66 protein-coding genes, 1 pseudogene and 1 riboswitch (2 of these 68 running past the window's edge) are annotated in these 57,671 nt (G+C 36.8%); of the genes and pseudogenes, 16 read left to right on the top strand and 51 right to left on the bottom strand.

Features of this window, described 5'->3' with window-relative positions; genetic code table 11:
- The 3 genes from BCELL_RS04970 to BCELL_RS04960 form a co-directional block, all read left to right on the top strand.
- Positions 1-93: the 3' portion of a glutamate-1-semialdehyde 2,1-aminomutase gene (locus BCELL_RS04970; protein WP_013487600.1), read on the top strand. It extends 1,194 nt beyond the left edge of the window; the window shows 93 of its 1,287 coding nt (coding positions 1,195-1,287); its start codon lies off the left edge, out of view; its stop codon occupies positions 91-93.
- A 316-nt stretch (positions 94-409) separates the two neighbouring features.
- A complete protein-coding gene (locus BCELL_RS04965; protein ID WP_041808628.1) occupies positions 410-4,894 on the top strand; it encodes a glutamate synthase-related protein in 4,485 nt (1,494 codons plus the stop codon).
- 835 nt (positions 4,895-5,729) lie between these two features.
- Complete coding sequence (locus BCELL_RS04960) at positions 5,730-6,806, top strand: FUSC family protein (RefSeq protein ID WP_041808626.1); 1,077 nt, start codon at positions 5,730-5,732, stop codon at positions 6,804-6,806.
- Positions 6,807-6,892: 86 nt separating this feature from the next.
- Here the strand turns inward: BCELL_RS04960 and BCELL_RS04955 are convergent, their stop codons facing one another.
- The 5 genes from BCELL_RS04955 to fabL all read right to left on the bottom strand — a co-directional run bounded on the left by BCELL_RS04955 (position 6,893) and on the right by fabL (position 11,323).
- The gene (locus BCELL_RS04955) at positions 6,893-8,635 is read right to left on the bottom strand and encodes an ABC transporter ATP-binding protein (RefSeq protein ID WP_013487597.1); all 1,743 of its coding nucleotides are present in this window, start codon (positions 8,633-8,635) and stop codon (positions 6,893-6,895) included.
- 188 nt (positions 8,636-8,823) lie between these two features.
- Entirely contained in the window at positions 8,824-9,351 is a 528-nt protein-coding gene (ntdP, locus tag BCELL_RS04950; protein WP_013487596.1) for a nucleoside tri-diphosphate phosphatase, read from the bottom strand.
- A 21-nt stretch (positions 9,352-9,372) separates the two neighbouring features.
- Positions 9,373-9,831, bottom strand: coding sequence for a DUF3939 domain-containing protein (locus tag BCELL_RS04945; RefSeq protein WP_013487595.1), 459 nt, complete (start codon positions 9,829-9,831; stop codon positions 9,373-9,375).
- Positions 9,832-10,281: 450 nt separating this feature from the next.
- The gene (locus tag BCELL_RS04940) at positions 10,282-10,467 is read right to left on the bottom strand and encodes a gamma-type small acid-soluble spore protein (RefSeq protein WP_013487593.1); all 186 of its coding nucleotides are present in this window, start codon (positions 10,465-10,467) and stop codon (positions 10,282-10,284) included.
- Between the two features lie 100 nt (positions 10,468-10,567).
- Positions 10,568-11,323: an enoyl-[acyl-carrier-protein] reductase FabL gene (gene fabL, locus BCELL_RS04935; protein WP_013487592.1), complete on the bottom strand. Its 756-nt coding sequence runs from the start codon at positions 11,321-11,323 to the stop codon at positions 10,568-10,570.
- 130 nt (positions 11,324-11,453) lie between these two features.
- Here fabL and BCELL_RS04930 point away from each other — a divergent pair, with 130 nt between their 5' ends.
- Positions 11,454-11,678, top strand: a complete 225-nt coding sequence (locus BCELL_RS04930; protein WP_013487591.1) for a hypothetical protein — start codon at positions 11,454-11,456, stop codon at positions 11,676-11,678.
- Positions 11,679-11,742: 64 nt separating this feature from the next.
- A complete protein-coding gene (locus tag BCELL_RS04925; protein ID WP_013487590.1) occupies positions 11,743-12,705 on the top strand; it encodes an NADPH:quinone reductase in 963 nt (320 codons plus the stop codon).
- 59 nt (positions 12,706-12,764) lie between these two features.
- On the opposite strand, the gene BCELL_RS04920 is transcribed toward BCELL_RS04925, so the two are convergent.
- The 4 genes from BCELL_RS04920 to BCELL_RS04905 all read right to left on the bottom strand — a co-directional run bounded on the left by BCELL_RS04920 (position 12,765) and on the right by BCELL_RS04905 (position 16,153).
- A complete protein-coding gene (locus tag BCELL_RS04920) occupies positions 12,765-13,295 on the bottom strand; it encodes a chromate transporter (RefSeq protein WP_013487589.1) in 531 nt (176 codons plus the stop codon).
- Complete coding sequence (locus tag BCELL_RS04915; RefSeq protein WP_013487588.1) at positions 13,292-13,861, bottom strand: chromate transporter; 570 nt, start codon at positions 13,859-13,861, stop codon at positions 13,292-13,294. Before BCELL_RS04915 ends, BCELL_RS04920 begins: the two co-directional genes overlap by 4 nt.
- 20 nt (positions 13,862-13,881) lie before the next feature.
- A complete protein-coding gene (locus tag BCELL_RS04910; protein ID WP_013487587.1) occupies positions 13,882-15,495 on the bottom strand; it encodes a gamma-glutamyltransferase family protein in 1,614 nt (537 codons plus the stop codon).
- Between the two features lie 163 nt (positions 15,496-15,658).
- On the bottom strand, positions 15,659-16,153 hold the full coding sequence (locus tag BCELL_RS04905; RefSeq protein WP_013487586.1) for a hypothetical protein: 495 nt from the start codon (positions 16,151-16,153) through the stop codon (positions 15,659-15,661).
- 443 nt (positions 16,154-16,596) lie between these two features.
- On the opposite strand from BCELL_RS04905, the gene BCELL_RS04900 reads away from it, so the two are divergent.
- A complete protein-coding gene (locus BCELL_RS04900; protein ID WP_013487585.1) occupies positions 16,597-17,166 on the top strand; it encodes a cupin domain-containing protein in 570 nt (189 codons plus the stop codon).
- Positions 17,167-17,362: 196 nt separating this feature from the next.
- On the opposite strand, the gene BCELL_RS04895 is transcribed toward BCELL_RS04900, so the two are convergent.
- The 4 genes from BCELL_RS04895 to BCELL_RS04880 all read right to left on the bottom strand — a co-directional run bounded on the left by BCELL_RS04895 (position 17,363) and on the right by BCELL_RS04880 (position 21,222).
- Entirely contained in the window at positions 17,363-18,784 is a 1,422-nt protein-coding gene (locus BCELL_RS04895; RefSeq protein WP_013487584.1) for a hypothetical protein, read from the bottom strand.
- A gap of 253 nt (positions 18,785-19,037) precedes the next feature.
- Positions 19,038-19,796 (bottom strand): SDR family NAD(P)-dependent oxidoreductase, encoded by a 759-nt coding sequence (locus BCELL_RS04890; protein WP_013487583.1) that lies wholly within the window; start codon positions 19,794-19,796, stop codon positions 19,038-19,040.
- Positions 19,797-20,888: an A/G-specific adenine glycosylase gene (gene mutY, locus BCELL_RS04885; RefSeq protein WP_013487582.1), complete on the bottom strand. Its 1,092-nt coding sequence runs from the start codon at positions 20,886-20,888 to the stop codon at positions 19,797-19,799. It abuts the gene before it with no gap.
- 25 nt (positions 20,889-20,913) lie between these two features.
- On the bottom strand, positions 20,914-21,222 hold the full coding sequence (locus BCELL_RS04880; RefSeq protein WP_013487581.1) for a hypothetical protein: 309 nt from the start codon (positions 21,220-21,222) through the stop codon (positions 20,914-20,916).
- A gap of 157 nt (positions 21,223-21,379) precedes the next feature.
- On the opposite strand from BCELL_RS04880, the gene BCELL_RS04875 reads away from it, so the two are divergent.
- Positions 21,380-22,357 (top strand): metal-dependent hydrolase, encoded by a 978-nt coding sequence (locus BCELL_RS04875; RefSeq protein WP_013487580.1) that lies wholly within the window; start codon positions 21,380-21,382, stop codon positions 22,355-22,357.
- A 138-nt stretch (positions 22,358-22,495) separates the two neighbouring features.
- On the opposite strand, the gene BCELL_RS04870 is transcribed toward BCELL_RS04875, so the two are convergent.
- Positions 22,496-22,762 carry a YfhJ family protein gene (locus BCELL_RS04870; protein WP_013487579.1) on the bottom strand — a complete coding sequence of 89 codons (267 nt, stop codon included), beginning with the start codon at positions 22,760-22,762 and terminating at the stop codon, positions 22,496-22,498.
- 96 nt (positions 22,763-22,858) lie between these two features.
- On the opposite strand from BCELL_RS04870, the gene sspK reads away from it, so the two are divergent.
- The gene (sspK, locus tag BCELL_RS04865; RefSeq protein ID WP_013487578.1) at positions 22,859-23,023 is read left to right on the top strand and encodes a small, acid-soluble spore protein K; all 165 of its coding nucleotides are present in this window, start codon (positions 22,859-22,861) and stop codon (positions 23,021-23,023) included.
- 89 nt (positions 23,024-23,112) lie between these two features.
- On the opposite strand, the gene BCELL_RS04860 is transcribed toward sspK, so the two are convergent.
- Both BCELL_RS04860 and recX read right to left on the bottom strand, forming a co-directional pair.
- Positions 23,113-23,424, bottom strand: a complete 312-nt coding sequence (locus BCELL_RS04860) for a YfhH family protein (protein ID WP_013487577.1) — start codon at positions 23,422-23,424, stop codon at positions 23,113-23,115.
- A gap of 65 nt (positions 23,425-23,489) precedes the next feature.
- On the bottom strand, positions 23,490-24,311 hold the full coding sequence (recX, locus tag BCELL_RS04855; RefSeq protein ID WP_013487576.1) for a recombination regulator RecX: 822 nt from the start codon (positions 24,309-24,311) through the stop codon (positions 23,490-23,492).
- A 158-nt stretch (positions 24,312-24,469) separates the two neighbouring features.
- Between recX and BCELL_RS04850 the strand changes: the two genes are divergently transcribed.
- The 5 genes from BCELL_RS04850 (at position 24,470) to BCELL_RS04845 (ending at position 27,157) form a co-directional block, all read left to right on the top strand.
- On the top strand, positions 24,470-25,378 hold the full coding sequence (locus BCELL_RS04850; protein WP_013487575.1) for a TIGR01777 family oxidoreductase: 909 nt from the start codon (positions 24,470-24,472) through the stop codon (positions 25,376-25,378).
- Positions 25,379-25,464: 86 nt separating this feature from the next.
- Complete coding sequence (locus BCELL_RS21995; protein ID WP_013487574.1) at positions 25,465-25,590, top strand: YfhE family protein; 126 nt, start codon at positions 25,465-25,467, stop codon at positions 25,588-25,590.
- A gap of 34 nt (positions 25,591-25,624) precedes the next feature.
- Positions 25,625-25,792 carry a YfhD family protein gene (locus tag BCELL_RS21990; RefSeq protein WP_081457231.1) on the top strand — a complete coding sequence of 56 codons (168 nt, stop codon included), beginning with the start codon at positions 25,625-25,627 and terminating at the stop codon, positions 25,790-25,792.
- A 131-nt stretch (positions 25,793-25,923) separates the two neighbouring features.
- Positions 25,924-26,157 carry a PLDc N-terminal domain-containing protein gene (locus BCELL_RS21985; RefSeq protein ID WP_013487572.1) on the top strand — a complete coding sequence of 78 codons (234 nt, stop codon included), beginning with the start codon at positions 25,924-25,926 and terminating at the stop codon, positions 26,155-26,157.
- A 127-nt stretch (positions 26,158-26,284) separates the two neighbouring features.
- Positions 26,285-27,157: a hypothetical protein gene (locus BCELL_RS04845; RefSeq protein ID WP_013487571.1), complete on the top strand. Its 873-nt coding sequence runs from the start codon at positions 26,285-26,287 to the stop codon at positions 27,155-27,157.
- A gap of 157 nt (positions 27,158-27,314) precedes the next feature.
- Here BCELL_RS04845 and BCELL_RS04840 read toward each other — a convergent pair whose 3' ends face one another.
- From BCELL_RS04840 to BCELL_RS04700, 28 genes and pseudogenes are all read right to left on the bottom strand, one after another.
- Entirely contained in the window at positions 27,315-27,752 is a 438-nt protein-coding gene (locus BCELL_RS04840) for a DUF4181 domain-containing protein (RefSeq protein WP_342633092.1), read from the bottom strand.
- A gap of 70 nt (positions 27,753-27,822) precedes the next feature.
- Entirely contained in the window at positions 27,823-28,353 is a 531-nt protein-coding gene (locus BCELL_RS04835) for an AAA family ATPase (protein ID WP_013487569.1), read from the bottom strand.
- A 426-nt stretch (positions 28,354-28,779) separates the two neighbouring features.
- The gene (locus BCELL_RS04830; RefSeq protein ID WP_013487568.1) at positions 28,780-30,099 is read right to left on the bottom strand and encodes a DUF4179 domain-containing protein; all 1,320 of its coding nucleotides are present in this window, start codon (positions 30,097-30,099) and stop codon (positions 28,780-28,782) included.
- The gene (locus BCELL_RS04825; RefSeq protein WP_013487567.1) at positions 30,089-30,610 is read right to left on the bottom strand and encodes an RNA polymerase sigma factor; all 522 of its coding nucleotides are present in this window, start codon (positions 30,608-30,610) and stop codon (positions 30,089-30,091) included. Before BCELL_RS04825 ends, BCELL_RS04830 begins: the two co-directional genes overlap by 11 nt.
- Positions 30,611-30,869: 259 nt before the next feature.
- Positions 30,870-31,604, bottom strand: coding sequence for an SDR family oxidoreductase (locus BCELL_RS04820; RefSeq protein WP_013487565.1), 735 nt, complete (start codon positions 31,602-31,604; stop codon positions 30,870-30,872).
- A 61-nt stretch (positions 31,605-31,665) separates the two neighbouring features.
- On the bottom strand, positions 31,666-32,067 hold the full coding sequence (locus BCELL_RS04815) for a GyrI-like domain-containing protein (RefSeq protein WP_013487564.1): 402 nt from the start codon (positions 32,065-32,067) through the stop codon (positions 31,666-31,668).
- Between the two features lie 262 nt (positions 32,068-32,329).
- Positions 32,330-33,226: a macrolide 2'-phosphotransferase gene (locus BCELL_RS04810; RefSeq protein ID WP_013487563.1), complete on the bottom strand. Its 897-nt coding sequence runs from the start codon at positions 33,224-33,226 to the stop codon at positions 32,330-32,332.
- 768 nt (positions 33,227-33,994) lie between these two features.
- A complete protein-coding gene (locus BCELL_RS04805; RefSeq protein WP_013487562.1) occupies positions 33,995-34,933 on the bottom strand; it encodes an anti sigma factor C-terminal domain-containing protein in 939 nt (312 codons plus the stop codon).
- Complete coding sequence (locus BCELL_RS04800) at positions 34,926-35,432, bottom strand: RNA polymerase sigma factor (protein WP_013487561.1); 507 nt, start codon at positions 35,430-35,432, stop codon at positions 34,926-34,928. The genes BCELL_RS04805 and BCELL_RS04800 overlap by 8 nt, the downstream gene beginning before the upstream one ends.
- A gap of 202 nt (positions 35,433-35,634) precedes the next feature.
- Positions 35,635-35,991 carry a DUF4181 domain-containing protein gene (locus BCELL_RS04795; protein WP_157184175.1) on the bottom strand — a complete coding sequence of 119 codons (357 nt, stop codon included), beginning with the start codon at positions 35,989-35,991 and terminating at the stop codon, positions 35,635-35,637.
- Positions 35,992-36,396: 405 nt separating this feature from the next.
- Positions 36,397-37,152, bottom strand: a complete 756-nt coding sequence (locus tag BCELL_RS04790) for an SDR family oxidoreductase (RefSeq protein WP_013487560.1) — start codon at positions 37,150-37,152, stop codon at positions 36,397-36,399.
- A 129-nt stretch (positions 37,153-37,281) separates the two neighbouring features.
- Positions 37,282-37,542: pseudogene (locus BCELL_RS04785) on the bottom strand (insertion element protein); the annotation flags it as partial.
- Between the two features lie 191 nt (positions 37,543-37,733).
- Positions 37,734-38,234 (bottom strand): hypothetical protein, encoded by a 501-nt coding sequence (locus BCELL_RS04780; RefSeq protein ID WP_013487559.1) that lies wholly within the window; start codon positions 38,232-38,234, stop codon positions 37,734-37,736.
- Between the two features lie 183 nt (positions 38,235-38,417).
- Positions 38,418-38,903, bottom strand: a complete 486-nt coding sequence (locus BCELL_RS04775; RefSeq protein ID WP_013487558.1) for a tetratricopeptide repeat protein — start codon at positions 38,901-38,903, stop codon at positions 38,418-38,420.
- Positions 38,904-38,961: 58 nt separating this feature from the next.
- Positions 38,962-39,474, bottom strand: a complete 513-nt coding sequence (locus tag BCELL_RS04770; RefSeq protein ID WP_013487557.1) for a D-glycero-alpha-D-manno-heptose-1,7-bisphosphate 7-phosphatase — start codon at positions 39,472-39,474, stop codon at positions 38,962-38,964.
- Positions 39,475-39,576: 102 nt separating this feature from the next.
- On the bottom strand, positions 39,577-40,182 hold the full coding sequence (locus tag BCELL_RS04765) for a hypothetical protein (RefSeq protein ID WP_013487556.1): 606 nt from the start codon (positions 40,180-40,182) through the stop codon (positions 39,577-39,579).
- Positions 40,183-40,317: 135 nt separating this feature from the next.
- Entirely contained in the window at positions 40,318-41,148 is an 831-nt protein-coding gene (locus tag BCELL_RS04760; RefSeq protein ID WP_013487555.1) for a GNAT family N-acetyltransferase, read from the bottom strand.
- Between the two features lie 546 nt (positions 41,149-41,694).
- Positions 41,695-42,045, bottom strand: a complete 351-nt coding sequence (locus BCELL_RS04750) for a hypothetical protein (RefSeq protein ID WP_013487553.1) — start codon at positions 42,043-42,045, stop codon at positions 41,695-41,697.
- A 110-nt stretch (positions 42,046-42,155) separates the two neighbouring features.
- Positions 42,156-42,329 carry a hypothetical protein gene (locus BCELL_RS22460; RefSeq protein WP_013487552.1) on the bottom strand — a complete coding sequence of 58 codons (174 nt, stop codon included), beginning with the start codon at positions 42,327-42,329 and terminating at the stop codon, positions 42,156-42,158.
- Positions 42,330-42,379: 50 nt separating this feature from the next.
- Positions 42,380-42,898, bottom strand: coding sequence for a cysteine hydrolase family protein (locus BCELL_RS04745; RefSeq protein WP_013487551.1), 519 nt, complete (start codon positions 42,896-42,898; stop codon positions 42,380-42,382).
- Between the two features lie 180 nt (positions 42,899-43,078).
- A complete protein-coding gene (locus tag BCELL_RS04740; RefSeq protein ID WP_013487550.1) occupies positions 43,079-43,468 on the bottom strand; it encodes a DUF4830 domain-containing protein in 390 nt (129 codons plus the stop codon).
- 212 nt (positions 43,469-43,680) lie between these two features.
- Positions 43,681-43,908 (bottom strand): hypothetical protein, encoded by a 228-nt coding sequence (locus BCELL_RS04735; protein WP_013487549.1) that lies wholly within the window; start codon positions 43,906-43,908, stop codon positions 43,681-43,683.
- Between the two features lie 42 nt (positions 43,909-43,950).
- Positions 43,951-45,252, bottom strand: coding sequence for a serine hydrolase domain-containing protein (locus tag BCELL_RS04730; protein WP_013487548.1), 1,302 nt, complete (start codon positions 45,250-45,252; stop codon positions 43,951-43,953).
- A 159-nt stretch (positions 45,253-45,411) separates the two neighbouring features.
- On the bottom strand, positions 45,412-45,726 hold the full coding sequence (locus BCELL_RS04725) for a YciI family protein (RefSeq protein ID WP_013487547.1): 315 nt from the start codon (positions 45,724-45,726) through the stop codon (positions 45,412-45,414).
- 54 nt (positions 45,727-45,780) lie between these two features.
- The gene (locus BCELL_RS04720; protein ID WP_013487546.1) at positions 45,781-46,170 is read right to left on the bottom strand and encodes a tautomerase family protein; all 390 of its coding nucleotides are present in this window, start codon (positions 46,168-46,170) and stop codon (positions 45,781-45,783) included.
- A 408-nt stretch (positions 46,171-46,578) separates the two neighbouring features.
- Positions 46,579-46,872 carry a hypothetical protein gene (locus BCELL_RS04710; protein ID WP_013487544.1) on the bottom strand — a complete coding sequence of 98 codons (294 nt, stop codon included), beginning with the start codon at positions 46,870-46,872 and terminating at the stop codon, positions 46,579-46,581.
- A 171-nt stretch (positions 46,873-47,043) separates the two neighbouring features.
- On the bottom strand, positions 47,044-47,550 hold the full coding sequence (locus tag BCELL_RS04705) for a GNAT family N-acetyltransferase (protein ID WP_425357454.1): 507 nt from the start codon (positions 47,548-47,550) through the stop codon (positions 47,044-47,046).
- 253 nt (positions 47,551-47,803) lie between these two features.
- Positions 47,804-48,205 (bottom strand): DUF5412 domain-containing protein, encoded by a 402-nt coding sequence (locus tag BCELL_RS04700; RefSeq protein WP_013487541.1) that lies wholly within the window; start codon positions 48,203-48,205, stop codon positions 47,804-47,806.
- Between the two features lie 321 nt (positions 48,206-48,526).
- On the opposite strand from BCELL_RS04700, the gene BCELL_RS04695 reads away from it, so the two are divergent.
- Positions 48,527-48,967: an NUDIX domain-containing protein gene (locus tag BCELL_RS04695; protein WP_013487540.1), complete on the top strand. Its 441-nt coding sequence runs from the start codon at positions 48,527-48,529 to the stop codon at positions 48,965-48,967.
- Positions 48,968-49,077: 110 nt separating this feature from the next.
- Here the strand turns inward: BCELL_RS04695 and treR are convergent, their stop codons facing one another.
- From treR to BCELL_RS04680, 3 genes are all read right to left on the bottom strand, one after another.
- On the bottom strand, positions 49,078-49,794 hold the full coding sequence (gene treR, locus BCELL_RS04690) for a trehalose operon repressor (RefSeq protein WP_013487539.1): 717 nt from the start codon (positions 49,792-49,794) through the stop codon (positions 49,078-49,080).
- 27 nt (positions 49,795-49,821) lie between these two features.
- Positions 49,822-51,507: an alpha,alpha-phosphotrehalase gene (treC, locus tag BCELL_RS04685; RefSeq protein ID WP_013487538.1), complete on the bottom strand. Its 1,686-nt coding sequence runs from the start codon at positions 51,505-51,507 to the stop codon at positions 49,822-49,824.
- 280 nt (positions 51,508-51,787) lie between these two features.
- The gene (locus BCELL_RS04680; protein ID WP_013487537.1) at positions 51,788-52,603 is read right to left on the bottom strand and encodes a FixH family protein; all 816 of its coding nucleotides are present in this window, start codon (positions 52,601-52,603) and stop codon (positions 51,788-51,790) included.
- A 182-nt stretch (positions 52,604-52,785) separates the two neighbouring features.
- A riboswitch (glycine riboswitch) is annotated at positions 52,786-52,861 on the top strand.
- Between the two features lie 140 nt (positions 52,862-53,001).
- Here BCELL_RS04680 and BCELL_RS04675 point away from each other — a divergent pair.
- Together BCELL_RS04675 and BCELL_RS04670 are read left to right on the top strand one after the other, a co-directional pair.
- Entirely contained in the window at positions 53,002-53,277 is a 276-nt protein-coding gene (locus BCELL_RS04675; protein ID WP_013487536.1) for an ACT domain-containing protein, read from the top strand.
- A gap of 20 nt (positions 53,278-53,297) precedes the next feature.
- Positions 53,298-54,659: a PFL family protein gene (locus tag BCELL_RS04670; RefSeq protein ID WP_041808620.1), complete on the top strand. Its 1,362-nt coding sequence runs from the start codon at positions 53,298-53,300 to the stop codon at positions 54,657-54,659.
- Positions 54,660-54,842: 183 nt separating this feature from the next.
- On the opposite strand, the gene BCELL_RS04665 is transcribed toward BCELL_RS04670, so the two are convergent.
- The 4 genes in view from BCELL_RS04665 to BCELL_RS04650 are tightly spaced (at most 40 nt apart) and all read right to left on the bottom strand, a layout consistent with a single transcriptional unit that may run on beyond the window.
- Positions 54,843-55,637, bottom strand: coding sequence for an energy-coupling factor transporter transmembrane component T family protein (locus tag BCELL_RS04665; RefSeq protein WP_013487533.1), 795 nt, complete (start codon positions 55,635-55,637; stop codon positions 54,843-54,845).
- Positions 55,634-56,491 (bottom strand): energy-coupling factor transporter ATPase, encoded by an 858-nt coding sequence (locus BCELL_RS04660; protein WP_041808130.1) that lies wholly within the window; start codon positions 56,489-56,491, stop codon positions 55,634-55,636. The genes BCELL_RS04665 and BCELL_RS04660 overlap by 4 nt, the downstream gene beginning before the upstream one ends.
- Positions 56,482-57,294, bottom strand: a complete 813-nt coding sequence (locus BCELL_RS04655; RefSeq protein ID WP_013487531.1) for an energy-coupling factor transporter ATPase — start codon at positions 57,292-57,294, stop codon at positions 56,482-56,484. Before BCELL_RS04655 ends, BCELL_RS04660 begins: the two co-directional genes overlap by 10 nt.
- Positions 57,295-57,334: 40 nt before the next feature.
- A protein-coding gene (locus BCELL_RS04650; protein ID WP_013487530.1) for an FAD:protein FMN transferase crosses the window boundary here: on the bottom strand, positions 57,335-57,671 show its end. It continues 728 nt past the right edge of the window; 337 of the gene's 1,065 nt are visible here — the last part of the coding sequence; its start codon lies off the right edge, out of view — the gene reads right to left on this strand; it ends in the stop codon at positions 57,335-57,337.

The raw sequence follows: 57,671 nt of genomic DNA, 5'->3' as shown, positions 1-57,671 counted from the left end.
AAATATGAGGCCTGGTTTATTACAAGCGCTCATACTGAAGAAGATATCGATAATACTATCACCGTAGTGGAAAATGTGTTTTCATTACTTTAATTGTATAATTATTCACCTAACTATTGCAGGATATACTTTCCATTATCCTGCATTTTTTTCACCCCATCGTTTGAAAGCGTTTGCAACAGTACCCCAGCAAGCTCCAAGTATTTTCTAGCAAAAAAAACGATTGTATATCGTATCCGAAATTGTGTATAAATAATTGACCTTTCTAAAAGAAAATGTTAATATTGTAATCAATTCTGACAATTCTGTAATGAAGGGATTCGTCTCGACTTTTTGTGTGAGATTATTTCTCGTAAGTCAGGATTCGAAATATTATAAGGAGGTGACGGTCTGATTGACCAATGTTATGATGAACCAAAATAAACTAATTCAATCATTCCGTGGTGCAACTAAATTAGAGCATGATAGCTGTGGAATCGTTTCTTTTATTGAAAAAGAAGGTATTCCAACAAAAGAAAATATCGATAACACGATCAATGCTTTAGTGAAAATGAACCACCGTGCAGGATTTATTAACGAGGAAGGCGACGGTGTTGGTGTTCATATCGACGTTCCAGTTGCGCTATGGAGAAGCAAGCTTGAAGAAAAAAATGTTTCAGGCTCTCATGTTGAGGATGAAACATTCACAGTCGGTCACTTCTTTATTGATCAAAACTCAGATGTAAGTAAAGTGCATAATGAAATCAGACAGAAACTTGAACAAAAAGGATTTACATTTATTTTTCACAGTGTCGAACAGACAAACACAGATGCTCTCGGACCAATTGCGAAGAAAAATGAGCCTATCTTTTGGCAAGTTGCATTAATCAACAAAGACTTACAACCTACTAATCTTGCAGCGACACTTTTTGAACTAACTATCGACATTGAGAAAAATAACGATGTACATGTTGCTTCTTTAAGTCATGAGCACGCCGTTTACAAAGTGATGGGTGCTGGAGATATTCTACCTAGATACTATAATGACTTAGCTAACCCACTCGTAGCATCCACTGCTACTTTAGGACACAATCGCTATTCAACTAATACACTATCAAACTTTTTCCGCGTACAACCGTTCAGTGTCATCGGACATAACGGTGAAATTAACACAATTGCAAAGCTTCGTGATGAGGCAAATATGCTCGGCGTACCACTTGTAGATGGGGGCAGTGACTCTCAAGACTTAAACCGTGTTCTAGATACGTTTATTTCTAAACACGAGCTTTCGTTATTTGAAGCGATGGAAGTTGTTTTCCCTCCAATCGTGAACGAAATTAAGCATTATCCAGCACATTTACAAGACTTATACACGTATATTCGTGAAGCTTGGGGACACTTTGCACAAGGACCTGCTGGTATTATTTCTCGTTTTAAAAACGAAGCAGTATTCAGCGTAGATGCATTAGGCTTACGTCCAGTATGGATGCTTGAAACAAAAACAAGCTACAGCTTCTCCTCTGAGCAAGGGATTTTCACTTCAGACAACTACTTGACTGATCCAAAGCCTTTAGCTCCAGGTGAAAAAGTAGGCTTATTCCGTAATGAAAAAGGTACAATCGAGGTTTACTGGCACGATGAGCTTCAAGAGGAAGTATACAACCGTATGTCAACTCGTCTTTCTATCGAAGATGCTCGTAATCGTTTATCAACAAAATTAGAAACAAACGCTGAAACACTTCAATTTGAGCAAAACATCACTAACTCTGTTTACGCTGCAAACGGATGGGATAGAGAGCATATTCAGCTTATTGAGCAAATGGCTGAAAAAGGTGTAGAGCCTATCCGATCATTAGGACATGACGCACCACTTGCTGCATTACATCCAGGCAGAAAAAATATTGCTGACTTCATTAAAGAGAGCGTCGCTGTTGTAACAAATCCCGCGATTGACCGTGACCGTGAAATGGAGCATTTCTCTACACGTGTTATCATCGGGCAGCGTCCATCTTTATTTAACAAGGATGTTTTAAAAACAATCGTTCAACTAGAATCACCTGTAGTTGCTGAAGGGAAAGCTGGAAAAGCGATTGAAAAGGAATACGGACAGCCTTCTTTTGAAGGATTATTTTCCCTATACGAAAAAGCGAATGAAGCAGAAACATTAAATATGGTTCGCTTTGAAAGTGAAACAGTAGAAGAAGCTCTTGAGCGTCTCCATACACAAGCAAGTAAAGCTATTGATAATGGGAAAACGTTCCTTGTATTCAATGACGAAGGTACACACGTAGACGATAAATATTGGATTGATCCTCACTTAGCTATCTCATCTGTGGATCAAGGCTTAACGAAGGAAGAAAAAAGACGTTCATGTTCTTTCGTTCTTCGTTCAGGAAGTATCCGTTCGTTACATGACATCGCTGTGGTGTTCGGCTTAGGAGCCGATGTCGTTAACCCTTACGTCATGTTTGCTTCAGTGGTAAACGGTGACGTTGAACCAGCAGGGAAACTATACAGTGCACTGAATAAAGGTTTAGAAAAAGTGATTTCAACAATTGGTATTCATGAATTAAGAGGATACGGCCGCCTCTTCTCAGCGATGGGACTTAACGAGGAAATTTCAGATCGCTTAAATATTGTTAACTTCTTAGGTGGTAAAGACTTAGCTTATAACTTTGCATCGATGAAGGAAGACAGTGTCGCGAGAAAAGAAGAGTTCACAAACGAGAAAGCACGTCCTGGGAAAACGTTCCATATTTTCCCTCGTTTATGGAAAGCTTTAGGTGACTTAGCTTCAGGGAAATCTGACTACAGCGCCTTCCGTGAAAAGCTTGCTGAGCAAGAAGAGAAAAATCCTATTAGTATAAGACATTTAACAAACTTGAAATCAATAGAGTCTGATGTGAATGCAGACGATGTTGACGTGAGTGTTGCAAATCATAGTCTTCCATTCATGATTAGCTCTATGTCTTTCGGATCTCAAAATGAGACTGCTTTCCGTGCATATGCGGAAGCTGCAGACCGTTTGAACATGATTAGCTTCAACGGTGAAGGTGGAGAAATTAAAGATATGCTCGGTAAATATCCAAATACGCGTGGACAGCAAATTGCCTCTGGACGTTTTGGTGTTAACGTAGAGCTTCTTAACTCTTCTAATCTATTAGAAATTAAAATTGGTCAAGGTGCGAAGCCTGGTGAAGGTGGTCACTTACCTGGTTCTAAAGTAACGGAAAAGGTTGCTGCTGCTCGTAACGCAACAACTGGCTCTGACTTAATCTCACCATCTAACAACCATGACATTTATTCTATCGAGGATTTGGCACAGATTATTACAGAGATTAAAACCGCTAACGATCAAGCAAAGGTTGCTGTTAAAGTGCCAATCGTTCCAAATATCGGAACAATTGCAGTAGGTGTTGCGAAAGCTGGTGCTGACTTTATCACATTAAGTGGTTTTGACGGCGGTACTGGTGCGGCTCGTGTACACGCACTACAACACGTTGGTTTACCTGCAGAAATCGGTGTAAAAGCTGCTCACTTCGCTTTACTTGAAGCAGGACTTCGCCATAAAGTCGAGCTCTGGGCAGACGGTGGTGTGAAGAGTGCGTTAGACGCAGTGAAGCTCATGCTTCTCGGCGCTAACCGTATCGGATTCGGTACACTATCTATGATCGCTGTAGGTTGTACTGCTTGTCGTGGCTGTCACTTAGACACTTGTCACGTAGGTATTGCAACACAAATTGAATCTGAAGCACAAGCGAAAGAGCACGGTTTACGTCGTTTCGTACCACGTGAATTCGATCTTGCTGTTCACGGATTAATGAATATGTTTACTGCATTTGGTAAGGAGCTACAAGCATTAACAGCTTCTTTAGGTGTAAAGCGCACACAAGACCTTGTTGGTCGCGCTGACCTTTTAGAGCAAGTCCAAGGGCAAAACTTAATGAATCTTGAAGAGCTTCTATCTACACTTCCAGAGCAAGAGGTTGCAAACTTCTCGCCAATGCCGAAAGTAGAAAAAGAGGAGCCTCAATTAGCGCTTGCAGTTGGTGCAGAGTATCTTGATGGAAACGTTGAAGAGCTTACTACATCAAGAGAATATGAGTCCGTTACTGCTGAACAACGTGTAATTGGAAGTCGAGTTGCTTGTCACCGCGTTCGTGGTAAATTAGACGGTTCTTACCGTCAATTACCTAAAATTGACCTTAAATATACGAAAGGATCTATTTTAGGAAACGGTCTTGGTGCATATAACAGTGATGGCGTCAATATACTCATCAATGGGGGCGCACAAGACGGTGTTGGTAAAACATCGTTCGGTGGTAGCTTTAAGATTTTTAAAGCAAAAGGTCGTTACGGCCAATATTTAAATGGTTCTGTCGGTAAAGGTGCAGGTTACGGTGCACAAAAAGGACTATTTATCATTCAAGGTAACGCTGATGCTCGTGCTGGTATTCGTCTTTCTGGCGCTGACATGATCTTCGGTGGAAGGTTAACGAAGCCACTCCAAGAAGGTCGTCGCCACAACATCGGTATTCACGCAAACTTAAAAGGTTTTGCTTTTGAATATATGACAAATGGTAGAGGATTAGTTTTAGGTGACCCTGGTCCATGGATTTGTGCTGGTATGACTGGTGGTGTCGTCTACTTACGACACGATCCAGAAATGGGCTTAGACGAAAAAGCACTTAACGCACGAATTGCAAAAGGTGCAAAAGTAAGTTTAGAAAACCTATCAGATACTGGCATAAGCGATGTAAAAGAGCTTTTAACGACGTATCTTGAAGAGTTGAAAAACCAAGAACAAGATGAGGAAGTAGCTGTAATTGAGAAGCTTCTAGCCGATCCAACAGCACACTTTAAGCAAGTAGTTCCTGTGAAACTACAAGCAGACCCATCTGTATCAACAGAATAATTAGACCAACATGGCAGAATCTCATTGAGACTCTGCCATGTTTTTTGTTTTTATAAAGGGCACTGAAAAAGGCCAACCCTTGAGTGCACTGAAAAAGTAAAAAACATGATTGTATCCGGTATTCATATTCTATAATTTAAAGACGAATTGATGAGACTGGAGCAAGAGAGGTAACTGTCTCTTCCTCTACGAGCATACGCTTTGGAGCGTATCCGTAACTGTATGAGCATATAGAGAAATTATGCAAGGGGTAAAATGCTGATAGAACAGCTGTATGAGCATATAGAGAGATGCCAAAAGAGATAAAGTGCCGATAGTGCAGCGTCGGACAACTCGAAGCTTCATCAAATAAGCGACGCTCGTTCCTTTAAAAAAGTAAGTCAGGATGAGACACTGCAGAGTGAGGCTATATGCAGCTTCCCGACTCTCCACGGAAAGCGAGTTTGCGCATGTCTCATCAACTTCTATGTTCAAATGACTTTATATTTTATTTGACACCCCTTTCAATCTACGGACTTTTTCAGTGTCCTTAAAGAACACCACTCTTCCAGTGGCCTCCGTCCCTTCCCTTTCTTGATATATAGTACAATGGCAATTGTGCTCCAATATTGCAATATAATGAGTAAAATGGCAATTTTGTTTATCTTTTAGGCGAAAATGGTAAAAGACTATAGATAAGGGATCCTTTTATTTTAAAAATAGGCTTGATTGTTTTTCAAAACAGGTGTATATTACGTACGACTCTACAAGTTGGAATGATTCTGGCATTCGTTTCATATGATAACTTGTCTTTGAAATCATTATATTTTTCAGAAGGAAAGGATTTTTGACTACCATGAGGCTAGGAGCCCGTATTTTTAAAACAGGATTGGCTGTAACGTTAGCGCTTTATGTAGCGATGTGGATTGGTTATCCTTCGATAGCCTTCGCAGGTCTTGCTGCATTCCTTGCTGTTCAGCCTTCTATTCATAAAAGCTTTCTACTAATTTGGGATCAAATACAAGCGAACGTTGTTAGTGCGTTTTTAGCCATCGTTTTCGTGTTAACATTTGGTCACGAACCTTTTGTCGTCGGTGTTGTCATTATGCTCGTCATCGCGATTCATATTCGTTTTAACAAGGAAGCAATCATTCCATTAGCAGTTGTAACTGCGATTGCGATTATGGGTACACCAACAGATGATTTTATTACATTTGCCACAGACAGATTTCTGCTAATTATTATTGGCGTACTGTCAGCATTTATTGTCAATCTCATTTTCTTACCGCCAAAGCACGAAAATTTACTATATCACAAAATCGTCTCTACAAACGAGCAAATCATTCAATGGATTCGTTTATTAGCTCGGCACGAAGCTGACCATCGTACGTTAAAAAAGGATATTGGAAAACTAAAGGAATCATTGTTCAAAATAGAAAACACCTTTCAGCTTTATAAGGAAGAACGAAATTATTTAAGAAAAAATGAATATGCTCGTCTTAGAAAGGTCGTCTTGTTTCGTCAAATGATCGCTAGCACAAATAAAGCCATTAGCATTTTAAAAAGTATTAGTAAATATGAAAACACAATTCACCAATTTCCCGATGAGATGCAGGACTTAATAAAAGAGCAACTTGAATATTTAACGAACTATCATGAACGTATTTTGCTGAAGTATACAGGTAAAGTGCGGGCTACAAATGATGAGGTAAATAACGAGGTTTCAGTAGGAAAGCAGCAGCTCACAGATACGTTCCTTATTTTTTATGAGGACCCTGAAACGAACCGCGCTGATTGGACGAACTCTATTCCAATCGTCGCCCTCATTATTGAGTATAGCGATGAGCTCGCTCATTTAGATCAACTCGTCGATGGCTTCTTTAAATACCATCGCGATAAAAATGCAGTAAATGTTTCGGAAAAACAATTATAGATCGTCTAGCAAAAAAAAGAGGGAGACTCACAGGTTCATTTATACCTACTTGAGTCTCCCTTACTTATTTGTTTTCCCTGTACCTTTTATTTCAATTGCTGTACTTGGAATAGATTATAATATGCCCCCTGCTGACTCATTAGCACGTCATGGCTTCCCATTTCTACTAATCGGCCATTTTCTATAACGATGATTTTGTCTGCATGCGTGATCGTTGAAAGACGATGTGCGACAATAAACGTTGTACGGTTTTCTGCTAGTGTAAATAATGATTGCTGTATTAAGTGTTCGCTCTCTAAGTCTAAAGAGCTCGTTGCTTCGTCAAATATAAGTATTTCTGGGCTTTTTAAAAACACTCTAGCAATAGCAATACGCTGTTTTTGTCCACCAGAAAGCTTCACTCCACGCTCCCCTATATTCGTCTCGTAGCCATCCTTTAAATTCATAATGAAGTCATGGGCATTCGCGGCTTTTGCAGCTGCAACGACCTCTTCGTCTGTCGCGTCTGGATTACCCATCAATATATTAAACTTTACAGATTCACTAAAAATGACATTATCTTGTAAAACCATACCGATACGGTCGCGTAATGACCTTACTTTATAATCACGAATATCCTTCCCATCAATGACAATTCGACCGCTCGTTACATCATAAAAACGTGGAATTAAGCTCATAATGGTACTTTTTCCACCACCACTCATTCCAACAATGGCAATCGTCTCTCCTCTTTCTGCACGGAAGCTTACGTCGTGTAGCACATTTTCGTCATCGTCATAGCTAAAACTTACACGATCAAAAATGACCTCACCTTGAGGGAATTGATATGGAACAGCACCCTCTTTATCCTCGATATCATATTTCTCGTCTACAAGCTCAAATACTCGATCCATCGATGCAATGGATTGCGTTAATGTCGTCGACGAATTGACGAGTCTACGTAAAGGATTATAAAGACGATCCATGTATGTGACAAAGGCAACCATCGTACCGATTGTCAAATTGCCTTGGATGACGAGCGCTGCCGCAACCCCAATAACTAGAATTGGAGCGATATCTGTTAGCGTGTTAATTACAGCAAACGTTTTTGCATTCCAGCGTGTATGATCAAGTGCTTTCGTTAAAAAATTGTTATTTCTTTTGTCAAAAATTTTCTGTTCATGATCTTCTAGTGCAAAGCTTCGAATGACATTCATCCCTTGTAATCTTTCATGAAGGTGGCTCTGCACTTCAGCTAGTGCTTGAGAGCGACGGCGCGTCAAGTCTCTTAAACGACTATAAAAATATTTAATAGATGCCCCGTAAAACGGAAGTAGTGCAATAGCGACGAGTGTTAAAATAGGATCTAGAGTTAACATAATAATAATTGCAACGATAATCGTAAACATATCCAACCAAATGTTCATCATACCCGTTATAATAAAGTTCTTCGTTTGTTCTACATCATGAACAACCCTCGATATTACTTCCCCAGTTTTACGATTAGAGTAAAACTTTAAGCTAAGCTTTTGTAAATGGGAAAAAAGCTGATCACGAATATCATACAATATTCTACTCCCTGTCCACTGTGCGAAATATTGACGAAAATACTCTACTGGCGGGCGAACAACGATAAATACAAATAAGACAATACCCATAAGCCAATATAATGATGTCATTTTTTCATTAGAGGTTAACGCTTCTGCACCAATAATATCATCGATGACGTACTTCAAAATGAGGGGAATAAGAAGTGGTATACCAAATTTCAATATCCCTATTGCAACCGTAACAATAATTTGTTTCCAATACGGCTTAACAAAAACTAAATAACGCTTTATACTATCCAATAAAATACACCTCTATATACAATAAATATTTCATAAGCGCTTGTCTTAAAAAAAGCTCTTTTTTCTGAAGTGAAATTCAACAACAAAGTTTAACATAGCCTAAAAAAAGAAAGAGACGGTTGTATAAACCGCGCTCTATATGTTATTAATAATATAAAATAAGAAGCGCTTCATCTTTCCGTTTTTAATTAACGGTATTGTAAAAAGCGCTCGTACCAATATTCAACAAAGCCTGGCTCGAATGGGCCTTTTTTCTGTGTAATCCATGAAATTAATTCATCCACACTTCTTCTTAAAATAATCTCCACTTCTTCAGGGTAGTTCATTTGTTGCTTATGTAAAGTAAATTCATCTTCATCTAACAGCTTGTACGTTTTGTCAGGAAAAACTTTTATATCTAAGTCATAATCAATGTATTTTAATGCTTCCTCATCATATGTAAATGGAGTGCCTAGATTGCAATAATAGTATATACCGTCATTCCTTAGCATGCCGATGACATTAAACCAATGGTCTGCTGTAAAATAACAAATTGCTGGTTCACGGGTTCGCCATTGACGTCCGTCAGATTCTTGTACCATTATTCGATCATTTCCTCCAATAACTTCATGAGAAGTCCCTTTTAAAATGATTGTCTCTTCCCAGACACGATGAAGTATTCCATTATGTTTATAGCTCTGTACAATGATATTACTACCTGTTTGGGGAAATCTCACTGTCCTTCTCCTTTCACTGTTCTATTTTGGAGCTCTATGTGTAACCATACGATCTTGCGGGTGTAAATATAGTTTAAACGGTGGCTTTTCAGTTAAATAATGCTTTAGCTTCTGAAAATTTACTTTTCTCTCTGGATCACCTGTTGTAATAGGTTCCTCGCCGTTCTCTAAAATGTATTGATCACAAGCAATTTGACAAAGGTCAATGTATTTAGGATAGTCCTTTTCCTCGAAAATCTCAAATGTTTCTTTAGACATATAAAAAGGTCGATCAGGTTTTCCACCCAAATAAGAATATAACGCCTCAAAATCAATTTCATTGTTATCTAAGACAATACTTCGAAGTGAGATCCCTTTCTGCATATTATTTGCATACTTGTTCACAGCCGCTCTAACCTCATCAATAGTAACAGTGACGATTTTCTCTTCTCTTTTTTCTTCTTGAGTATCCCCATTTTTCTTCCTTTTTTTAAAAAACATAGAAAACCTCCGTTTAGATAGACTAATCCTTCATTTTCTATGGACAACACATTCTTAAAACATATCCATCTTCATTATACTATTGATTACCCTCTTTTTAAAATCATTCGACAAATAATAAACTTTTTTTCTAGAAAAAGTTTGAAAACGAAAGTGGCCACTAGGACGAGTTACTTTTAAAGAGAGGATGTGAGGATGTGGATGTCACGAGCAGGCGACCGTGTTGTTGCAATCTTAGCTTTAAGATCTTTTATGATTGCTGATGGTAAGATAGCGCGGCCATCTTACCTTTACTAGTCTTTTTCTTTGCTCTAGGGCAGATGGCGCCCTCCCATCTTACCTTCACACACTTTCCCCTGCGCTCAAGGGCAGATTACACTCCATAAAAATAAAGCCCCTTATTCCGTATTGGAAAAGGGGCTTTATGTTCGAACTAAAGGCTAAACAGGATTACTGTTGTTGACCTTTAGAAGATGCTTGCTGCTTACGTTGAGCAGATTGTTGGTTTTGTTGACGCACTTGTTGTGCATCAGTTTCGCTAGCAAATTCAAAGTTTTGGCTTTGCCCTTGAGCAGATTGCTGGTTCTGCTGACGTACTTTTTGTGCATTTGTTTTAGATGCATTGTTGTTTGCCATTTGTATCACCTCCACAGAAATTATAATTTCCTAGGAGGTTTTTTTTATCCTCATTTTTTTTAATACTTTACCTGACTAAAAAATGGGAAAAGGACTTTCATTATGTTAATAAAGATATTCCGCCGTCAACGATAATGGTTTGTCCACAAATCATTTTTGCTTGTGGTGATAATAAAAATAATACTGCATCGGCTAAGTCGTCTGGTTCGACAATTCGACCTGCTGGCGTACGGTTACTAGCATCTTGCAGCAGTTCTTCACGGTTTGGAAAATGCGTTAATGCGTCCGTATCAACTGCACCTCCGGAGACGGCATTGACACGAATGTTCTTCGGAGCAAGCTCCACTGCTAAGTATCGCGTCAATGCTTCCACAGCAGCCTTTGATACACCAACAGTCGTATAGTTTTTCAAATACCTTTGCGCCCCTAAAGAACTTAAACTAACGATAGCCCCACCAGTACCTTGTTTTTCCATTCGTTCCGCAGCTAGCTGTGAACAGAATAGCATTCCTTTGTTGTTAATATTTATTGTCCAATCCCAATGACTTTCTTCAAGCTCCATTATCGGCCGCAATACGCCCGATGCTGCATTGTTAACGAGCACATCAAGGCGGCCGAAGTGCTCATCAATTTGTTTGAACATGTCTTCCACTTTATCCTTTTTTGCTATATTTGCTTTTATTGACAATACATCGGCACCAAGCTCTCGCAGCTCCGCTTCCGTTTCCTCAGCATTGCTTCGACTTCGAGCGTAATTTAGTACAATGTCATAGCCTTCTTTCGCCAATTTCAATGCAATTTTTTTACCGATGCCTCGACTACTTCCTGTAATGAGTGCTACTTTCCTTTCATTCACTTTAATCCCTCGTTTCAAAAGTTGATCGAAAAACTTCACAAGTATTCCATATTTCCAAACCATTATATCGAATATCTACAGTTAACTCTAGAGAAACTAAAGATACAGCTTCGCTTAAGGAGGGCTAAGTATGTATGTCGGTCGAGATTTTACAGAGCTATCGATGTTACCAAAACAAGAATGGACAGATAAAGAGTTAGCATATTTTCACCGTAATTTCCAACAAGTCGTTCCTTATTTAAATGCAGAAGGTGTTTCAATTCATAAAGATATCGTCAATGAATTAATTGACCGCGGTGGATTAATGCACACAGAAGCAACTTGGACGAGTGGAACAAGAATACATTTTGAATAAAGAGTGTTATTTTTTCAATCGCCCATTAAAATAATAATAAAGACATTGATAAGGGAGAGATAACATGAAGGCGGTTGTCTATCGAGAATATGGGGATCCTAGTGTTTTAAAGGTAGAAGACGTGGAAAAGCCAGCAGTAAAGCGAAGTGACGTTTTAATAAAGGTGGAGGCAAGTGCGGTAAATCCAGTGGACACTTACTTTCGCAAAGGGATTCGGCAAGTTAAGGAATTTCCTCACATTCCTCATTTTGATGTAAGTGGTACGATTGTTGAACTTGGCGAAGATGTTGATTATTTGAAAAAGGGAATGAGGGTGTGGGCAACGAACATCAGTGGGACTTGTGCTGAATTTGTTACTGCACAAGCAGATGCTGTTTTCCCATTACCTTTATCTGCATCCTTTGTGGAAGGCGCCGCACTTGCGATGCCTTTTATGACTGCACACTTAGCTTTACACTATCGAGCAAACGTTTCACCAGGTGAGTGCGTGTTAGTTTATGGTGGTGCTGGAGCAGTAGGAAACGCAGCGATTCAACTCGCGAAAAGGGCAGGAGCAAAGGTTATTGCTACTGCTAGTAATGAGGAAAAGAGCGATATTTGTTTAAAAGCCGGCGCAAACAACGTCATCTTATATAAAAAGGAAGATATCGTTGAAACAGTGCAGCAGCTTACGAACAATAGCGGCCTTGACGTCATTTTAGATATGTCAGTAAGTGACAATCTCGAGAATGACTTATTGATGGTGAAAACCGGTGGGCGTATCGTTACTATTGGTTCGCCAAACAATAATACACCAGAGCTTCCGTGGAGATTATTAAACACAAAGCATGCGTCATTATTAGGTGTGTTATTATTTACTGCACCATCGTTAGAGCTAAAGAGAGCTGGGGATGAAATAAGCAGCCTTCTCCAGCAACAAACAATTACTGCTCTTGTTGGAGCTACATATTCATTTGAAGAAGCATCCAAAGCACATCATGCGTTAGAGAACAATGTATATAACGGAAGTATCGTTTTAACACCATAGAAAATAAGTTAATAACAGCTTCACAGGGCGAGCTGTTATCAACTTATTGTAAAATCTCTTTAAGACAAAAATATTGCACCATACAAAAGTCCGCCGACTATGACAAATGCTGGATGGACTTTTTTCTTTTCCATTAAAAAATATGAGGCTGCGATTATTATAATTGTATGGATCCAACCACTTTCGATATAAGACGTTTCTAGAAAACGGAATGTGAGTACGCCAAGTAAGACGGCAATCGTCGGTCTAACAATACTTGATAATAATTTTACCTTCGGTGAATCTTTATAACGATGTAGGATGCCTAGCAAAGCTACCATTAAAATGAGCGAAGGTGCAATAGTGGCAAAAAGACCGACGCCTGCTCCTAAAATGCCAGCTTGCTCATATCCAATGTAGCCAGCCAATTTAGTTGCGATTGGACCTGGCAACGTATTACCTAAAGCTAGGACTTCACCAAATTCTTCTACTGTCATCCATTCGTACCTGTTTACTACTTCATGCTCAATTAGCGGAATGCTAGCTGGACCCCCACCGTACCCTAATACATTTGGAAGGAAAAAGGCTAGGAAGATTTCAACATAAATCATGATGACTCCCCCTTCTCTTTTTCATCGAGAGGTACTTTCGTCTTTTTTAATAATGCAAAAAGAATGAGTGCTCCGATGACAAAACCAGGATGGAGACCGATAATACTAATGAAAATAACAGAGAAAATGATGAGTGCAATAGATATGAGCCAACCAAAATCTTTTGTTGATTTTTTAACAAAGCCATACGTTAAAGTTGCCATCATGACAGCGACTACTGGAATGACCCCGTGTGTCATTCCGTGAACCCAAGGCTGATCTCGATAGGAAGCTAAATAAGTAAACAGTAATATTAAAAGGACAACAGTTGGAATAACAGATGCAATGAGTGCGTTGACCATCCCTACTACTCCAGCTACTCGAAACCCTAAATAGCCTGCCATTTTAGTTGCAATTGGGCCTGGTAACGTATTTCCAATCGCTAAAATGTCAGAGAACTCTTCATCTGTCATCCATTTATATTTTTCTACAACTTCCTTTTGAAAAAGGGGAATGGAGGATGGTCCTCCTCCAAATCCGAGCAAACCAACTCTAAGAAAAGCAAAAAATATATCTTTTTGTATCATCTTTATACTCCTTATTACCTTTAATAAACAGCAATGGCACCATCTGTTCGAGATTCTGTTCCACCAGCAAGCACACCTGTTTTAGGATCTCTCCAAATGATTTGACCACGACCGAAGCTACCTGATTGATGTGTTACTTGAATGTGATGCCCCATTGCCGAAAGGGAGGTTGCGAGGTGATTCGGAACTGTCTGCTCCAATAATACTTGCTTATCCTTCATCCATTGCCACCTTGGTGCATCAAGTGCTGCCTGCGGATTCAAGCCAAAGTCAATGGTGTTCATCACAACTTGCATATGACCTTGTGGCTGCATAAATCCACCCATCACACCGAAAGGACCAATTGCTTCATTTCCTTTAGTAAGGAATCCTGGAATAATCGTATGATACGTTCTCTTCCCTGGCTTTAAAGCATTATCATGGTTAGGATCTAGGCTAAAGTTGTGCCCTCTGTTCTGCAGTGAAATCCCTGTACCTGGTACGACGAGACCAGAGCCGAAGCCCATATAATTACTTTGAATGAAAGAAACCATATTTCCTTCTTCGTCTGCAGTAGCTAAGTACACTGTTCCACCTTTTGGCGGCTCTCCTGCAGTTGGTGTAATTGCTTCTGAACCAATCAACTCTCGTCTTGATTGGCTATAGCTATCACTTAGTAATGCGTCAACTGTTGTACTCATTTCTTTATCTTCTGTAATATATTTTTCTCCATCAGCGAAAGCGAGCTTCATTGCTTCAATCTGCTTATGGAATGTAGTGGCATCATCTCGCGCTGCAAACGTATCATTTTTCAACATGTTAAGTGCCATTAGTGCAATAAGCCCTTGTCCATTTGGAGGAATTTCCCACACGTCATAGCCTTTGTAATTAACGCTAATTGGCTTCACCCATTCAGGGTTAAACGAAGCCAAGTCATTCTTTGTTAAATATCCACCGTATTTTTGAGAAAAAGCATCGATTTTTTCTGCAAGTTCTCCCGTATAGAAAGCTTCAGCATTCGTTTCTGCGATTGCTTCTAATGTTGTGGCATGCCCTTCAGACTTCCAAATGTCTCCTGCTTCAGGTGCTTTTCCTCCTGGTGCGAACGTTTCAAACCAGCTATCAAATTCACTGCCTTCTAGCAATTTAGTATATGCTTCTGCACCACGCTTCCAAAAATGCGCAAGTGTTGGACTTAATGGATATCCTTCTCTCGCATAGTTAATTGCAGGCGCTAACGCTTCTTTTAAGGAGAGCTTACCGAATCTTTTTGAAAGCTCTGCCCAGGCAGCAGGTACGCCTGGAACCGTAACCGGAATCCAACCGAATTTAGGTATTTCATCTATTCCGCGCTCTTTTAATTTTTCAATAGAAATAGAAGCAGGTGCTGGCCCACTAGCATTTAGTCCATGCAGCTCCCCCTTCGTCCACACTAGTGCAAACGCGTCGCCTCCAATGCCGTTAGAGGTTGGCTCGACAACTGTTAAGCATGCCGCTGTAGCGATCGCCGCATCAATTGCGTTTCCACCTTTCTTTAATATATCTAATCCAGCTTGAGCAGCTAATGGCTGCGATGTTGCAACCATGCCTTTTTTACCGTATGTAACCATTCGCTGTGATGAATATGGATAATGAGAACTATTAAATGTAACCAATGATTTACCTCCTCGTTTTCTCTTAATATACACGTATACATGCCGTTTACTCGCTAGTATTAAAACAATCACAATCTTTTTCAGCACGAATCCTTATATATATTAACATATTTCGAGTTACGAAGGGTATAGTTAAGTTGGTAGGTGCACATTTAATTGAGGTTCAGCTCGACATCATTTGCTTTATCAATCTTTGTGCAAAAATAATGAGCACGGGGATGAACATAGATAGGGATAAAAACATGAAAAATGTATTAATATTAAAGTATTGGCTGTTAACGTGTATAGATAAAAAAGAAGTGATTTGGTCTATATAGTCGTAATCCACCGTAAGGAATTCCTCGTAATACACATCCTGCAACAGTTTCTTATAATTTCTAAATGCATATATTTGATAGACTAGACCTACAAGCAAATGCGCTACTATAGCGATAACCATATAGACTAAACTTTTTGATTGATGCGTTACTTGCGTAAAGAATTTATACGAAAAATATATGAAGAAACAAAATAGAGGTACTAATAGCATCATCAATATGATGGCTGGATTGCCGTTCCCCGAAGTATCACCTGGTGATGAACCCATTACATTAATTAAAAAGAAAAAAAGAGCAGTTAATAGAATAGCAATGACGAGTGGCAAATATAGCTTCTTCAAATCACGAACCCCTCCAGTACTCGTTTTTTCACAACAATGGTAAATATTGTTTTCACTCTAATCTAAATATATCATAGCGTCTTCGCCCTGAGTATTAGTGTTTGTTGTATGTGATGAAGAAGTGTTTTAATGAATTTTTGGTTGGATTTTCACTCTCTTATCGGTAATTTATCGATTTTTTTCCTTGCTTATGTGTTCTGAGCACTGCTCTATCGGCACTTTAACTATTTTACTTCTTCTCTATATGCTCTAAGAAACACTCTAACAACACTAACACTCTCGTTTTTCTTCTCATGCTATTACAACAAACCTCTATACTCTATATCTAGAACTAAGAGACTAGATACCTAGTTACTAAGTAACAATATTTTTTTCTGATTATTCACACTACTCCATTCTGTTTTTGGTATAATTTTTACTATAAAACAAATAGGGGTGATACAGTGGAAACAGCTACAAAAGATCGTTCGATAACTCATGCTCATACGGGTGAGGTTATAACATTTTTGGAAAATGCAAAAGAGACAAATGGTGAATACCTACTTATCGAGGTAAATCTTCCACCTGGTGGAGAAGGGCCACCTCTTCATTATCACTTAGAATTTGAAGAAGAGTTTGAAGGGGTAAAAGGGCAATTATTTGTCATCCGAGGGAAAGAAGAGCATGTCATAAATCCAGGAGAAAAAGTAACTGTTCCAAAAGAAACGCACCACTTATTTAAAAACGCATCAGATACTGAGCCTGTTACTTTCCGAGTAAAACTAACACCACCACATAAATTTGAAGAATCTATGCGAATAGCCTATGGACTTGCTGCAGACGGAAAGATTAGCAAAAAGGGGAAGTTTGATAACATGTTGCACGCTGTCGTCATTCTAAATATGCAGGATACTAGATTAGTGAAAATGCCATTTTTCGTTCGATTCCTATTTAATAGAATGGCTAAAAAAGCCCAAAAGCAAGGCATAGAAGAATTACTCATTAAAGAATATATTCAGGATGGAACTGAATAGGATAAGAAGCAGTCTTTTTTAGTTCACTCGATATGTTCTTGGGTGAAAAAATTATTTTCTTATTTATACTTATCTTTTTAAAAAAACACTTATAGCGGTCTTTATGGGATTGCGGTCGCTACGCACATTGCTTAGAGGTTGACTCCAAAAGGTAAAAAAATCAACCTTTTGAGTCAACCTCATACGATAACAACTATTACATTTTATCAATTCTCGTAATAAGCTTCTCACCGGTATGTTCATCTTTGAAGTAGGAGATCATGATCGTATCTCCTTCCTTTAATTCGCTCACTATATCTTCTAGGTTTGGGTTGAAAATAAATTCGGCTATTTCTCCATAAACATCATCCGTTTTTATTGTATTGTCACTAGCGCGTCCATAAAAATTTCCTAAAGTAATCATTTCTTCAGAAGGGTGATTGAGTCTATATTCAGAGGTTCCCTCCTCATTTTCCACTTCAAAAAGACCTTCCGACTCACTTCTGTATTCAACGTCAATAGAGTTAATGGCTTCGTGAAATTCCTTGATTCGTACTTCATAGTCTCGTGATAGATTAATTCCAAACCTCGCCTTAATTAACACGTTATCTCTTTCCAGTAAAACTGTATTTCTTAATTCATTTGTACTAGTTTCATAAGTGATATACATATGAACATCTTCTATGTCTTCAATTGTACTAGTATCAATAAATTCAAAATCTGGATTCATGCCTTCATGGGATGCAATAATGGAAGCAATGTTTTCTTCTGTCGCCTCTCCTTCACAAGATACACTCAAAATTTCACGTAAGTATGTGTCCGTGTAATAAAACAAATGCCTATACTGCTCTTGAATTATTTCCCCATCATTTGACGTGTTGTAACCCATTCTCTCTGACAAAGTCAAAGAGAGGTTTACTCCTGCTTCACAGCTTTGCGTAACAACCATCGGTTTGCGATCTTCCATTGTCTTTTCGATAAAAATCGTGGAAGCCATCGCAAGTACTTCTGCTTCACTTTCCTTGTCGTCCTTATCCGTCACATTTAGTTGGACAACATACACTTTTTCATTAATTGCTTTACCTAAAAAATAATGTAAACTATTATTCTCTTCATTTTCCGCACTATAAATCAAGTCAAAAAAACAAAGTTCCGGATAATCATCAATCTGTAATTCTACTGTTGCAGGCTGCAATTGCTTAAACATTCTAAGATCATTCGTAATATCATAAATCGTCGCTGGTTCCCAGCTTGGCATTTCATAAATCCCAATAGTTGCTGCTGGTTCTTCATCTCGATCCGTTTTATCTTCAACCTCAGCACGAATAGTTACACCAGGATAATGTAATTCGTCTTCTCCTCGCATTACAGTTCCTGTGTATGTATTGGTCTCGTATCCAGGTAGTACATGGACATGACCACCAAACTCGAAATCGAATGTGTTCCCTTCAACCGTTCTCTCTTCTCCTTCAACCGAAACAACTAGTTCATTATCGTCTTTCAACGAAGGTGCCTCACATGCAAGATCTTCTTGGACACTGTCTGTTTCGCCTACGGACGCAGACGAATCTGGATCACCTTCAGCTGTATTACATCCAGCCATCACCATTAATATAGCTATAAGATAAATTAATTTCATTCTGCCTACCCCTTATGTCATTATTTCACTGTGTTTTAAGCACTATAAATTATTATTCTATCATAATTTTGTTTTAGGAGGGGGACAGATCCTAAAGATTCCTTCCTTTCCTCTCCTGCTCAAAAAAGAGGAACTGAAAAAGGGAAATATCGGAGGCCGTTGAAAAAGTTGTTTTTTTCAGTGCCCTCATCAAAAAAGCGCTTAGAAAAGAACAGGACAGTTCTCTCTAAGCACCTCGGCCCACTGGAATGTATTAAAAATTTGCTCTTGATTGTCCACCATCTACATTTAAGGTTGCACCTATAACCCATTTAGCACGTTCCGATGCTAAGAAAACAACGACATCAGCAACCTCCCCCACTGTTCCAAAACGTCCTGCCGGAATTTCGTCCTCGACAAATTGCTTCATCTTATCTGGGTTTTCCTCTAAACGGCGTTGCCAATTTCCTGTTGGATGCAGTATGCTTCCTGGAGCTACGCCATTGACGCGGACACCATTTTTTACCGCCTCGTCAGCAAATGCCTTCGTAAAAGAAATCATTGCTGATTTTGCGTTGTTGTAGGTTACTTTCCCACCACTTTCTCTTCCAAAAATGGAGGATATGTTTATGATACTTCCGGTTTTTTGCTTTTTCATTTCGCTATACGCTAGCTTTGAAAGGTGAACAGCTGAAAAGAAATTTAATTGCATTGCTTGCTCAAACTCTTCGATATTTGTCTCTTCTACTGTGGAACCTTGTGAGCCCCCCGCATTATTGATTAAAATATCGATATTTTCAAACTCATTCATAAACTCATTGAAAACGCGAATTCTATCCGCTTCTGATGTCATATCCCCTTGAAAAATAGCGATTTTCTCTTCTTCATTCTTTAAAGCATTCAGTGCTTTCTCGTCTCTTGCTACTACACCAACTTGTGCGCCTTCTTTTAGAAAAGCTTTTGCAATTCCTTTTCCAATCCCTTTTGAGCCACCTGTAATCAACACTTTTTTTTCTGATAAGTTTAAGTCCACTTACTCTTCCCCCTTCACCATGCGGTCAATGATTTTTTGATGTGATACTGGGAATGGATACCAATCTATATCTTCCTTATCGACAAACTTGAAGGAGCTACTTTCTAGATCCGTTTCTTCGCCCCATTCTCCAACTTCACCGCTATACACATCAATCTCCCAAATAAGATGTGTAAAAACGTGTTTAACGTGCTGCTTCACTGTGACGTTTACATCGACCTCTAACTGGGCTGTCTCCTTCATATAATTAACGATAGCTTCTATATTGTCTGCTTCCACATTCGGAAACTGCCATAGATTTGCTAGTAAACCCGTTTCTGGTCGTTTTTGAATTAAAACTTGTCCAGCTTTATTTTTCACTACGAGCGCTAGCATATTTTTTTGCTTTGGCTTCGCTTTTTTTGCCTTTACTGGCAATGTTTCTTGTACACCCTCTTCGCGGGCTCTACATTGAAGTTGCACTGGGCAAATGAGACATGCAGGGTTTCGTGGTGTACAGATGAGAGCGCCTAATTCCATTAAAGCTTGATTGAATTCAGATGGATGTTGTTCCGAAATAATTTGTTCAATAATTGCTTCTATTTTTTTCCTCGTAGTCACTTTGCTTATATCATCGTACATCAATAAAAGACGCGTCACAACACGCATGACATTCCCATCAACGGCAGGTGCTGGAATATTATAGGCAATACTTAATATCGCTCCTGCAGTATAAGGGCCAACCCCTCGCAAACGAGAAATCTCGGCTTTATTATTAGGAACCATTCCACCGTAAACTTCATTCACTTCCTTGACAGCCGCATGTAAGTTCCGCGCTCTCGAATAATAGCCTAGACCTTCCCACGCTTTTAGCACTGTTTCTTCCTCAGCTTCTGCCAGTGCTTTAGCTGATGGAAAAAGGGAAATGAACCTCTCATAATAAGGGATGACTGTATCGACTTTCGTTTGCTGTAGCATGATTTCTGACACCCATATTTTATAAGGGTCTCTCTCTCTTCTCCAAGGTAAATCTCTTTTATTTTCTTCATACCAATGAAGGAGGTTAGCTTGAAAATCTTCTGCAGGCCACTCTCGTAATTCTTCTATATTCATTTCTGGTTTCCCCCTAAGTTCTTCCTTAAGACCTTTTCACAAATGCCCAACAATGGACCTTTTCTATTCCACCCTCAACGTATTGGTCGAACTGTCCAAAAATAGGATGGGCTTTATCTCTTCTTACGTTCTTTATATCATGGTAATGAGAATGTGTCGGTAGCTTAAACATTTCTACGTATAAGTTCTTTTGATCAGCTGCTTCAAACCACTCCGTCTCAATCGCTTCGTGTCGTTCCAACTCCTTCATAACATCGGGCATTTTATTTTCAAATTCCTTTACATACTCACTTTTAATTCTATACTCCATAAATATGTGCAATTGATTATTCATATTGAAAACTCCTTTTGAAAATTAATAAGATTGGGTAATAATATAGTTAAGAGTGTAACGATTTTTTTAAAAATGAATAACAACGGTTTACTTTCGTACATACCGACAATAATGTTAAAGCATAAAGTAATTGTACCACCACCAAGGAGGGAAGCATATGGATACGGGAACCCATGTTGTCATGGGAGTCGCTCTTGGCGGCTTAGCAACACTGGATCCTATCGTTTCTGGAAGTCCGACAATGACTCAGGCAGTGATGCTCGGTGCGATCATCGGCTCTCAAGCACCTGATTTTGACACGGTACTAAAACTAAAAAATAACGCAACCTACTTAAGACATCATAGGGGAGTTACTCACTCTATACCAGCTTGGTTTATATGGCCAACACTCATCACTATCGTTTTGACACTTACTATTCCAAACGTGAACGTACTTCACCTATGGCTATGGACGTTTTTAGCTGTATTCCTTCATGTTTTTGTTGATATTTTTAATGCATATGGAACGAAGGCTTTTGCTCCTATTAAGGATAAGTGGATTGCATTAGGCGTTATTAATATTTTTGACATCTTTATATTTATCACTCACATTATCGGCATTATTCTTTGGCGATTTGGTACAGACCCAGGTTGGACGTTTTTAGCGATGTACGCAGTAATTACCTGTTACTATATTTGGAGAGTACGTGCGCAACGGGCAGTTTACCGTTATGTAAAAAGTCTTCATCCTGACGCAACGCATATTTTCACATCACCTACGTACCGGTGGAACAGTTGGCATATCGTTGTGCGTACAAAAGATGAAATGTACGTTGCTAAAATGAAGAATGGGACTCTAGAGTATTTTGAAACATATCCTTTTGAGACAATTCCTGATTTGCAAATCATTAAGGATGCTCGTAAGGACCCAAATTTAAGTGCGTTTCTCTCTTTTTCTCCTGCATATCGATGGGAGGTTACTGAGGAATCGCATGGATATACTGTAAAATTTGTTGATCTTCGTTATCGTAGTAAAGGGCATTATCCGTTCATTGCTATCGTGCGATTAAACTCTGAACATGAAATACTTTCCTCTTACACGGGGTGGATTTTTAATAATGAAACGTTGAAGAGAAAGCTTGAAGTTGCAATTTAATTTTTTTAAGACCTATCCCAGCCACTTAATAAAGGCTGCTAGCACATTGCTAAGAGGGTGACGCAATAGGTTATTACAACCTTTGCGTCACCCTCTTGTGTATGGTATAGCCACTCAATTTCCTCTGTTGTACATAAATTAATGGTAAAACTTTTTTTGCTCGAATAATTCTCGATATTTCGGCTTTTCGATGAGTACTTCATGAAGTCGAGAGCCATAATTGTTGATCCATTGTGACAATATCTTTTCCGTCATTTCTTGCCCCTGATATTTACGGCCAGCTTTTGCATATGTCGCTTCAAAATCCTCCCATAATAGCTCAATCCACGTTCTTGCCTCTGCATAAGAGATCTTATTGTTTTGCTCTAAGAGCTGCGTTGTTAATCGTTCAAAGTAATCATTCATCATCTTTCCTTACCCCTTTTACAACAATTTCAAATCATATTTTAGTGTTTTGCTCAAATAATATAAGTGTTCCCAATAAAAAGGAGGTTTTCTTTTATGCGTAATAAAGAAAAAGGCTTCCCACCGAGAATATCTTTAGATGGAGAACCTAGAGCAAAAGCTGCTTACGCATCCAAACGTGCTGACGGATCCATCAACGACCATCCAGCAGAACGTATGCAAGCTTCTACCCAAAGTAGAAAGCATGACCCTGGTGAGTAGATTTGCGAGTGACCTCCTCTATTGAGGAACGACCTCCACAATAATGTGAATGAATGACGAGAGGGCTGATTCTAGCTCCTCTCCTTTCATTATTTTTTACTGCCTAATAGAGAAATTGGCAATGCTTCTTCCTCAGATGAGTCATTTCTATATCCCCAAGCAAATACACCGTTCATGTAGGAAATTTTAAACTGCTCTTGAGAGTCACGTATTTCATATGTGTCTCCAGCTTTGAAGGCGGATGGATCCATCAAATACGCTTGAGCCATTACCATTTTTCGCTCATAAACGGCATATTCATTTATGATTCCCATTTGTTCCGCTTTTTGTGCCTTCACTTTTAATTGCGCAATTTCGGACATCAATTCCTGTTGGGTCATTTGACTATAGCGTTTTTCCATTTTAACTCTCCTATAAAAACTTATTTACGTGTATTATAAACAAATGCATCTACTTATGAAAGAAATTAACCCTCTTCCTTTACTCGTTCATTTATCCATTTATCGATTAAGTCTATTTGAAATCCTTTTTGATATAAAAACTGTTTTATTCTCATATCTCTTTCATAATTCTCATATTTCATAAACTTTCTTAACGCTTTTTCTCCTTGCTTTGCAATTGCCTGCCATTCCAAATCCTCATTAAAACTGTTATCTAAATCACTCTCTTCAATCGCTTCCTTAGCAACATTAGTAGAAAAGCCTCTTTGAAGTAAAAATTGATGCATTTTTTGTTTCTTCTGCTTTTGAGAGTCTGATTTATAGCCTGACTTTTTTTTCGAGATAATGACCATTGCGTTTTCCAATTGCTCTTCCATTGGATACTGCTTCATCGCTTGATCAATATGCTTTTGTGATATCCCTTTTTCGTATAGCTCCTGTTCAATAATGAAGGGACCCTTTTTTTGCGTATTTTTTTTCGTTCTGACGAAAGCCTCTGCAAACATAAGATCATCGAGCACATTTAAATCCTTTAGTCGATCAATTAGGTTATGTGCATCTTCCGGACTAATTTCCAGATCCTTTAAATATGTGAACACTTCTTTTTCTGATCTCATACGGTAAGATATATAGTTGAGCGTTTTTTGGAACGCTTTATCTAATACATCTTCTTCGCGAATGTTTGCAATTTCCTGTTGTGACAATTCTTTCCCTTTAGACAAATGATGCTTAATAAAAACATCTTCAGAAACGGAGAAAGCATATTCTTCCCCTTCCCCTTTATCTATATATATATGAAAACGAGCTTTACTTCGTTTCGCTGGGGTTATTTTTGTGATCTTCGGCATGATCATCACCTCATTATTATCGTATCATATGCTTGGCTAAAAACGTTTGATTTTTAACGAAAAAAGGTAAAAAATGAAAGTAGGATACATATAGAAAATAACAATTCCTTATCGTCTTCACAATAAAACAAAATAAGCATATAGGAGGGAAATAGATTATGAAGATTGCAATTGCGGGTGGCTCTGGTTTTATAGGCAAAGCTTTAACATCATTACTCGTTAATAACGGACATCACGTTTTCGTATTAACAAGACATGCCGCACAACATCAATCAAAGGAAAACGTCACTTTTATACAGTGGTTAACAAATAATGCAAAACCCGAGCTTGAGCTAGAAGGTATTGATGCGATCATAAATTTAGCTGGTGAAAGCTTAAATAGCGGACGTTGGACAAAGGAAAAGAAACAGCAGCTACGCAATAGCAGAATTTCTGCAACAAATGAAGTCGTAAGGATTATCGAATCAATGCAATCAAGGCCAAATGTTTTAGTAAACGGCTCCGCTATTGGCTATTATGGAACCTCCTTAACAAGCACGTTCACAGAGGGAGATATTGTAAAAAGTAACGATTTCTTAAGCTCTTTAGTGCATGATTGGGAAGATACAACCTCTCCTTTGATAGGTGAACTCCGTATTGTATATGCAAGATTTGGAATCGTCCTTTCAAAAGAAGCTGGTGCTTTAAAGAAAATGCTGTTGCCTTATAAAATGTTCGTTGGTGGAAAATTAGGGTCCGGTCAGCAATGGATGTCTTGGGTCCATATTGAGGATACGGTGCGAGCACTCGAGCACTGCATTCAAACACCATCGATTAGTGGTCCAGTTAATATAACATCACCTACACCTGTTAGAATGCATGAATTCGGAAAAACGTTAGCTACTGTCATTAACCGGCCTTATTGGGCACCTGTCCCTAGCTTCGTATTGAAAACAGTATTAGGAGAAATGAGCACGCTCGTTTTAGAAGGGCAACGAGTACTTCCGCGGAATTTGCAGGAAACAGGATTTACATTCATTTATCCGAGTTTAAAAGAAGCTTTGGACAGCTTGTTTGAAACTACTTAAGAAAAAAATTGCTATTTTTTGCATATGCGTCCACTTGTTAGGTTACGCTATAAACGACTAAATTTGACAAGTTGAGGTGATCTTTTTTGGAAAACAAAAAGAAAAAAACGAGAGAAGGTAGAAAATCTTTAAGCAGTACACAAGAGGTTTTATATCAGTCAGATTTTAAAGCTGCAGATCGCGCGTTCCAACGTTCAAAAGGAAACGCATAGCAACGACATTCACCATAGAAATCAACACGAAAGGATGAACGTAATGGATGCAAAAAAACGTGACAAAGATATTATTGATACAGATAAGGTAAATGATAATGAGTATGTAGAGTTTTCTGAAGAGTTAGCAGACGCTGATGATAAAGAAGCACAAGAACGTGAGGATGCTGCTGACCACCGTGCACAACAAAGAGATGTTTAGTACATACTTACGGAATCCTTTAGCCCCTTTATTAAAGGATTTCGTATTTTTATTTTATTAAATTTCAAAAAATTTTTAATATAAAGGTGGGCAAATGATGAAAAGATAGGTATCATGAAGGTAGAGGACAAATGATATATAAGGGGGATTACTTTAAAGTGATCGAATTTTTCGGCGTCTTCTTCATCTTCATGACTTTCATCATCATTTTGTTTTTGTTAAACATCCTTACAAGCATATGGGCGTATAGAGACTCTCTTCGACGTGGAAACAGCAAAGAGTATAGTTTAATTGTTTTACTTGGAACATTGTTCTTTCCAGTTGTAGGTTTAATCGTCTATTATGTTATCCGTCATGATTCATAAATACCTCTTTAGACTTTCAACAATATATCCACCTTAAGTTTCCAATACTTTCTTTTCATCTATTACACTTCACATTCCGTCGTAGTTTGGGTCAAAATATATTAAGTGAAAGGCTTGGTGAGCGCCAATGAGTTTATTACCTCCTAGTTTTTTAGGAAAAAAAGTGTACTTGGACAGTACGAACAAACGATATTATGTCGTGAAATATGAGGAGCATATTGGAAAGAAAAAAACGAATGTTTTACTTTTCGATCAAGACTCTCCTGTTATTTTTGCTGTACTTCATGACGATGGACATTTCTTGGATTCTTTTTACTTAACGAATAAGACGACAAAGGAATCTGCCCGCGTTCTTGAAGAATACAAAAAAATATCCGATCGAAAAAAGCAACATAGAGTAACACAAGAGGATTTAAAGGATGCATTAAAGCCTATAGAAGAGGCAAAAATGAAAAATGAAAATATTATCAAGCACCTCGTTGACGAACATTTAGAGGATATCAAGCATTTATGGCCTTCAAGACTATTAACACTCCAAAAAACAGAAGGAAAATCAGAACAATCTTTAATTCTTTCTGCCTTAGATCAAGCATTAGAAAAAGCTAATGCGTCAAAATCCTTTCAATTTCTAACCAATCACCGATACGATTCACATATTCCAATACTAGGTATGCATATAAACCAATATCCCCAGCTATTAGATGATGTGACTAATTACTATTTATCACATAATGAACTTGAAATTGCCCGACAGTTTTTAAACGAAGCAGTAAAGAATATTTCGCTACATGAACAAGAGTTGCTAGAACAGCTATTAAATACAGCTAAGCGAATTGATCACATCTACTATACGAAAACGTTGAGACTTATATTAAGCAAGCTTTTCAAAAGGGTGAAGGAAGAAAAGGGAGTATCTCCAAAAGCATGGCTCAGGGAGACTATTAATGACAAATCTCTCAAGCGCTCAATTGTAGATTCAGTGAAAAAGAAAATCGGCTAATACGCATTACGACAAATAAAAGCTATTAAAGTTTCTGGCAATCGTTCCACTTGCCGCGCGCCCACTATAAGCATTTATAGTGGGCTTTAAAAGATTGGTGCGGCTGCGCATATTGCTTAGAGGTTGACTCAAAAGGTAAAAATCAACCTTTTGAGTTTTATATTATCCCGAAAAAATTAGTCGTAAATATGGTTACTAATAAAATGACAATGAATAATAACTGACTTAGTGTGAGCTTATATGCATTTCGGTTTTCTGCATATTTCCACTCTAGCATAGCTCTAGCTCCCTCGCTCCCAATAATGAACACAAAAGCTAAATACCACGGCTCTAAATACCATAACCAATCCGATGGATCTCTAGACATATTAATGATATAACCGAGAACGAGGACGGCAATAAAAGTAATCCTAATTGTCCAATCTATTTTTGCATGTTTTTCATTCACGTGGTTATATGAAAAAAACTTCTTTTTCTCAACTTTTAGTAATTTTCTCATTAGCACATTAAAGGAAACTAGCACTAATAATAAAAAAGTTAATAAAACCAATAACTTCAGCCATTCGTTTGTTTCAAGTCCGTACAAAAATATCACCTCATTTAAAATTTTCGATCATGCCAGGAGAATTATTGGAGCTTCATTTTCCATAGGTGGGGAAGTCACTTTAATGTTTCTCAGTTAGCTTCTTGAAATATTCGACAACCTCAGAAGAGTTTCTTATCATTTTTAGCTTGTCATTATATGGGGTTAACAAATTCAAAATCTCTGACTTACTTTCATTTTCAAAAACAGTATTATAATGATATAAATCTTTTAAAATTTTTAATGACGGTTTATAATTTGATTTTTCGACCCCAATCTTTTGCTTGATAAACCTTGTCATTATTCTCATTTTTCTTTTTGTGATATTTGTGTTTAAAAAGATAATGAGGTCAGCATGATGAAAAGAAGGTGATACCCATTTGTGGTGAACGCCTTCAACAATCCATTTTTCATTGGTGACTATCGATCTTAAATAATCGTCTCGCTCCTGTTCAGTTCGTCTTACATCTCCATTATTACGTCGCTTCCAAACGACATTATCTAATTCATAAAAAGGAGTATTAAGTTGGGCGGAAAGTTCCTTAGCTAAGGTGGTTTTCCCACTACCGATTGATCCTATAATATGTATTTTATTAGGTAAGTTTGTTTCCATATAAATCCTCACTTTTTCAATAGGGGTACTAGTTTAACTGCAAATCCTTATTTCCCTCTACAATTAGTTTAACACTTTTTTCCAACTAAATGGTAAGGAAAACGTTATAATGTAAACTGCGCTAATTGTTCTCCCCATGAAGACACTAAACCCTCTTCAAATCGAGCTTTTTTGTAAGCTACTTTAGCTGTAATATTATCAGGGTTGTATCATCCCTCTTTATACTCATATAGGAGTATATATTTTAGTACTAAAATATCGACACTCTCTCGGAAAAAACTATTTGTTTAACAACAATATTTTGGAGTGCCCACTACAAGACACAGACATATAGTGGGCTTTCAAGTGATTTCGGCAGCACTGTCCATGGCTTAAAGGTAGACTTAATAGTTTATTTAACTTGGTTTTACGACAGCTTAAAAAGACTTATTCGAAAAATATACTTTTTCCATCAACATTTACAGAGGAAATGTTAGAGATGTCTAATAACCTATCCGTTAAAAACTTCACTGTAACCTTGTTATCCTCGCTAAAGCTTCTGACTAAGTCAAATGGTAAAGTACTACCGTCAGTCATTGTAACAGCTACTTTAATGTTATTTAATTCATTCAAATAACCATTGCCATATATTGTGATTCCTAATGGAGAAACAGACAAAGAATCAGATGTCCAAGTGTGAAAATCTTCCAAGTAATTGATTCTTTTTTCTTCTCCTGTTGTTTTCATTCTAAATGTAGTGCTCCAATTACCTGTAGTATACTTTTCGCTAGAAACAAAATGTCCTATTAAGTGGTCGTTCTCTAGATCAATGTTGTTGGTCCTAAATATATATTCTGTGAAATCTCTACCATAATTGGTTTGACCATTATCATCAGTTCCAAAATATATATTGGAAGGACGTACCTCTTTGCCATTATTATCAGTAAAGTAGAAATATCCATGGTCATCCATTCCGTTTTCTGTCCAGTTTACTTGTATATGGAGACGATCATCAATCATACCAATATTAGAGATATGCATAAAATCAATTTCAGGCAGACTAATTGTGTTTTGATTTGGTTTTAAGACCTGAACTGTTTCTTCTTTACGAAGTTGGTAAAATAGGGTACCACCACCTCCTGGAATGTTGTTCATATCTAGAGGGATCGTATCAGGATATTTTCTAGTAAATTCTGATAGGTTAGCATTTACTGACACTTCATACGTTTCTTTATCACTTAAAAAAGAACTTATACGTAAGTTAACTTTATTATCATTAAGTTCCTTACCGCCTGCAACAATTCTAAGTATTGCTGAGTTTGTTACTTCATCAAAACTTATTATTTCATGGGTGAACATACGAGCACCCGTCATAGAGTAGTCATAAAGATCTAACGTTTCATCAATTCTATCACCTGTTACATCTTGCAGTGTTATATATATAACAGCCATTTCATTATCGCTCATTGCACCAACTACTTCTGCTCTAATCCCATTACTTTCACTACTTTCTTCTACTGGCTGTAACATTAATGCCACGTCTGGACTAACATGAAAGATTAGATTATTAAAGCTTGGTATAAATGCAGCTACTACTCCAGTTGAAAACAAAATGGCTGTCGATACTCCTACTGAGAGTACTACTTTTTTTAATTTTCGTCGTTTTGGCTTTTCTGATTTTGCCTTTAATACACCTAACTTTGACCTTTCATGTAGTTCTTTTGGAATCACAATTTTTTCTATTTCGTTCTTTATATTATTTCCCACAAATACCACCCCCGCTAGCTTTTTTTCGGAGTTTTTCTAATGAACGATATAATAACGTTTTAACAGTGCCTAGTGGTATGTTTAGTACCTCTCCAATTTCCTTAAGTGTATATTCCTTATAAAACCTTAAAATGATGATGCTTTTTTCTTCTTCGTTCAAATAATCCAATAATTGTTTCAGAGAGATTGATAGTGAAATATCCTCACTCTCTGAAGGGATAAACTCCTCATACTCTCGTTTTAAGTGAACCACTTTCTTGTTTTTTCTAATGCAACTGACAGAACAATTAATCGTAATTTTCATTAACCAAGTCTTAAAATACTGAGGATTTTTTAATGTTTCTATTTTTGTGAAGGAACGATAAGCAACTTCTTGCACGACATCTAGTGCATCGTCTTTGTTCTTTACATATACGTAAGCCATTCTATAAATGTCTTGTTCGTATTTTTGAAAGAGTTTTAAGAAAGCTTTATCGTCTCCTTTTTGTGCTTTAGTAACTAATCGATTAATTGTAACTCCCCCTTTCTTTTTGTCTCTCTTCTATTAGACAAATGAAAGTAGCATTTGGCTTTATTTATTTAAAATCAAAAAAATAAAACAAGGTAGTAAATCCTTGTTTATCTTTGATACCTTTTTTATTGTAAATTTGAAAACTATCTACCTTTCTGTATTCCCTCTTCATCAAATGCTCGCCACCGCATGTAATAGACTAGGTTTCCATATTTTCACAAATGTTTATTGGTTTTCTAGAAATTTCATCTCCAATTATTCATGCATCGCTTTTCTTTGTTTTGTTATAAATAACTGGCGTCTTAAATAGCCATTTGTCCCATGTTTTATCATCTAACGCTAGTTCAATCATAAAAGCACTTACATTAATTCTACTTGTTTTACCTGCATTGAATAGCGGACTCCTAATAGGCGAATCAAAAACTTCATATGGTGTTTGTTCATCATGATTGATTAATGTATCAGGTCTTACTATAGACCATTCTATTCTATCGTCCCTTTTACCAATTTCATAAATAAGATAATTGGCAGCTTTCATATTATCTCTATGAGGCGGAAGCATCAGCTTTAGTAAAGTAAAAATCACTTTTTCTCCGAAAGAATTCACTTCACCTAAAAGAGAATTCGTATAACCTGTTGTCCCCATAAGTATAAGCTTTATATTTTCGTTACACTTATTTTGAACTATGTTACAAACTTTTTTTATCGCATCAAACACTAAATAACGAGGTTTGCCAAACATTCCTTTTGGTGTGATATTATGACCGAGACACGAGATCACGACATTGCATCCACTTAAAATGTTTTGCATCTCATCATCATCTAGTTCATTAATATTCCCTTTTACAACTTCTACTAAAGGATTTTCTTCGATGTCTTTGGGCAGAATTGCAGTGTTCCTAATGAGAGCCCTAGTATTTATTTGATTTTTGATTAATTGTTTAACGACTTGCCTACCTGTAGCGCCGCTTGCTCCAAAAACTAGTACTCTCATATTCTACCTCCTGTTATCTATTACATAATCACGGTATGTTCTAAAGTTGAAATTACATCAACTACTTAATCGCGATATGAATCTCTATTTTTCCATCAGGGTAATATTTTTCGAAATCGTATGAGTAGGCTCTATTTAATGTCCCCTCTTCTTCTCGACTCCATATTTCTTTCCAAGTATTTATTATTCCTTGATCATCTTCTACATTTACATTAAAAACTTCATACTGACTGTCTTCGGAAATTTGAACATTATTTTCTACAGCCTTACTACTCTCGATAGCTACACTTAATGAATAATCACCTTTATAATCACTCTCATAATCATAATATACGCCATAAATAACTACTTCACGACTGCTTAATTGAGTTGATGCTTCTTGCCACAATTCAGATATCTTCTTCATGATCAGTTCATCCTTGAAGTTATTTGTTCTTACACTATTAATAAATATGAGGTTCATTTTAAATACCCCTTCCATACCATTTTAGATATCTTTGTCATTCTACATAAAGGTAATATTTTCCTTCTTACATATATATAAATTTTTTAGATGTGCTGAAGTAAGGGAACTCAACAGGTTTGATTTTTACCTGTTGAGTTCCCTTATGCGACGATGTGCGAGTGTAGCCATTGCCAGTAATCTTATTGGCTTATGGAAAACACAGACTCACACTTTTACAATATAACTACTTTACAACACATGAAGGCTACATATGACTTTATTAGCTTTCATTTGCGAGCATGTGAACCGCTGTCTCATGCATGTCTTTTATACGTGAAGCCTTAGCATATTCAGCCACTGTGATGCCACTAGTTGATAACAGCTCAACAATGTGCTCCTCCATTCTTGGCCAAGTTTTCCCACCGCAATTATCATAAGCAGCAATTAGCTTTGATAGCCCCTCTCTTCCAAAAAGTAAGTAATGTGACATGAAGTCGACTGATACATCCCCTATTCCAACTTCTGTCCAATCTATCAAACCTGTCACGTGGTTGTTTTTATCAATAAGAGTATGGCCTGGATGTAAATCTCCGTGCTTCACCCCAACGTGGGTTGGCCAAAGATTCTCTTCCGCTAGCCATGCTTGCCAGCGCTCCCATAAAGATGGATTTATTTCGTATTGCTCTTTCACACGTTCCATTCGCTGCTTCATAGAAGCTCTTAACTCACCAGCACTAATTATTTCAATACCACATTTACTAAACTCTTGCTGAGGCAATGCGTGTAAATTTGCTAGCACTTTTCCTAATGAGTAATAATATTCAGAAGGAAGATTATTTTCATCAAAACTCCAAACGTAGCTCTCTGTCTCAATATCAATAGTAGCCGCCGGAACTCCTTCTAACTGTTTATAGGCAATGAGATTTTCAGCAAATATCGACCAATCTGGAACTTGAAAGCTGGCATATTTATTTATTATTTCTAGTGATATTTTCTCTTGTAATGCATGTCTCATAGATTCTGGTCTACGTGGGATTCTTAGTATCCATTTATCTCCGTGCCGATCCTTTGCATGTGCTACTTGAAAGTCAACACCTGATTCATTTATTTTTATCGTATCTTCTAAAATATCTAGACCGTTACTTTTAGCTAATTGTTTAAGTTTTAGTGTATTCATGTTCCTCTTCATCTCCTGATTTTTTAAAATTGTTTTTCCACTGAGGTAGACTGTTATTGAAGTAGGCTCGCAGCTAGTGTAGCCATTACAAGAGCTTTTATTAACTTATCGTACAGCCTCTTCTCTTTTTCTTGTTTTCATATAATAAAAAACACAGACAGGCTACTGTCTGTGAATAATTGAGTAAACGAGTGGACAACAAATAGATGTCTTCAGTAGTATGAAATAGACAATTTCGAGATGGGGTAAGCGTGTTTTCTCAAAGCAACAACCAAATATGATTAATGCCAGAAAACCGATTTAGAAAAATGCATTGCTTAGTATCGAGGTGTTCGTCTTTTGAGTTAAACACATTAATTCTATCCCATTCACACATATTTTTTCATTGAATGGTCGAAATTCGCAAAACCTTTACTTTCTTGACTAAACAAAAAAGACAGATGTTGTACATCTGCCTCTTCACATAAAGTATATACTTCCCCGTTGAAGGTTATTAAAAATATGCAGACTACTCCCGTTTACTCTGTTTTATGAAAACAGAGCCTTTGAACATATTAAGTTACTTCGTGTTCAAAGCTTCCTGGCGTAATCTTCCTGCATGCATCATTTTTAACAACCCTCCTTTCATTATGTATTACATACTATACTCTATTAATTTGTTAATATCAATATTATCTGCGTAAAAAACATTGTCCAAGAAAATAGCACATTGGTTGCTTTATATGCTCCTCTTTTCTATTTAAATGTAGCTACTTTTAAGTGAGAATACTAATAATTATCAATAATTCCCCCGATAGAAGCTGCTTTTACAATAGATTCCTCCATAATTGCTATTATTTCCTCCTTTGTTCCATATACGACTATACCTAATATCTCTACATCTCTCATTTTTTTACCCTCTAGTGTGCTATACGCTTTATTGTGATCGCTTGAAAAGCTAGTTTCAAGTAAATCGAGAAATCTATTATATTCATAATCTAAATTTGTTTGTGAATGATATGAATGAGTGGAAAAACCTAAAGCTTCTCGTTCACGTATAAATGTGGCACTCCAATCATAATTTGTTGCTTCTTCTTGAAATGTTTCTATCTGGCTATCAGAGAAGGTATTAATCCAGAACCAAGTCAATATTGGAAGTTCATCAAAAGGTAATTCACTTTGCTTGTAAGGTTTATCAAAGGAGAGCGCAACCTCAAAGATTTTATCTCCACCAATGCGATTAATTAGGTCTTCGTCATTATTGTATTTTTTATAAGTGACTTTTGGATGAAAAAACATCATTTCTCTCCACCCATTATCTTTATATTGAAATTGCCATTCTTCGGCCGTGCTCCCGATACTGCTACCGTGGCCTCTTGAAATCAATGTAGATGGAAAAAGACTAAAAGAATATTGATTTTGTTCAATGACAACTGCTTTTCTTTTCATGTTTTTTGAAACTTTGTAATTACTAGTTCCTCCAAGGAAACCTGTTGAATCAATTGATTCACTTATATAGCCATTGGGCGTAGTAAGCCTGACATAGGCATCCCATTGTTCAAATGCCTTTTGACTAAAATATGCAGAGAGTGCGAAATTGGTAATGTTTAAAACTACAAATAGTAAAAAAGAAACTAAAATAATTGTAATAATAGACTTTAGCTTGCCTTTTTTAATCGCCTTTTCTACTTTCTTTTCATCAAAAATATCATCTGTATAATCACTCATGAAGAGTCCTCCAGTTCATTTGAAATTCTTTTCTTGCACGGAATAAATAAGTCTTAATGGTCCCTTCTTTCATTCCAAGTAATAATCCAATCTCTTTATAACTTAGTTCGAGTTCATATTTTAATAATAGAAGTTGCTTGTAGACTTCTTGCAACTGGCTTATGGTATGCACTATTTCATTATTCATTTCAATAGTTAATACACTGGATTCGGTATCATGATCATTGGAGAAATTATCCCAGAAGCGTTCATCCGTGATAGACATGACTTGTTCTTTCCCTTTTTTCTTTAAAATTCTTTTAAATTCATTCATTGAAATAGAAAAAATATAAGAAAGTGCTTTGTTTGTAGAAACACCACTACTATAAGCGATATATTTCATATAGCTTTCTTGTACAATATCTTCTGCATCTTCATGACTACATCCGTTCTTTTTTAAATAGTAGTAGATCATTTTTGCTTGTTTATTATATAACTGCAACAAAAATTCAGAATCCATAATACCTCCCCTCAAATCCCCCTTATAATATAGAGTCCTTTCCCAATAATAAGTTTACAAGGAATATCAAAATAAAAATAAAAACATTGATTACAAAAAAAGCCATTCTTTTTCTTAAAGAATAGCTCCCTCCTATTTTAAAGTTCCATAATGAATTCTTTATTTCATTCATTACAATTTATCATTTTGCTCAAACAAGTCTTTAGAAAAATAAGTATACAATTGATAAAAAGATTAACAGGAAAAAAAGATAACATAGAATAAGAATATATTGTTTATCACTACGCGCATATTTCCATTCTAAATAAGCACGAAAGATAAAGAGAACAAGGATAAAAGAAAACCAAACAAATAAACTACTGTAAGCAAAGAATAACAGTATGATAAATACAATAAAAAGACCTCTTTCAATCCAAGCTTGAACGGAGTTAATATGCTTATATGATAATCCATAGTTTTTAATATCGAATTTTCTTTTTAGTAGCTTAATAACAGCAAGTTGAATACCGAAAATAATTACACTTACAACAATTAATTCTATCCAGTTAATAGTTTTCACCTCCAAATCGTCAACAAACTTATTGTATTGTGTCTAATAAATACTCATCTAAATATACATACATTCAATCTTTTCTACTCTCTCTATTTAATGTTAACACTAATTCTTATTCAGTTGGGAGTAATTGTAAAAAAACTCTTCATTTTTTCAGAAACGTATCTTTGATCCAATATGATGTAAAGTGAAATATCGCAATCTGACAAAAAGAGGGATGCTGAGAATAACGGGTTCCGTTACCTATCGCAAAACTTTAATTTGTATACCAAAATGCAAATAAAATTGTGCATCAACTTGCACTGCAAAATGCAGTTCTTTTTGATTGCAAAAATCAGCCCAGTTCAACAAGAACTGAGCCATAGATTAAATTTATATATTTTTCTTCTTCAACTAACGTTTGTTGAACAACTAAGCTCTTGAAAAACCTCCTTCTGAGTTAATTATCTGTCCGGTAATCCATTGTGCCTCTTCACTAGCAAGAAATGATACTAACCGAGCTGCATCCTCAGGCAATCCAACTCTCCCTGACAAGAATTTACTTATTAAATGAGTTTTTATCTCATCTGTCATCCAGCCTGTATCCGTAGGACCTGGATTTATTGCGTTTACAGTAATGCCTAATGGTGCCAATTCCGCCGATAAAGAAAGCGTGAAAGCTGATATAGCTCCCTTTGTTGCAACATAGGCTAATTCACCAGTCATCGGTCCAAGTGCTTGTCCTGATGTCATATTGATAATTCTGCCCATCAATTTATTTTGTTGCTTTAAGCGACGAGCAAATTCAACACTTAGGAGGAAAGTTGCCCTCATATTTACTGCGTAATGGTTATCAAGAGTTTCTGCATCTAATTTCATATATCCATCTCTCGTGGAATGTGCTGCATTATTAACTAATATCGTTGGCATGCCCAATTGGTGAGTAACCATATCAAGTATTTTAAAAGGGGCGTTTGATTCGGATAAATCAATTTCTAAGTTGCAACATCTTACTCCGTTTTCTTGTATTATTTCATCTTGGAACTTTACTACCCAATCATCCTCAGAACCCCAATGGGTAAAGAATATATCCGCACCTTCTTTTGCTAACTTACGACAAATAGCCGTTCCAATTCCTTTATTATAGCTTGCACCAGTGACTACTGCTATAGACCCATCTAATTTCATAATCTCTCCCCCCATCGAACAAAACTTCAAATATTTATTCTCGTTTCTTAATAAACAATCCTGCCCGATTGTTTAAGTGCATTTGTTCACAAACCTTAGTTTTTTATTTTAACAATGATTTCAATTTTTCTATCTTTTGTAAATAATATCTTTCCAATCATATACTTTATCTGCAACCCCAATCCTTTGTGCAGGAGTTTGTTCAAACCCATTTGATTTAGAGGTTTGGCAGAAATTATAATGCGTACTTAATATAGTAATTGCCATTTGTGCATATTTGGGATTAAAGCTACTGTAAATATATGATTTTCCATCTCCTTTAGAAGTCACCAATGGTCTTTCTAAGAAAGAAATACTTCGTTTTATTTCCTGTAAAAAAGCGTTCACAGTTTTTACTTTCTATTAAAAAAAGAGGCTGTCCCAAAAGCAAATATATTTTCTGGCAATGACTTCACTCGCCGCGCGCCCACTATAAGAAATCCACTTATAATGGGCTTTATGAGATTGCGGGGGCTCCGTACATTGCTTAGAGGATGACTCAAAAGGTGAAAATTCGACCTTTGAGTCATCCTCTTCATTATTTATTTTCGAGCCCTAATGACAGGACCAAGATTTTCAAATTCTGATTCAATCCATGAATAAAGAGTATTATCATTTAGTACAGTATAATGCTGATACAATTCTTCTTCACCTGAGCGTATATATATGAGTATATTTTCTTCATTAAGATGTATACCAATATGCCTGTAATCTTCGGTGAAGAGATAAAAAGAGTATTCAATGTCGAATTCAGTATGCCTCCTCGTTTGCAGTTCCATATCTGAAGGATCATTAATGATGGCATCTACAGCTTCAAAGAAAAATTCCTCGCTAACAGATATCCTTGCCGTGGTGTTCCCAAGTTCATCATCTTCATATTCGTGATGTTCAATATCCAAAAAATTAAATTCAGTAGTGGAAAATTGCTCAGAAATAACCTCTCCATAACTAGTCTTTTTTGGAATAAACTCATTCCATATGTACATTAGAAGAAATATTACTACTACTGAGATTAGTGAGCTTTTAGCAATTTTTTTAAGCACATTACTGCCTCCTCATGTTTAAAAATCTTTCAGTACATTATCACCGCCGTTCAGGCGAGAAACTTCACAAATGATTGCATTTTCTAGGAACATATTAACTAAGTTCTCTTATCTTTATTGAACAGGAGCAACAACTGCTTAAATGCTATCGCACATCTGTATTTTGCGTACATCTTTTCAAAACTACTTCCAAATTTCGTCTAATTTATCTGAATAGAATTCTATAGCTTTTTTATAACTGGAAATCTCAGGGTCATTTGTAGTATCTATTAAACACTTAAGTAATAGCTCCATCGCTTTACTATGTTCATTCAAATTATATAACGTCATTGAATAGAATGTTTGCATTGCTCTATTATGAGGGAATTGTTTCATTCCTTTAAGATATGTACTTTTGGATTTCTCATATTCTCCTAATGTTCTATATGTACTGCCTAATCCTAATAATGCCCCTTCCAAATCCTTTGGAGGAAGTCCCAACGTGATAGCTTTTTCATAAAAAGGTACAGCCTTCGCTTCTTCTCCTAATATGTCAAAACTCCATGCACATTGATAGTTAATGAAAGCGTCATTAGGGTACTGCTCTACTAATTTTATTAATTGTTCGTTAGATTCCTTATGACTTCCTACCTTTCGTAATTCCATTGCTCTATCAAATTCATTTACCATTATTTTCAGCTCCAATAGTATGTCTGTTAGTCCATTCTTTTAGTGAACAATACTTTTTTTATAAATATGTCATTAAATCTTTAATAGATGTTAGTTGTTTTATTTTATTGTTTCCATAGTCTGAACCTACTCCAATGCCAAACCCCTTCATATTCAAATTAACTGCTAGTTGAACATCAACTATAGAATCTCCTATTATAAAAGATTCGGACAAGTTTATTTCTGGGTGGTTCAATAAAGCTTGTTTTATCATTCCGGTTCTCGGCTTCATACAGGAGCACCCTTCTAATTTTGCATGTGGGCAATAATAAATATCGTAAATTCCGATGTCATGCTGAGCAAGTTCATCAAGCATTTGCTTTGTTATATGATGGTATTGTTTTAATGTGATATAGCCTTCATTTATAATATATTGGTTAGTAACAATAATGATTTTATAGCCTTTAGACAAAACTGCTTTAAGGGTAGCGATAGCACCGTTCATAAAAACGGGTTGTGTTATATCTGTCCATTTATTGTCCGGATAGTCTTCTATAATCGTTCCATCTCTATCAAAAAACGCCATTTTCATAATGTGCACCTCTTTTAAACTAACATTACTTTTTTCAGTATCGCTTACCACCAGTACTATAAAATAGGACTTCAACTCCACTAAATATTAAGCTACTTTTCCTTATTTCTCAAAGTTACTTCTTATAAGATAAGCAACGTCATAGTATTGTAACTCGTGCATTCTCCCTTCAACATCATTAAAAAACTCAGAGGAGAGTGAGACCATACCACCTTCCCCCGTTGTATAATAATATATACTCCCTAAAACGACATCTCCGTTATTAATATCCATTTCTTGATTGATGGTCTCCATCAGAGCCATATCTTCTGTTCCTTTATCCGAAATAATATCAGCATATGGAGCTGATCCTGTGTTTCCATTACTGCTTACACCGATGTTGAAGTCCAATTGATTTGGAGTATTATTTGACTTATTCGTCGAAAAGATGATTGTTCCACTTTCTTTAACTTCCGTTGTCAGTTGTCCTACTTTTTCCTCAACCAATGAACCAAACTCATATTTTTCTATCCATACAGATACCTCTTTATAATCACTATCAATATTGAAATCAAAAACAAATGATTGATTTGATGTCGTTGATAGTATTCCTTTTTCTCTTTCAGTCAAATCCGCATTTACTACTGTATTTTTTTTAATGTCATCGTTCCCACAGGCACTTAAAACAACGACTACAAGAATTACTAACGATATAATTCTCTTTTTCATTTCCTTCATCCTTTCTTAATTGAGAAATGTGCAGCATATAGTGGCGTCTCATACAAACAACATTTCCCTGTTCTAAAAATAAGAAAAACGTAATAACAGGTTCACGAACCTGTTATTAACGTCTTTTCTTTAAAACTACTCAAACTTAAAGGCATATCCTTTGTAGTTAAATACATTTCTTAGTCCAATTTTTTCTGCAACAGCCATTGAGGGTTTATTAGATTCCATACAATCCCAATATGGAGCAAGATTGTTTGCCATACATTTTTCTACAAAAGCTAAGGCAACGTTTTGTGCTAGCTTTTTTCCTTGATGCCCTTCCAGAGTTTCAATATCAATACAGTGAACTTGATTAACTACAAAACCAGATAAACAAATGCATACTATTTCATCGTTATAAACGGCACAGTAACCTAGTCCTTTATGAAAGAACGTCTCTGGTGAAGACCAAAACGCTGAAACCTTTGAATGTAAAAATGCAATGTTTTTTATTGAACTAGCTGTGTTATTAAAAAGTGTGTCGTTAATTTTGAAAATATTATATTCTTCTCCTAAAGTAAATTCTACGTTGTGTTTAAAGTCTTTTCTCTGTAATGTATAAACCCTTTGATCCCAGCTATCTACATGACGATGTTTAAAAACACCTTTTATAGTTTCATCCCACAATGCATGATTGCCAATGCCCTCAAACCACGTTAATCCTACCTTTCTGGCTTCTGGTAAGACGACCGTATCAATAAAATGATTTAAATCAGCATTAAAATATTCATTTCTTTCATTTCCAATAAAGAAAAAACCATCGTTATTACCTAACCAAATAAGTCCTGAAGTAGGAGAGTCCATATTATCTACAAAAATGCGGCCTGGATTTACTCCTTCAACTATTGCCTTAGCTTCTATATGACCATGTTCATTTAATAATCCTCTACATTTGTAAAATTCACATTTCTGTAATTCTGAAATCATTACAAACCACCTCCCCCTTCCAAATTAATTTGTATTCTTTAACAATCACTAGGTTATGGATGTAGCAACGTCTTCTAGGAAGAATAACAAATGGCCCCACTCTAGCCCTTCATCAGTACTTTTCAGAGTTGAACTAAAAAACATATGGGTAACACTCATAATTTGTAATTATGATGGCACCCTCTTTTTCTTGTCTTCATAAAGTAAAGAGAAAGAGGTGAGTAAAATTAAAAACGAAGAAAATAAACAGACGGGACAATTAGTAACTACTACTTCATTAATTTTTTTAACGATTATCTTGTCAATCATACTAGATGCAGATGTTATTCCTCCTCTTATTTTCACTGGTCTTTTATTACTCATTACTAATGAATCTAATCACAGTACTATACTTATCCTACTTGGAATTATCTTGATAATTACAAATATTTAGTGGCAATTAGAATTATGAAATAGTGAGTTGCATTGTGCGTAAATTTCCTTATCTGATCTTCAACAATGTAGAACTGACCCTTACGTGTAATTATAGTTTCATATTGTTGAAGATTATTCACCTACTTGAAGTAAATACCTCTTTTCTTTCCCGTCGTACTCAACGATGAGTATGTCTCTTCTTTCATTTGGTGCAATGATGATAGCGCCAGCAGGTAATTTATTCGCCATTCCTTCCCTTATTTCACCTAATTGTTCCCCTTTTGATAACGCTTCCTCTTCAACCCAATCAATGCCAGCTTGATACACTCTATCTTCAAATTCAACTATATCTGCATCAGGGTTTAGCTTTAATACTTGTTCCTTACTTAAAAAGCCCGCTTTATTTTGCCCGGGACTAGTAGTACAGCCAATAAGTATCGCTGGGAGTATAGCTAATAGGAGAAGAGTAACCGATAATCGCATAAGAAACCTCCTTTAGTCAAAGTCGTAAGGTTACCAATACATGTTACACTCGCTTTTCTACGGAGACCCCTTTTCTTTCTTTTAAATAATTTAACCTCTACTGTAACGTCCTATTTCTTTCTCTTCACATATTGAATAAACCAATACAAAGCTATCCATGGCAATATATATCTTGTTGACCATTCGATTGTATCCATGAGAATAACAAAAGAATTAAAACCAAAACTATTTAAACCAATGAAAATTACCAAAACGCCTACTGTACCGTAAAGTAAATATTTCATACTTCTCCTCCTCTCTATCAACTGTCATACTTAGCATTACATCATACATATCAAAACGTGATATCATTACTCGGATAAACATCGGCAAACCAGCGTAACACTCGGTTGTGATGCGTAACAATCTGTTCGGCACTAATGTTTTCTGTGTCCCAAGTGCTGTGTGTATCTGATGGTAGCGTGACCTTATACTTCATACTGAAAGCTCTTCTACAAGTTGTATCAACACACACCTCTGTTTGAATTCCAGTAATAACTAAGTGATCAATCCCCTGTTTTCTTAGTTCCTCATCTAAAAGAGTATTAAAAAATGAGTCAGGAGTTGTTTTTTGGATGATAATATCTTCTTTATTTGGCGTGATTTCAGGGTGAATTTCCCAATCCTTTGTCCCATTTTCTAGTGTTCTACCAGTAGGTTCATTATGCTGTACGTATAAAATAGGTGCCCCTGCCGAACGTGCCTTTACTATTAATTTACTAATGTTTTTTAGCAACCTTTCTCCTTTGTCTACAACATTCCCTTCCTGAAACATACCGTTTTGTACGTCTATGATAAGCAGCCCTTTCTTCATTTCTCATCCCCCTTAAAGAACAAAAGTTGATTACATTTGGCGTTTGACGACGCTCCCTTTCTTAGAAAATACCTCTAGTCCTCTTTTTAAGTTTAACATCTTTTTCCAGTTCTGAAATAAGCAAAACGAGCTGCATCAAAGACAACTCGTGATTTAAATTTATGATCATATAAAGATAGATTAGTTTCCATCTAAAGAGTACGGAGCACCATCCATATTCACAAAAAATGATATACCACCGATTACTTCCTCTTCATGCAGAAATACTGTCACGTTTACTTCGTCGTTGTCCACGGAATTCAATGGATGGTTTTTAACTTTGAATCTTACTCTTTTTATTTCTTTTCCGATATATTCATCTGGATCAACATTCTGAACATCCCATTCTTGCGACCCTGGGAAGCCCTCCACCCAACTACTCGTTAATTCTCCACTCGATTCGTTTACTAAAGATATGACCCTATAGCCTTTATCTTCGAGATGTTCTTTTGCAATGTCTGCACTATCACTTAATTGAATCAAACTACAACCAGACACGATTAATATAAAAAAGAAATAGAAGTATTTCAAAGCATTTCCCCCTTTAATATAAAGGCTACTTTCGCATAAATTGTTGTTTTAAAGTATATTATTTGCTTTGATGCACTGCAGGCAATCGCCACCTTTCGTATCACCAACTCTGAAAAAGCAACAATTTTTACTAAAACAGCTATTATTAAAGACGATTTTTATTCTCTAATGTTTCAATCCTAGGCACTAAAAACTCCTCTTGATTCATCTCCTTACGATTGGAAATAGCTTAGCATTATTGCTATTAAGCTTAATATACAACCAATACTAAAAAGCGTTATTGCTATCTTTATTTTCTGGCTTAACTCATGTACCAATTTTCTTGATAACTTATTACCAACCTTCAGCTTTTTTGCTTGACTAAGTAATTGAAAAAATTTATACAGGGCAATTACAATTAAAATAAAGGATATCACATTTAAAAGGGTATACTCGTCCAATGAATGAAGCCCTCCTACAATTTTGTTAATTACATTATTAATCTAACTTTTATTCTTATAAGCTATATGGTAATGATCGTTATAGTCTTTGTACTCCAAAAACTTTACCTGCCCTGATAAGGAATAATGGAATACGAGTTGTTCGTTAACCATTTCGGTTAAAAAAGTAGTTTTTGATGGATTGTGACTAATTGGTACTAGTTTAAGTTTATATAATACACCGTACCTTTTTGGAACTGTTACATATAGTTCATTTTGTTTCTTAGTGATTTCTATAGTCATACTATCCCGTTGAATGTAATACTTCCCTTCAATTACTCCTTTGTCAGTAAAGTCTATTTGTCTAACAGGAGCAGGCAATGCTAGATTATCCCCGTACATTATTTTAGCTATATTCTTTGACAAATGATCAACCGGCGTAACATCCATATTGCTAAGGTAGATAATAGTAACCTGTTCATCAACAAAACTTAAAAAACTACTACAAAAGCCGCTAATATCCCCAAAATGATGAATACACCTTCTACCTAACACGTCAGAAACCATCCAACCACAAGCATATGAATCTTGATGTGCTGTGAACATTTTAACTGTTTGTTCTTTATTAAGTAGCTGGGATGTATTTAGTGCCCTATCCCAAATATGTAAGTCCTCTGTTGTAGAATATAGGCCATACGCTCCTAATGGAAAGGATAAGTCTGCGTATGCTGGATGGATTGGTTTTTCCCAGAATGAGTACCCTGATGCTAAGCTTGGAACAACATTAATCCCATCGTCACACCCGGTATGATACATTCCTAATCGATAACATATTTTTTCTTTTATGTAATCCGCATATGTCATACCTGATACTTCTTCAATGATAGCTGTTAACAAAGCGTATCCTGAGTTCGAGTACTCAAATTTATTACCAGGCTCAAAGTTTAATTGGAGATTTTTAAATGAATCAATAAGTTGCTTTAAAGACGATGGAAGCCTCATTGACGTTGACCAAAAATCTGAGAAACTAGTATAATTAGGAATTCCTGAAGTATTAGTTAGACAGTGGTAAATTGTCATTTTTTCACCTTGTGGATAATTGGCAATGTACTTACTTATACAATCTTCTATATTCAATTTTCCATTTTCATGTAATTGAAAAATAGCAAGCGCTGTAAAACCTTTAGTAAGTGAGCCAATACGGAATTTAGTATTATGTTTATTTGGAACCATATGCTCCCAATTAGCCATACCGAAGCCTTTATTAAAAATAATACGATCATTTGAAGTGATTAAAAGAGTACCATTTAAATATTTATTCTTTTCATACCTCTCTATCCATTTTCCTATTCTCTCTTCTAACATCTCTTTCCCCTTTATTTTTCTATTATCAATATCAATTTATCACCTATTGGACAAGAGAAAGTGGTTGACTCAAAGGTCAAATTTTCACCTTTTGAATCAACCTCTAAACCTTTAATAGCTTTTGTAACACCTCTCTATTACCGTAGCAGGGGGATTAATCTACTCATCCTCTGCGTTTACTAATACTTTCCCTAATAAAAAGTTGTTTTCTAAAGTAGCTTCTTTTATCTCGACAATTTTTCTATCTATATAGTAATCTACTTTAGAAAATGGATCATTTTCTACATAACGCTTTGCCTTTCCAATTGAAGGTGCATCAATTATCATGAACGCGGTTCCATCTACACAAGATCCACAAAATGATAATACACCATTTTCTTTTAATATCTTCAAGTAATTAACATGGTCATTAATGAGTTCTTTTGTCATTAATTCTTGTTGTTTATTTGAAAAATGCACGATAAATTTCTTCAAGAAGATTCTCCTCCCCTCTGTTTAAGAGACAGCAGCATCAATAGCCTATATTACTTATACTTTTATTTTATAATCCAAAGCTAGTTCATCACCTGGTAGACCTCTTATCCCCCAATTATGTTTCGGGGTTTCAAAAATCGTAATTTCAACATCTTGAGGCGTTATATGACATTCGCTCTCTATACGTTCAAACAGTAGCTTTATTAGTCGCTTTTTTGCTTCAATTGTTCTACCATCAAACATACTAATTTCAATGATTGTATAAGCTTCCGTTCTTCCTTCTCCATAGTAAAAATCTTCTTTTTCCATAGGAAAGAAGCGATGGAATTTCTTTTTAGGAGGGAACTCTAGCGCCTCAATCATGCAAGAATGAATCACATTTGAAAGTAATTCTTTTATTGGACGTAACCTGTCTTTAACCCCGTAAACTTTAATCTGTCCCATTCTCATCTCACCTTTCTATTCTCAACTCTGCTATAACTAACTCAACATCTCTCAATAACTTTTAAGAAACATTCCTCCACTATAACTTAGATCTTGTTTCGTTTTTATTTTTTGTAAACCGATAGAAAAAAGTAATCTCAAACACAATAAAAGCTACGAACAGACCCGCAAAATAAGGAAACGGAGACTCAATAAAAGTAAACAATATAACTGCAAGCACAAAGAATATCACACCAACTAATATTGGTAGCAAAAATAAATTCTTATTCATTAACTCCACCTCACAAATTAAAAATAGGAATATTCAGAAAAAATAAAAGGCTATATTGTTATATGCTTAGACAGATTCATCATTCTTCCTCAACTAGAGAGTTGGTACATTCTTGATTTCCCGTTAAGTTAGTCAACTTATACTAAGCCGAAAACAACAGGTAAAATCATCATGAATATGGAACAACTAACTAAAGTGATCGTTACTGGTTTAGATAGTTTTACTCGTCCTCTTCCTTTATACCAATCCGAAAATTGGAACTTATTCCGATATAGCACAAAAAGGAATACATAAACTCCTAGTCCGGCGATCGACTGGTAACTCTCTATTCCTTCATTTATAGCATAGATATTTCCTAATACAATCCAAGCTAGTCCTCCTAATATCATAAATAAACAAATAATACGTAATAACTCTAATATTACTCTCATCGTCTCCCCTCTCCTTCTTTTTTGCAATAACATAAGCAGTAAACTGTCTATTCTATTAAATCGAAGTTTTAAAAAAAGGCGGCAAGTCTTAATATCCTTTAGACTATCCCCTTCCCATCCTAACACCTATTCCCTTTTTATTAATGGTGAAAATCCGCAAAACTTTATATGTTATATTGAGGAAATGTTACATACCATTGTCCAGGATGTTCCCGATGTACAACATTGTTTAAAACCGAGTTTCTTATAAAGTTGAACGGCTTCTTTGTTAGTCGGATCGACGCTTAACGAAAGCGTTGTGTATCCGTCACTAAAAGCTTCTTCCATTAACCTTTTCACAAGTAGCGTGCCTATTCCCTTTCCTCTAGCATCTTTCGTTAATGCTATGCCAAGCTCCGGAGTTTTATCATCAACATATCCGTATCCTTTATTGTCTTCTGTAAAAAGACGATACCACGCTGCACCAACAGGGAGGTTATTCTCATTGATAGCAATTATTGCTTTATCTCCTTTTCGCCCCCAGCCTTCACTATACTTTTTTATATGAGGCATATTTAATAGCACTTCTTTAGCAGGCTTATTCTCAGGCATATGAATAGATTCATACATCATATCAGTTAAAAACTCTACATATTCACCATTTTGATCTATGCTTCTTATATGTATCAAACTAATCACCTCAATATTTTTTTATTGAAACGTCATCTTACCTTCACTAGTTTTTTCTTCGCTCTAGGGCAGATGGCTGTCTCCCATTTTTTCTACTTCACAAATATATAGTAGATTCCAGCAACTGAAATCCCAATAAATACACCAAACGTAAATGTATTTCGTAACAATGTTTTGTTTATATTCTTCATTTTTAAAGAAACCTCCTGTTCACTAAATATTTATGTATAAAAAAATCGTTTTAATAAACGAAACTAGCGAATTATTGATTTCTATAATCAAATTTATCATGAAGAACATTAAGCGCGTGGCCATTTATAACGACTGTATTATCGTCAAGCCAATTAATTTCTGCATCTTCTTCGCGATAATTCCAATAAATATTTTTAGTCTTATTCTTTTTCTCGTTATATACTAGTTCTCCTCGAATAGCGTATGAAGTTGTCGCGCCACCATCAGAAATATATGCCTTCAAAGTGTATGTACCGTCTGGAGATGTTTCTTCAGTAAGATACTCCCCTGTCGGAAGCCTATTCATATCAAAGAAAGCCCAATAAACGCCATAACCTATTAAGCAGAAAAACGATAATGAACATATCAGTATTATTAATAGCGATTTTCTCCGAAATGGGTCATGCTTATTTTTATTGACACTAGTCGTCACAGAACTCCCCCTAAAAACTATCTTTTTAATCTATTATACACAATTTCCCAACGATAGTTGGTCATGAGTAGTACCTCGTATGTAAAGGTTAGTGTAAGTCTTCAATTATTAGTTGATTTAATGTAAAATATGAATTGTAATGAACTGGAAAACTGTAGCTAGGGTTCCGCTAACGATAGGTCTGTGACCGAGGGCTACATCTTTTACGATAGTAAAAGGCACCTATTGACATAAAAGGTCCGAGGGGAAAGGTTCAGCGTATTTATAATGCGTTGATTCCTTTCTTATCGGACCTTTTTTTATTTTGAGGGAGGTTATTGTATGGAGAGAATTGATGAACTAAAAGCTGCTGTTGCAGTAGTCATTTTTAATGAGAAAAACCAAGTTTTATTACAAAAAAGAGCAGATGTAGGACTATGGGGTATTCCTTCCGGACATGTAGAAATAGGGGAAACTGTGTCTGAAGCAGCTATTCGAGAAGTAAAGGAGGAAACCAGTTTAGATATAAAAATTATTAAGTTGATTGGTATTTATTCTGATCCTCTTACCCAAGTGTTTACCTATCCAAATGGTAAAGTAGTACATTTTATTACAACTTGTTTTTTAGCTAAAATTACAGGGGGGGAGCCTAGATGTCATTCTGAAGAATCTCTTGAGATAAAATTTTTCGGACAGGAATCCCTACCTGATGATTTATTGAACATGCATCCTCGGTGGCTTGATGATGCTCTTGAAAAAAGAGGAATAGCATTCATTCGTTGAAGGAAGAGAGATCTTTTCAATAGTATTAAACACACTAGTTAGAACGAAGCGTTTGAAAGCCCATAATAAAGGATGACTCCCTACCAATTGAGTCATCCTTTTCATTCATCTTATTTATGCGTTCTTCTGGCGAAGTCTACGAACCGAAACTTATCTGGCCGGTGCCGTGACTCTGTGTACTGAAATATACTCGCGTCATCGAAATAGACATAGTTTTTTACAACGACAATATTATGATAGCCTTCCAAGTCCAATAATTGTTTATCTTCTTCAGTAGGCTCAACAACCGTAATTTCCTTCTTCGCAAAGCTAATCGATAGCCCTAACTCCTTTTCTATATATTCATATATGGAGTTACTGCAAATCTCTTTTGTCAGGTTATCGATGTAGTTTTTGTTAAAGTAGTCCTTATCTAATATAATTCTCTCTTTATCAATTTCACGTACACGATATACTTCCCATACTTGGCCATCTTTAGAAAGCTTCAGTATTTCTCTTATATCTTTATTTGGAGAAATCATTTCTAGCTTTTCAACGTGCGTATGATGACTATCACCTAGCTGCCCAGCGAGCTCCTTAAAGCTCACTAATCCAGATATAGGAAAATCAAACTTTCTTGCGTCTAGTACGATAGACCCTTTCCCTTGCACCTTCTGGATATAGCCATTTTGGGATAAAAGGTTTAATGCCTTTCGAATCGTTTCCCTTGATGTATCGTATTTCACCATAAAATCATGTTCAGAGGGTAGCTTTGATTGCGCTTCGTAAATTCCTTGTCTAATCTCATCTACAATTTCATTATATATTTGGATATATTTATTTTGCATGCCGCGTTCACCACCATATTTAGTTTATCATGCTTCTTTCAGATGATAAACAAGTGATTCATAAGGACGTATCGTCATATTTTTTTCTACTGTTGGCGAATCATTATAATTGGACAATAATAATTCCACACACTTTTTCTCAAAGTGATGTGAAGGTAATGAGCACGTCACTTCCTTCTCGTAAAAGTTGTTTATTACGAGTAGCTTTTCTTTTTGATATTGTCGTACATAAACAAATAGATCAGGATCATCCTCTAACAGTAGTTCGAAATTCCCAAAAGTAACAATGTCCAGTTCTTTTCTCATTTGAATAAGCTTTTTATAATGATAATAAATCGAATCTTGGTCCGCTTGAGCCACTTTAGCATTCACTTCTGTGTAATTATTCGCTACAGGAATCCAGGGAGTTCCTGTAGTAAAGCCACCATTTTTTGTATCATCCCACTGTACAGGTGTACGTGAATTATCACGGGATTTTTCTTGGATGATTTGAAGTATGTCTTCTTCTGCCATTCCTTCTTCTTTTAGCTGATTAAAAATATTTAATGTTTCTACATCTCGGTAGTCTTCAATTGAGTTGAAATGAGGGTTTGTCATTCCAAACTCTTCACCTTGATAAATGTATGGAGTTCCTTGCATCAAGTGAATAGTCGTAGCCAGCATTTTCGCAGATTCCTTATGATAGTCTTCGTCATTTCCATATCTACTTACGACACGAGGCTGATCGTGGTTACACCAAAACAATGCATTCCAGCCACCACCTTTATGCATCTCCACTTGCCATTTCGTCAAAATATTTTTTAAAGCTTGAAAATCAAATGGCGTCTTTGACCATTTTTCGCCATTCTCATAATCGACCTTTAAATGATGAAAGTTAAACGTCATACTCAATTCATTTCGATCTGGTCGTGTATATTTAATACAATGATCAACAGTGGTTGAACTCATTTCACCTACGGTAAGTACATCGTATTGCGAGAAAACGTTGCGGTTCATCTCCTTCATAAACTCATGAACTCTCGGACCATCTGTATAAAACTTTCTACCGTCACCATGAGGTGTTGCCCCATTATCATTAGGGAATGCTTGGTCCTTTGATATTAAATTTATGACGTCTAACCGAAAACCATCTACCCCTTTTTCAAACCAGTAGTTCATCATTTCATACACATCTTCACGAACTTTTTCATTTTCCCAATTGAGATCAGCTTGTGTGACATCGAAAAGGTGCAAATAATATTGACCAGTTTTTTCATCAAGCTCCCAAGCAGAGCCACCGAACTTTGATTGCCAGTTTGTTGGTTCCTCGCCATCAACTGGGTCCTTCCAAATATAATAATCTCGATACGGACTATCTTTTGATACTGCTGCTTCTTTGAACCACTGATGTTCAGTAGATGTATGATTAACAACAATATCCATAATGATTTTTAAGTCTTTTTTATGTGCTTCCTCTAAAAGCTTATCAAAATCGTCCATCGTTCCATACTCACTATGAATCGAATAATAATCACTAATATCGTATCCATTATCCTTTTGTGGTGATGAATAAATCGGAGTAAGCCATATCACGTCGACTCCTAAGTCCTTCAAATAATCTAACTTCTCAATAATGCCTTGAATATCTCCAGTACCATTCCCCATCGTATCATTAAAGCTTTTCGGATAAATTTGATACACAACTGAGCGTCTCCACCACTCATTCATATTCATTCAAACAACCCTCCATATGCTGACAACATTGTAGTTCATTCACTGTTTCCTCGTAGCTACATATATCGTTCTCAATCGGAAACCATTTTATCACCCATAGTATAACTTGTATATACAAGTGTAGTCAAATGAAGTTTATAAGAAATAGCCTACCTCATTATTAAGTTATGAAATTCCACTCCACAAGCTTTCCGCATTGCTAAGCACGTGCGAACCTTCACTACTTGATTTTCTACAAAAAAATGTCCAAAAGGGCTGCTCCCTCTTGGACATTACTTCATTATTCGATCGTGATTTCTTCATGAATATGTTCGTGAATATTCTCATCTTCAATATGGATAACGATTTGGTAATCTCCAGTTATCTCGAATTGAAAAGTGGTAGAGTATTTGCCATCCTCAATTTCTTCTGCTGTTAACCAAGTATGTGTTTCATCACCAAATTCTTTATATACTTCATATCGGACACGGCCATCTGTCCATGGCTCGTCTTGCCATTCGATATATGAAAAAATCTCTACTTCCTCGTTTTCTTTAGCACTGTCGACAGTATGCCATTCAACAAATAAGTCTTCATGTACCGGGTGTGCGTGGTGCTCTGATTCATATCCATCGCCATGGTCATGACCATGTTCATGACCATCCATCTCTTCCTCATCTATTTCTTGTACATCTCCCACTCTTATCTCGCCAACCGGCATGACATGCATTCCTCGTGCCGTAACATGTGGCTGAACAAAATAAAGGTTTTCCTCTGAGAAAACATAAGTAATTTCATAAACTCCGTCTTCCTCCGTTAAAGTGGCTTCTATAAAATCACTTTCCTCCTTCGCTCCCTGCTCCCATATTTCAAACATCACTTCACTAGCGTCGTTAACTTTGTCATCTCCTTGAGTGACATATGCTTGTATTGAAATTTCTGTGTTCGGGTCTACCTCTTCTTCCATTAAAATTTCGACTTCTACAATGTCAAAGTTCAATTCATTGGACCCATGTTCGTCATCAGCATGCTCTTCCTCGTGATCTTCATGGCCACATGCAGACAGGAAAGCTATTAGTAGAACAACAAGTAAAGAATAAAGAACCGTTTTTTTCATTACATAGGCACCTCATTTTTATTATCATACCGTTCCATTTTATATCATTCTTAATAGAAACCCAACATGAAAGACTTCAACTGTTCACTTTTCCGTCATTGACTTAGTAGAAGTAACTTGATAAGATCACTTTAACATTTTAATATGGGCATGCAATGAAGGGAATGGGTCACACTATGCCTGGAGCAGCTTCTGGAGAGTTCGTTTTAACGGCGCCGAAGGATTCACAATCTCAGGCAAAAGGACAGGAGAGTAACAGTAAGAGGTTAGTTCCTCGTTATTCGAATGCTACTTTGAGATTGGAGATAATCCAATCTTTTTTTTATTTCATACGGTTCCTTTTAAGGTTTGGCTAACCTTAAAGCTACGATTTTATTTTAATTTGTGAGGTGTTGAATATGGAACAAAAGCGTGCTGTAGTAAGTGTTATCGGAAAGGATCAAGTTGGCATCATCGCAAACGTGACTCAAGTTTTATCCGAGCAAAATATCAATATTTTAGATATTAGTCAAACGATTCTACAAGACTTTTTTACGATGATGATGCTCGTAGATGTTTCCGAGCTAGCAGACCTTGATGAGCTCCATCAAGCATTTGAAGTTGTGAGTAAAAATCTTAATCTTAAAATTCACATTCAGCTGGAAGATGTTTTTCAAGCGATGCACCGCGTTTAAAGGAGACAGGAGAAATGACGATGAATATTGGTTTTACAGAAATTCAAGAAACGATTCGAATGGTTCAAATGGAAAGCCTAGACATTAGAACAGTGACGATGGGCATTAACCTTCGTGATTGCGCTGATGCTCAGTTTTCTAGCTTAAATGAAAAAGTGTATAAAAAAATTACTAGTTATGCTAAAGACTTAAAAACAGTTTCTGAAAAAGTAGAAAAGGAATATGGGATTCCTATCATTAACAAACGTATATCTATTACGCCTATAGCAGAAATACTAGGACATGCAACTGTGGAAGAAGCCGTTGAACTAGCGAAAACGTTAGACTCAGCAGCCTCAGAATTAGGTGTTGATTTCATCGGTGGCTATTCAGCGTTAGTACATAAAGGAATTTCAAAGGGCGATCAAACGCTCCTTGATGCTTTACCAGAAGCATTAAGCGTAACGAACAAAGTATGTGCCTCCGTCTCCGTTGCCACTACTCGAACGGGGATTAACATGGATGCAGTCCGGAAAATGGGGGAGATCATCAAGGAAGCTTCTGAAAAAACGAAGGACAATAATGGAATTGCTTGCGCAAAACTCGTAGTTTTCTGTAATCCTGTGGAAGATAATCCGTTTATGGCTGGTGCTTTTCACGGAGCTGGTGAGGGTGAAGCAGTTATTAATGTAGGGGTGAGTGGACCTGGTGTCGTGCTAAATGCATTAAAGCGATACCCTGATGCTGACCTCGGTCAAGTAGCCGATATTATCAAGAAAACGGCATTTAAAATCACTCGCGCTGGCGAGCTATTAGGACGTGTTGTCGCAGAGCGTTTAGAAATCCCCTTTGGAATCATGGACTTATCTTTAGCTCCTACAAACGCCATGAATGATAGTGTCGCAGAAATTCTAGAAGAGATTGGCCTAGAGCGCGTCGGCACACACGGTACGATAGCTGCTTTAGCATTAATGAATGATGCAGTAAAAAAAGGCGGTGCTATGGCAAGCTCTTATGTCGGTGGGTTAAGTGGGGCTTTCATTCCAGTTAGTGAGGATAACGGGATGATTAAAGGAATTGTAGACGATGCGCTATCATTATCTAAGCTAGAAGCAATGACTTGCGTCTGTTCCGTCGGACTTGACATGATTGCATTAACCGGAGATGTTTCTGCAGCTAGCTTATCGGGAATTATCGCTGACGAAGCAGCCATCGGAATGATTAACAAAAAAACAACAGCCGTTCGTGTCATCCCTGTTCCTGGTAAAAAAGAAGGTGACATCGTTGAATTTGGAGGCTTATTGGGACGTGCACCAGTGATGGGTGTAAATCCATTTAGCTCGGAAAAGCTTATAAAGCGTGGTGGAAGAATCCCAGCACCACTGCAGGCGTTGATTAATTAGAATAAAGGGCGTTTTCTTTTAGTGAAGGTAAGGTGGTTGGTTGGTGCGCCGTCTTACCTTTATTTGTTATTTTATTTGTATAGGGGGCGATGGGACGTGGTATCTTACCTTCACAATCATTTTTCGTCGCTCGCTCATTGGCAGATGGCGCAACCCAACCCGCTCCAGCACCTTCCCCATCTATCACACTGTTAACAAATACAAAGATAAAGTTAGTACGATCATGGCAAATAAGCATATAGTGTCTTTGTTTTTCCAGGTTAATTGACGGAAGGTTGTCCGCTGTTCTCCTGATTGATACCCTCGCACTTCCATTGCATTCGCCATTTCTTCCGCACGGTTTAACGAACTCACAAATAAGGGGAGAAATACTGGTACTAGCACCTTCATTTGCTTTAAGAGATTCCCTTCTCCAAACTCACTTCCTCTCGCTCGTTGTGCATCCATTATTTTTTGCGTTTCGTCTAGTAAGTTAGGGATGAAGCGTAATGAGATTGATAGCATTAACGCTAAATCATTTACTGGTATTTTAAATATGCGTAGCGGTCGTAACAAATAGTTAATGCCATCTGTGAGATCTATTGGCTTCGTAGTTAGCGTAATTGCAGTAGTAACGAATACGATCATAACGAATCGGAAAAAAATATGAATGCCATTTACGACGCCGAATTGGGTAATTGTAATAGGGCCATAATCGACATACACCGTGCCTCCAGTTCTAAACAAGACTTGAATAAACACAGTGAATAGGATTAGCCAAATGAGTGGTCGAACGCCGCGCAAATATGTTTTAAAGCCAACTCCTGACAGCTTCATCACTAGAAAAGTAAATAACCAAAGTAGTGCATAAGCCTCCCAGTTGCGAGCTAGAAAAATAATGAAAATAAAGGCTACACCTGAAACTAGCTTTGCTCTTGGATCTAGTTTATGAAGCGATGTGTCTCCTGGGAAATAACGGCCAAGTATTAGTTTATTCATGCTAATCCCGCCTCAATTAAAGACTCTGTCAATTCCTCAATCGTTAAGCAAACTTTGGGTAGTTTAACCCCTGTTTTTTCTTCGATTTTCATTTGAAACTTGAGTGCTTCTGGTACATCTAGCTGCCATTTATCAATGATCGCTTTGTTCGAAAATACGTTGCGGACGGCGTCGTGGAGCACGACTGTCCCTTTGTCCATAATGACAATATTATTTGCAAATTGAGCAACGTCTTCCATATCGTGTGTCACGATTAAAGTAGTAAGGCCTTGCTCTTTGTGCCACGATGCTATTGACGACAATATATCTAGTTTTCCTTTCGGGTCTAAGCCTGCACCTGGTTCATCAAGCACAAGTATATCTGGTTCCATCGCTAAAATACCTGCTATTGCTATTCGGCGTTTTTGTCCTCCTGAAAGTGTGAATGGTGACTTTGACAATATGTCAGCTGTTAAACCGACTTGCTTGATGACTTTTCTCGCCAATTCCTTCGCTTCTTCTTTAGATGCACCGAAATTCAATGGGCCAAAACAAATATCTTGCTCAACCGTTTCAGCAAAGAGCTGCGACTCTGGAAATTGGAACACCATCCCGACTCGTTTTCTAATTGATTTTAGAGCTTTTTTATTTTTACCTGGAGTGATAATAGCATCACCAATAGTCACTTTGCCCTGCTTTGGTAGTAGTAATCCATTCATTATTTTTAATAAGCTTGATTTTCCGGCACCTGTTTTTCCAATTACGGCAGTAAAAGAGCCAGATTCAACTTTCATTTCAACATCTTGCAGGACATTAAAGCTACGAATAGGTCCCAATTGGTAGTCAGCGGTTACATGTTCCAATTTCACTTCCATATCCAGTTCACCACTTCTTCTTCTGTCATATATTGATTAGGGACATGTCTCCCCTTTTTTTCTAATGAACGCCTTAGTTTTTCTGGAAAAGGGGGCTCTAAATCTCGTTGTTGCATGAATACTTCGCTCGGTTTACCAGTTTGGGAGATTTCACCGTTTTTCATTAATAAAAGTCGATCAGCAGCTGCCGCCTCGTTCATATCGTGTGTGATAGATATGATCGTTACCCCTTCTATTTCTTTTAGTCGTCTTAATGTTTTTAACAAGCCTTCTCTCCCTTTTGGATCAAGCATAACGAAAGCCTCGTCAAAAATAATGACGTTTGGGTGAAGCGCTAATATGCCAGCAATTGCAACACGCTGCTTTTGTCCACCTGATAGACGAGAGGGGTCATGAAACCGGTATTCTAGCATACCTACTTTCTCTAAAGCACACTCGACTCTTAATTTCATTTCTTCGTATGGTACATTTAAGCTTTCTAAGCTAAAGGCAACATCATCCTGTACCGTTGTACCGATAAATTGGTTATCAGGGTTTTGAAAAACTAATCCGACTTTACTACGAATTCGCCATTTCGATTTTTCCGTTAACGCTGTGCCATCAACCGTTATACAACCGTCTAACGGTGTTAATAAACCGACTAACAATTGCGCTAAAGTAGATTTCCCGGAACCATTACCACCAATAATTGCGAGCCATTCTCCTTTATTAACTGAAAAAGAGAGGTTTGCTACGGTGTTTATTTCAGACCTTAAGTCATAGCGGAATGAGAGGTTTTTCACCTCTAATATAGGTGCGCTCATCGCAGCAGCCTCCTTTTATCGTTTTCATCGAGCATGCATGTTACGGTTGAGGAAGGTCGACTACCTCATAGTTTTCATTCGTTAATGTAAATCTATCAACTAAGCCTGATGTGACAAATATTTCCCTGTCTCTCGTAACAAATACCGCGTCTACTCCATCTACATTTTCTACATATTCAAAGCCCTCGTTTACTCCCATACCGAAAACTGCTGTAGAGTAAGCATCTCCATCGATTGATTCCTCTGAAACGATCGTCACTCCAGCAAGTTCATTCATAAATGGATAACCGTCAAATGGGTTTAGTAAATGGTGGTATTCTCCATCCTCTTCCTTCAGTATTCGCTCATATATTCCAGATGTTACGATCGACTCATCA

The organism is Evansella cellulosilytica DSM 2522 (assembly GCF_000177235.2).
Lineage (GTDB): Bacteria > Bacillota > Bacilli > Bacillales > Salisediminibacteriaceae > Evansella > Evansella cellulosilytica.
The sequence above is the reverse complement of the archived record's forward strand: the minus strand, read 5'-3'. Positions and strand labels throughout refer to the sequence as shown.

Bases quoted from the DNA above. Each gene is read 5' to 3' on its own strand.
- BCELL_RS04965 (WP_041808628.1), top strand. From the start codon at position 410: ATGAACCAAAATAAACTAATTCAATCATTCCGTGGTGCAACTAAATTA.
- BCELL_RS04960 (WP_041808626.1), top strand. From the start codon at position 5,730: ATGAGGCTAGGAGCCCGTATTTTTAAAACAGGATTGGCTGTAACGTTA.
- BCELL_RS04945 (WP_013487595.1), bottom strand. From the start codon at position 9,831: ATGTTTTTTAAAAAAAGGAAGAAAAATGGGGATACTCAAGAAGAAAAA.
- BCELL_RS04940 (WP_013487593.1), bottom strand. From the start codon at position 10,467: ATGGCAAACAACAATGCATCTAAAACAAATGCACAAAAAGTACGTCAG.
- BCELL_RS04930 (WP_013487591.1), top strand. From the start codon at position 11,454: ATGTATGTCGGTCGAGATTTTACAGAGCTATCGATGTTACCAAAACAA.
- BCELL_RS04925 (WP_013487590.1), top strand. From the start codon at position 11,743: ATGAAGGCGGTTGTCTATCGAGAATATGGGGATCCTAGTGTTTTAAAG.
- BCELL_RS04920 (WP_013487589.1), bottom strand. From the start codon at position 13,295: ATGATTTATGTTGAAATCTTCCTAGCCTTTTTCCTTCCAAATGTATTA.
- BCELL_RS04915 (WP_013487588.1), bottom strand. From the start codon at position 13,861: ATGATACAAAAAGATATATTTTTTGCTTTTCTTAGAGTTGGTTTGCTC.
- BCELL_RS04895 (WP_013487584.1), bottom strand. From the start codon at position 18,784: ATGAAATTAATTTATCTTATAGCTATATTAATGGTGATGGCTGGATGT.
- mutY (WP_013487582.1), bottom strand. From the start codon at position 20,888: ATGAATATAGAAGAATTACGAGAGTGGCCTGCAGAAGATTTTCAAGCT.
- BCELL_RS04880 (WP_013487581.1), bottom strand. From the start codon at position 21,222: ATGAATAATCAATTGCACATATTTATGGAGTATAGAATTAAAAGTGAG.
- BCELL_RS04875 (WP_013487580.1), top strand. From the start codon at position 21,380: ATGGATACGGGAACCCATGTTGTCATGGGAGTCGCTCTTGGCGGCTTA.
- BCELL_RS04870 (WP_013487579.1), bottom strand. From the start codon at position 22,762: ATGAATGATTACTTTGAACGATTAACAACGCAGCTCTTAGAGCAAAAC.
- sspK (WP_013487578.1), top strand. From the start codon at position 22,859: ATGCGTAATAAAGAAAAAGGCTTCCCACCGAGAATATCTTTAGATGGA.
- BCELL_RS04860 (WP_013487577.1), bottom strand. From the start codon at position 23,424: ATGGAAAAACGCTATAGTCAAATGACCCAACAGGAATTGATGTCCGAA.
- recX (WP_013487576.1), bottom strand. From the start codon at position 24,311: ATGCCGAAGATCACAAAAATAACCCCAGCGAAACGAAGTAAAGCTCGT.
- BCELL_RS04850 (WP_013487575.1), top strand. From the start codon at position 24,470: ATGAAGATTGCAATTGCGGGTGGCTCTGGTTTTATAGGCAAAGCTTTA.
- BCELL_RS21990 (WP_081457231.1), top strand. From the start codon at position 25,625: ATGAACGTAATGGATGCAAAAAAACGTGACAAAGATATTATTGATACA.
- BCELL_RS21985 (WP_013487572.1), top strand. From the start codon at position 25,924: ATGATATATAAGGGGGATTACTTTAAAGTGATCGAATTTTTCGGCGTC.
- BCELL_RS04845 (WP_013487571.1), top strand. From the start codon at position 26,285: ATGAGTTTATTACCTCCTAGTTTTTTAGGAAAAAAAGTGTACTTGGAC.
- BCELL_RS04835 (WP_013487569.1), bottom strand. From the start codon at position 28,353: ATGGAAACAAACTTACCTAATAAAATACATATTATAGGATCAATCGGT.
- BCELL_RS04820 (WP_013487565.1), bottom strand. From the start codon at position 31,604: ATGAGAGTACTAGTTTTTGGAGCAAGCGGCGCTACAGGTAGGCAAGTC.
- BCELL_RS04815 (WP_013487564.1), bottom strand. From the start codon at position 32,067: ATGAACCTCATATTTATTAATAGTGTAAGAACAAATAACTTCAAGGAT.
- BCELL_RS04810 (WP_013487563.1), bottom strand. From the start codon at position 33,226: ATGAATACACTAAAACTTAAACAATTAGCTAAAAGTAACGGTCTAGAT.
- BCELL_RS04805 (WP_013487562.1), bottom strand. From the start codon at position 34,933: ATGAGTGATTATACAGATGATATTTTTGATGAAAAGAAAGTAGAAAAG.
- BCELL_RS04800 (WP_013487561.1), bottom strand. From the start codon at position 35,432: ATGGATTCTGAATTTTTGTTGCAGTTATATAATAAACAAGCAAAAATG.
- BCELL_RS04790 (WP_013487560.1), bottom strand. From the start codon at position 37,152: ATGAAATTAGATGGGTCTATAGCAGTAGTCACTGGTGCAAGCTATAAT.
- BCELL_RS04775 (WP_013487558.1), bottom strand. From the start codon at position 38,903: ATGGTAAATGAATTTGATAGAGCAATGGAATTACGAAAGGTAGGAAGT.
- BCELL_RS04770 (WP_013487557.1), bottom strand. From the start codon at position 39,474: ATGAAAATGGCGTTTTTTGATAGAGATGGAACGATTATAGAAGACTAT.
- BCELL_RS04765 (WP_013487556.1), bottom strand. From the start codon at position 40,182: ATGAAAAAGAGAATTATATCGTTAGTAATTCTTGTAGTCGTTGTTTTA.
- BCELL_RS04760 (WP_013487555.1), bottom strand. From the start codon at position 41,148: ATGATTTCAGAATTACAGAAATGTGAATTTTACAAATGTAGAGGATTA.
- BCELL_RS04750 (WP_013487553.1), bottom strand. From the start codon at position 42,045: ATGCGATTATCGGTTACTCTTCTCCTATTAGCTATACTCCCAGCGATA.
- BCELL_RS22460 (WP_013487552.1), bottom strand. From the start codon at position 42,329: ATGAAATATTTACTTTACGGTACAGTAGGCGTTTTGGTAATTTTCATT.
- BCELL_RS04745 (WP_013487551.1), bottom strand. From the start codon at position 42,898: ATGAAGAAAGGGCTGCTTATCATAGACGTACAAAACGGTATGTTTCAG.
- BCELL_RS04730 (WP_013487548.1), bottom strand. From the start codon at position 45,252: ATGTTAGAAGAGAGAATAGGAAAATGGATAGAGAGGTATGAAAAGAAT.
- BCELL_RS04720 (WP_013487546.1), bottom strand. From the start codon at position 46,170: ATGGGACAGATTAAAGTTTACGGGGTTAAAGACAGGTTACGTCCAATA.
- BCELL_RS04710 (WP_013487544.1), bottom strand. From the start codon at position 46,872: ATGAGAGTAATATTAGAGTTATTACGTATTATTTGTTTATTTATGATA.
- BCELL_RS04695 (WP_013487540.1), top strand. From the start codon at position 48,527: ATGGAGAGAATTGATGAACTAAAAGCTGCTGTTGCAGTAGTCATTTTT.
- treR (WP_013487539.1), bottom strand. From the start codon at position 49,794: ATGCAAAATAAATATATCCAAATATATAATGAAATTGTAGATGAGATT.
- treC (WP_013487538.1), bottom strand. From the start codon at position 51,507: ATGAATATGAATGAGTGGTGGAGACGCTCAGTTGTGTATCAAATTTAT.
- BCELL_RS04680 (WP_013487537.1), bottom strand. From the start codon at position 52,603: ATGAAAAAAACGGTTCTTTATTCTTTACTTGTTGTTCTACTAATAGCT.
- BCELL_RS04675 (WP_013487536.1), top strand. From the start codon at position 53,002: ATGGAACAAAAGCGTGCTGTAGTAAGTGTTATCGGAAAGGATCAAGTT.
- BCELL_RS04670 (WP_041808620.1), top strand. From the start codon at position 53,298: ATGAATATTGGTTTTACAGAAATTCAAGAAACGATTCGAATGGTTCAA.
- BCELL_RS04665 (WP_013487533.1), bottom strand. From the start codon at position 55,637: ATGAATAAACTAATACTTGGCCGTTATTTCCCAGGAGACACATCGCTT.
- BCELL_RS04660 (WP_041808130.1), bottom strand. From the start codon at position 56,491: ATGGAAGTGAAATTGGAACATGTAACCGCTGACTACCAATTGGGACCT.
- BCELL_RS04655 (WP_013487531.1), bottom strand. From the start codon at position 57,294: ATGAGCGCACCTATATTAGAGGTGAAAAACCTCTCATTCCGCTATGAC.